Below are 57,671 nucleotides of genomic sequence, written 5' to 3'. Positions count from 1 at the left end.
AACCAACGGATCGACCCGCAAAGGTCTATCTGTTGCTCAACAAACCGGCAGGCGTAGTTTCTACTTGCAGCGATCCCAGGGCCCGATCGAAAGTTCTCGACTTGCTGCCACCCCAACTGCGCTCCGGTCAAGGCATCCACCCCGTAGGACGCTTAGATGCAGATTCCACCGGCGCCCTCTTACTTACCAATGATGGTAAGCTGACATTTTGTTTGACCCATCCGCGTCACTCGATCGCCAAAACTTATCAGGTTTGGGTGAGCGGCGATCCCCCGGAACCCATACTGGAAGCGTGGCGTCAGGGCATCATCTTGTCCGGCAGAAAAACTTTGCCCGCGAAAATTAAAGTTCTAGAACGCGCGCAAGACCAAACTCTGTTAGAAGTCATTCTATCAGAAGGCAGAAACCGACAGATTCGGCGAACAGCCGAGCTCTTGGGATATCCCGTGGTGCGCCTGCACCGCACAGCCATTGGCCCGATTCAATTGCAGCGGCCTGGTTCGCCAATATTGCCACCAGGCTGCTGCCGACCCCTAGAAGATGCGGAAATTATTTATTTATGGAATCTAGTCAACCTAACATCAATAAGCGTGCCAGTAAATTCCCAGGAGCACAGCATATGACAAAGAATTTATTGTTTTTATTCTTCAAAACAACTAAGCAGAAACTGCACTCCCAAGAGCCAGAAACAGCTCAGAAGAAGCTAGCGGAAATTGGAAATCAACTCCGTCAGTACCGCGAACAGCAGTCGATTTGTTTGGACAAAGTAGCCGTGGTAACAATGATTCGGCGGAATCTGCTACAAGCAATCGAGGACGGTCAACTCGACCAACTTCCCGAACCCGTCTACACTCAGGGTTTGATCAAGCGCTACGCTGAAGCCATGGGTTTGGACGGAAATCAGTTTGCCGAATTTTTCCCGATCGAACCGGCGCCCCGATCGAGAACCAAGCTATCTTGGCAAGATGGGCCTCAGTTGCGGCCGATGCACCTCTACCTCTTTTACACATTTCTAATTATCTGTTCGGTCAATGTCTTATCTCAGTTGATGAGCGGTTCTGTTACCGCAAAAAACGGTGCGGGAGCCGAAGAACTAGCGCTTGGGCAGCAAGAACAAGCTCGTTTAGCTGCTGAGGCATCGAGTTCCTCACAAAATCAGAAACCGGATAGTTACGAGGCTGTCGAAGCAGTAAGAACCGGTCAAAATTTAAATAAATCTGGCAATAAACCAGTAATGGTTAGCGTCACTTTTAAAGCCGAATCGTGGATGCAGGTTGAAGTCGATGGTAAAACAGAGTTTGAGGGAACTTTGCCTTCAGGGACTGTTCGCACCTGGGGGGCTCAAAAGCAATTAGTAGTGCTAGCAGGTAACGCCGGCGGGGTAATGGTTGCTGTTAATAACGGACAAGCCGAACAACTAGGAGATCCTGGAGTCGCCAAAGAAGTTGTTTTTAAAGCCAACGAACTCAATCCTTCAGTACCACCCAAGAATGAAGGTTGAGTGTTAATTGGTAATTGTTAATTGGTAATAGGTAATAGGGGGCAGTCCACAGATTTTAATTAGAATGTCCGTCTTGATGCCCTCATTACCAATTACCAATTACCCATTCTATCAAACCCGGTTGCATCGGAATAGTCAAATCCAGTCAACCGTCAACAATTCCCGATGGTGCAACCGGAATTGATCTAATTCATCTGCGTTAATCTGTGTTTATCTGCCTGTATCTGCGGTAAAAAAAAGAGAATGTATTAACCGCAGATGACAATAGGTTGACGCTGATTCACGCAGATATAGAGTAGAGAGATAGGAATGATTCCGATGCTAACAGATTTGATATTACCCCTTAACAATTACCAATTACCCACTACCAACTACCCCTTACCGACGATCAATGTTTATTAGGAGCGCGCCCGGAGATGTAAGTCATAGTTTTGAGCCGATCGCGCACTTCCCAATTCAAAGCTTCGGGTCGATACCGCCATCCCCAATTTCCCTCTGGTTTCCCCGGAAAATTCATCCGCGCGTCAGTACCTAAACCCAACAAATCTTGAAACGGCACAATTGCCATATTAGCAATAGAAATCCAGCCCATGCGGATTAAAGACCAGTGAATTCCTTGGGGATCGATGCAGCCCAAATAACGCAAAACCTCATCTCTTTCGTAGTCTTGCAGTTGATTGAACCAGCCGACAGTCGTGTCGTTGTCATGGGTGCCGGTGTAGACTACCGAGTTGCGATCGTAATTGAAAGGCAAAAAAGGATCGCCAGGGCCCGCGCCAAAAGCAAACTGCAAAATCTTCATTCCTGGAAACTCGTATCGATCGCGCAAAGCTTCCACTTCAGGAGTAATTACCCCTAAATCTTCAGCGATAATCGGCAAGTTGCCAAACTTCTCGTTAATTAGATCCAACAAAGCTGTTCCCGGCGCTTTAATCCACTCTCCCTCGATCGCAGTTTCCTGTCCGCGCTTCACGGCCCAGTAAGCTTCAAATCCTCGAAAGTGATCGATCCGAGTCACGTCTACATAAGAGAAAATCGCTTCAAAACGCTGCACCCACCACTCGAAATTAGTTGCTTGCAACTTCTCCCAATTGTATACCGGGTTGCCCCACAATTGACCTGTATTGCTGAAGTAATCAGGGGGAACTCCCGCCATTAAAGCTGGTTCTCCGCTGGCTTCATCCAAGCAAAATATTTCTGGATGAGACCATACATCGGCGCTGTCGTGAGCTACATAAATCGGAATATCGCCAATAATTTTAATGTCCCGCATATTAGCATAGCGTTTCAACTCCGTCCACTGGCGAAAAAACTCAAACTGGACGTATTTGTAGTAATAAATCTCAGCATTTAGCTGCTGCCGCCACTTCTCTAACGACTGTGGTTCTCGACGGGCAATTTCTGGCTCCCAATTGTTCCAGCTAACACCGCCAAAGTGATCTTTTAGTGCCATAAATAAGGCGTAATCTTCCAGCCAATTCTCTTTGCTTTCGCAAAAACCTGAGAATTCTTTTTGCTGGATCGGGGATGCTTTGGCTTTGAAGTTTTCGCAAGCTTTTTTGAGCAAAGGCACTTTCAGGGCGATCGCTCGATCGAAGTCTACATAATCCAGCGGAAATTCTGGCAAATTAGCGAAGTCTTCATCTGCGAGCAATTGCTGGTCCCGCAGCAGTTCTGGGTTAATTAGCAGCGGATTTCCCGCCATTGCTGAATAGCACGAATAAGGAGAATTGCCGTATCCTGTGGGGCCCAGCGGCAATACCTGCCAGTATTGCTGGTCGCTCTCTACTAAAAAGTCAATAAAACGATATGCTTCTATTCCCATGTCCCCAATGCCAAATCGACTGGGAAAGGATGTGGGGTGGAGTAGCATGCCGCTTGATCGGGGAAAAAGCATAATCTATCTAAAGATATAGGAATTCAACATTGACAATTTGACCTATCTTCCCTACCAGTTAAACTTCGTAGTTTTTATGGCGATTGTTAGGGCAAATACTTTTGTGATTGTCTCATATTTTCTGCGATAACGTGGTTACAAAATATTTTTATAACACTCTACTCATAAATCCTGAGTAGAGTTCAAAACATCAAAATCCGAACTTACACGATCGCCCTGCTTTCACCGCTAGGTTTTTTTACCCAGGCTCGTTTGCTGCAACAAAGTATTTTGCTTGAGCGTACCTGGTTTCTGCTTAACCTTAAAATCTAACTTTTCTTGGGTTTTGACCCCATCTCTCTGCAGTCGTAAATTGCTCACCAAGAATCAGCCATCACTTAAGCAGAGCCAATGCACAAAATAGCCGGCTGTTTTGTATCTCAAAAAACAGCCGGCTGCGAAATTACTGGTGATAATGCTTAGTTCATGCTTGCTTGTTCAACAATTTCTGCACTTGTTTGAGAGCTATAGCACCGACGTTGTAAGCAGCCCAGCCGCCCGCCAACAATACGGGCATCAATACTATTAGTATGCGGAAGTCAAATTCCATGAGTTCTCCTCCTAAAGTTTTTTAACAAATTCTCATAATCTATTTGTATCTCATTTTGTCGCCATTCTCATGACTCTTTAACCAAATATTCGGGATACGCAGGAGGACATCGCTCCGCAAGAATTGAGAGCCAAAGCGAAACTGCTGGGCGGGCGATCGGCATTCGCTGCACCAATTATCCCACAATCTGTTTCGCAATCCCTTCGACCACCTTAGTTAGAGGGTCGTTCGGGAAATGCAGCGCAAACACTCCCTTGCTGGCGAGCAGCATCATCTTGTCGCTGTGGGGCAGTACCCCTGCCACTGGGATGTTGTAGATACTCTCTACTTGCTGCTTCAAATCCTCGAAATCCAGCGATTCTGGGGCTTTGTTAATCGTCATCAAAATCTTGGGAACTTCTAATTTTCGGGCCACATCTACCGTGACAGCCGTTCCCTGAAAATCTTGCTGATCCGGACGCAGAATCAGCAGCAGGATGTCGGAAATGGTGATGCTGAGGAGGGTTTCTTCGTTGAGCCCCGGGTGCGTGTCTATAAATAGGTAGTCTAAGTTCAAAACCTCGATCAGTTCTTGAAAGCCGTCGGTAAGCAGTCCCACATCGTAGCCTTCGCGCAAAACTCGCGCTATCTCCCCTGCTTTAATACTCGAAGGAATCAGGTAGAGGTTGCCGTTACTGGCTAATTTTGGCAGCAGCGAACTCACATTGTAGGCCGTATCTGCGATCGGACACCGGCCCCACAGGTAATCGTTCAGGCAGCGATCCATGTTGCTCTCGCTGAAACCGAACAGCACGTGAATCCCCGGTGATTGAATGTCTGTGTCCACAATGGCGACCCGATTTCCGCCGCGAGCGATAATAGATGCCAGGTTTGCTGTCGTGTTCGATTTGCCAGTTCCGCCCCGGTAAGAGTGGACAGAGATGATTTTGGACATGATCTGCGTATTAGGGTAAGAAACGGCGAGAACCCATTATGATGGAATTCTCGATGATGCAGTGGAGTTGTCTGTCATTCTTCCTTGCCCCCCAAATCCTCCTTATCTGTTAAACTATCAATTTTTTCATCTTTTATCATCTTTTGGGCGCCCCTGCGCTGCCGCATCTGTTTGGCTTTGGTTTGCAAATCGCTGAACTCGTCATCAGGTTTAGTTTCGGCTGAACTAGCACCACAACCAGTACCGTTCGGGACACCCGTTTTAGAGCCGCTTTCCGATTCAGTCACGGCGGGGCGCTGCTTCTGCTGTTTGGCTTTTTCCTGCAACTGAGCTAGGTATTCGTCTGTTTGACTTTCGACCTTGGGAAGCTCTGGGGTACTTGCAATTATTTCTTGGGCTTCGGAAGGTGGTTTGTGAGAGGTTTCTTGTTTGCTAATCCTCAGTTTATCTTTCTTTTGCTGCAATTCTTTAAAGAAATCAGATTCGGTGATTTCTGCGACTTGCTGTTCTTTTTTGGCTTGGTCTATTTCGATTTTGAAGACTTGTTTTACTCGATCGCTAATTGCTTTCCCGTATCCGGCTTTATTAAATCTCTCTGCTGAGACAATGCTACCGCCAGTTAAGATTAATGCTAACGCTGGCGCTGCCACAGGCACCCACCCTCCCAACAGAAAAATCCCAAAGCCGATCGCGCAACACCCGGACAGCATTGCTCCGAATGTCACCGTCAACTTCGCTGGGTGAGCCATCCGCGATGCCAAGGTTCCTCCGACAATTGACCATCCCGAAATCCACAAGATTTCTGCCCATTGCGGCCAAAACCACAACATCGGTCTGTTGTCTAAAACTGCACTCAAAATTTGGCTGACTACTTGTGCGTGTGCCACGATACCAGGCATGAATTGGTTGCTTTGCTGTCGCCCACTGTAAGGAGTATAAAATAAATCTTTAACGGTTTCTGTGGTGTAACCGATGAGAACTATTTTATCTTTAACTAAATTCGGGTCAACTTTCCCTTCTAAAACATCCGTAATTCTGACTTGGTTTGCGACTTGCTGCTTGGAACGATAGTTAATTAATATTTGATATCCCCTGACATCGACATTGCTGTATCCTCCGTCATTGCTTTTTAGTTGTTTTAATTGGGTTTTTCCCAGCCATAAAGATTGATCGGGTGCAAGTTGGGGAGAGATTTTTTCCCCTTGCAGGTAGCGGAGTGCTAGCTGGAGGTTGAAGGAAGCTAAAACTTGAGAATTGTCATTGCAAAGATGTTTTTGGACCGAGGATTTGCCCTCTATTGTCGGTGGTTTCATAAATAGTAAAGCCCTGCGGAGTATGCCACCCGCGTCGATTACGAAATCTGCAAATCCCACCCGGTTTTGTGGCAGCCCCGGCGCAGGCGGAGAACCGGGATTGTCCGGGCTTCCGTCGGTGACTAAACATACCCCGATAATTCGATCGCTTTTTTGTAAAAATTTAGTTAATTCCTCGCGCCCGTCTGCTAAAGGTACGTCTCGCAGTACATCTAAACCGATGACTGCCGGCTGCATTTTGTCTAGTTTTTGTAAGATTTCAGCTATTTTGCGATCGGATATTGGCCACTGATTCAGTTTCTGAATGTCTGCTTCGGTAATCCCCACAACTAGCAAACGCGAGTCTGGCTGTTCCTCGGGACGCCACCTCACCATTTGGTCGTAAGCGCTTAATTCTACTGGTTCGAGTATTCCTAGCTGTCTGGCCCCCATCAATGATAATGTTACTGCTGCGCTGGCAATTAATACAGACTTAGCCAATGCTAGTGATGGTTTATACATTTGACTCAATTGAGCCACTGCCGATCGAATTTTGTTAGATATTTTACTCATTATCCCAGCATAAAAGTTTGACTCGTTTCTGGAACAGCAGTTGTTTCACATTTCCCGCCTGCTGGAGACTTCCTCCATCTTAGAACACTCGGAAACTCCGACCACTTTGTTACAAAAATTTACAGTACGTGGCGACCAACTGTATCCAATGATACTTGCGGTTTAGGAAACCTGATTTTTCCGACAGAGAATCCCCTTGCCGCTCGAATTAATTAATGTTATTGATGATATGTCAAGGTATAAATTGTGTATCTGCGCCCTCGACTAGCAGCTCAAAAATATTTGTCGCCATCAGCGAATGCCTGTGTTTGCAATTATAGTGAAAGGTACAACCAAATGAAACGTTTTCTACATCGGGCTACACTTGCGGTCGCCGTATCTGCGATAGCAGCTACCGTACCCAGTTCACTTGCACCGATGCGCGCACAATCCCAGCCGCTTCTGCTGAGTCAAAATGTTAATTTCAAGCCTCCCGACGTAACAGCCCCGGCCGGCCGACAAGGAGGGACACATCGCGGCAACAAGCTTTGTCCAGCGGGTTTATCTATTACTCCTTTAGTGCCTCCAACTAATATCGGTTTAACCCTAACAGAGTCTCCCACAATTTTTGTCTATGTTCCTCAAACCTCGGCAAAAATAGAGTTTACTGTCCTCAACGAGAAGGAAGAGGAAGTGGTCTACGAAAAAACATTTAAACTAGACAAATCTGGGATTGTTGGAGTTACCATTCCTGCTACCGTGGACAACAACAAATCCCTTGAAGTTGGCAAGCGATACGTGTGGTCATTTTCGCTAGTTTGCGACCCCGAAGACCGAGCTGCGGATTTAGTTGTTAAAGGGTTCGTGCAGCGAATTGAACCGCAGGCAACTCTCAAGAGCGAGTTGGCAAATCCCGACCCGATGACTAGGCTCAATGTTTATGCTCAAAATGGGATTTGGTACGAAACACTTGCTACTTTAGCCCAAATGCGGCGCCAGACACCGGGGGATGTGAAGCTGACAGCCAAGTGGACGCAATTATTGCAGTCCCAAGGACTGGAATCAGTTGCAGCTCAACCACTGGTTGCGGCGCTTTAAATCTCGCTATTTCTGAAAATTTTGTCGGTCGGCCGATGGCGATGTGAAAATTGACCCATTTACTCGATCGCGCCCGGGGCTAAAACTCCGGGTTAACATTTAGAGATGCGCTCTATAAATATTTCTACAAGTTGGTGGAAAAATGAAACGTTTTATACATTTTACTGCACTGGTGATGACTGTATTGGCGATCGCCGTTACTCTCCCCAGTTTGCTGACACCGATGCAGGCTATGCCTGCACCCATTCTGCTGAGTCAGAATGTTAATTTCAAACCTCCCGATGTAACAGCCCCCGACAATCGGCAAGGGGGGACGCATCGAGGCTGTAAGTTACGGGATGGTTTATTCATTACTCCCTTAATACCTGAAAGCAATATTGGCTTAACGCTAACAGAGTCGCCAACATTTTTTGTATATGTTTCTCAACCGGCGGCTCAAGTAGAGTTTATTTTGCTAAACGAAAATGAATCCGAAGTAGTTTACGAAACTACTTTAAAAAATGACAAAGCCGGAATTATTGGAGTTAGCCTTTCTGAGAAAGACCAGACAAAAAATATTGAGGTTGGTAAGCGATATGTGTGGTCGTTTGCACTAGCCTGCGATCCGCTGGAGCGTTCGGGAGATTATATTGTTAAAGGATGGATGCAGCGAATTGAACCCCAGGCAAATCTCAAGAACGATTTGGCAAATCCCGACCCTATGGCTAAGGTGATTGCTTATGCTAAAAATGGGATTTGGTACGAGACTGTTGCTACTCTAGCCGAAATGCGGCGCCTCGCACCCGATGATTCCCGGCTGACGACCGAGTGGACGCAATTGTTGCAGTCCCAAGGACTAGAATCGATTGCCGCTCAACCGCTAGTTCAGTCTTTTGAATAACGACTCTTCACTAATCACTGCTGAGTGTTTGCACAGTCAATTCTTCAATTATTCAATCCAGTGACCGAAAGCAGCCAGGGTACAAGCCCCCCAAATTTAGAGGTGCAGAAATAAAAAACCTAGTATCCGATAACAAGTCCCCGGATTCATCAGGGAGATCGCTTTCTTCACTTCTCCAATTCTTCAATTCTTCAATCCAAAATCTAAAATCTATTGATGGCTAATAACTTTCCGACAATTCTAGCTCTTGATTTTGACGGTGTGATTTGTGACGGACTAATCGAATATTTCCAAACCGCTTGGCGTACCTACTGTCAAATCTGGAAACCAGTCGAAACAGTGCCAGATCCAGATTTAGCTTTGAGTTTTTACCGAGTGCGACCCGCCATCGAAACCGGTTGGGAAATGCCGCTGCTGATCCGCGCACTGCTGACAGGGATTTCCCCAGAGCAAATTTTGCTAGATTGGCCCAATATAGTACCGTATTTGTTGACCGAGAATAATTTAAAAGCGCAGTCTGTCGGTGCTATGTTAGACGGATTGCGCGATAATTGGATTGCTGAGGATTTAGCTGGGTGGCTGTCTTTGCACCGCTTTTATCCAGGGGTAGCCGATCGCCTGCACTCGTTGCAGGATAGTTCGGTGAAAGTGGCGATCGTTACTACAAAGGAAGGCCGTTTTGTGCGGGAACTTTTGCAGCTAGCAGGCGTACAAATGCCGTCAGAGTTAATTTTTGGTAAGGAATACAACAAGCCTAAACACCAAATTTTGCGGGAATTTTTGGCTGCGTCTGGCAAAGACTCGACTATTTGGTTTGTGGAAGATCGGTTAAAAACTTTGCTGTCGGTGAAGCAGCAGCCGGATTTATCTCAGGTGAGGTTATTTTTGGCGGATTGGGGTTACAATACTTTGACAGAACGGGAATCTGTGGCTCAAAATCCACCAGTTCAATTGCTTTCTCTGTCGCAGTTTGCCGGAGATTTTGCCGATTGGCTGCCGCTCGAATGTTGATGTTAGATTTGTTTACACTTGTGATTTTTTTTCGCTTTTCAGAGTCAAAAAAATCACAAAATTTTACATCTTTTTTGTTGACTTTTTCGGCGCAGACATGGTATTTTAATATAATGGAATGGTGGAAAAAATAATATTTTTTCCACCATTCCATTATAAGATAAATATAACAGAAACTACTCAAAAAAGCAAGGCTATCGACAAAAAAAAATGTTTTTTTTCCTAGACTATTGCAGGTAATCTTGACCTCAAAAACCAGGTTATTCTACTATTTATGCGGGCGCGCACGAAGTGTTTTAGTTTATCAAACTGCGTGTATGACAAAAACCAAGCTTCGGAACTAAAAAGATGAAAAGTGTTTTGATAATTTCTCAGCTTGAAAGCTTTCTAATATTGAGACTTAAAACCCATGCTCGATTTAACTAAAGCAGCCAAGGCAATGCAGGGAATGAGCCAACATTTGAATGTAGAAGCTCAGGCCGCTCGCCAGCGTTTGGAAGTGGCTCAGAATTTGCTGGTAAAGGCGGCAGCGGAACAGGAAAAATTGGTGGAATTGCAAGAGAATTGGCGCGATCGCACTTTATTCAATGCTGCCACGCCGATCGAGCCCTTAGACGATCGTACCTACATCACCGCACCCCCCGCCGCCCACACAGTCTTTGCCACAGACGGCTCGCAAATTTCCCCCAACCATCACGAAATAGCCTACTGCTACCTGCTAAACGTTGGCACAGTCATGCTGCACTACGGACAAAGCCGCCACCCAGTTTTAGACAGCGTACCCGAGGTTTTCTACAAACCCGAAGACTTGTACGGTTCGCGACAGTGGGGAATTAGAACCGAAGAATGGATGGGATATCGGCGCGCAGTTTCCGAAGCAATTGCCTTAGCAGAAATGGGTTGCAATTGGGCAAAAGTTAACGACAATAAATTGCCCGCGCCAGCTTTAGCAATGGTAGACGGTTCCATGATTTATTGGTTTTTGGAACAGTTACCCACCGATGCGCGCGATCAAATTTTGCTGCCAATTTTAGAAGCTTGGGACAAGTTGCGTTTAGCAGGAATTCCGCTGTTAGGATACTTAAGCGCTTCTCGCAGCAGCGAAAGCTTATCTTTTTTGCGGTTTGAAGCTTGCACCCACGACGTACCAGACTGCATGACTAATTGTCCGAACGTCGGATTTGCCGCGACAATTTCTTTCGCCGAAAAAGCACCTTGTCAAGAATTTGAACCTTTGCGGGATGCCATATTGTGGGCAACAATCCTGTCCCCAGGACAAAGGAGTCCTTTGTGGAAATCCCAAGCTCGAATTTTAGATTTGTACGGTCTTAATTCCGTCTATTTCTGTTACGTTCACGTCGGCACAGAAATTGCTAGAATAGAAGTGCCGGAATGGGTAGCACAAGATACAGCACAGCTAGATTTAGCATTAGGAATGATGCTGGCTCAAGTACACAAAGGCGGCGGCTATCCGGTGACGCTAGCAGAAGCTCATAATCAAGCGGTAGTCACGGGGGGCGATCGAAGTCGCTTTTTCGCTTTGTTAGAGCAGCAAATGATTAAAGCCGGCTTAAAAAATGTCGGAATTTCTTATAAGGAAACACGGAAGCGTGGCAGTATTGCTTAAAGTAATAAGTAGAGTAGTCTTGGACGCAGAAACCGGGTTTTTACCGAAATACTGCATTTGAACCTTTAACACAGATAAAAACCCCGGTTTCTATGGTATTGATACGTAATTTATGTTGAATTTAAATAGAGTTAAAAATGTTATATGCCAATAGAACTAATTATCTTAATTGCTTCGTTACTTGTATCTTGGCTAGTCTTTAATTGGGCGTTTAAAGTTTTGAAAGCCAGCATCGGGACAGCGATTGGTTTAGCAGCAATTGTGCTGACGATGCAGTTATTGTTTGGCATCGGCCCAAATCAGCTTTTCCAACATATAATTCACTTGCCGGAAACCCTGGGTAAAATGATTTCAGGCAAGTGAATCAATTTAAAATTTGCTATTTTAGATTTGAGATTGGAGGACAAATCTAATTGAATGTATGCTAGGTCTGCTGTGGTGGCACAGAAGGCTGTCGCTCAAATAAGTGTCACTCAAAAAAGCGACTGGTCGATCGCTCAGTCCGATCACCAAAATAGAGCTAACGTATCGACATAAAAGCAAATGAATACAGCTTTATTAATTGCTTGGACGATCGCCGGATGGTGCGGAACCATTCCCATTTCAGTCTTAATTCGGGAGCTCCGGCGGCGGTTTCCTCCTCCCCCTCCTCCTCCCGATCCGTTCCGAGAAATTGCCTTCCGCATCTCTGGGGTAGCGGGTGGCATTGCTGGGGGCTTTCTCTACAGCAGCGCTTTCCCGATGCAATCGCTGGATGCCGTCAATGTAGGGGTTACAGCCTTTGGGGCCTTCTTGAGTGGGATGCTGGCATCTGACATGGCGGGATTGGCGATGAGGCAGGGCGATCCGACTCCTCAGCTTAATGTGAAGTGAATCGCAGATAAAAAGTGCAAACAGAGGTTCAGTAGGAAACTTGACGGGGTTCTTACCCCGTCAAGTCCTGTATCTGGGTATTCCGAGAATTTTCCCTCTTCCCTCTTCGTTCTTCCTTCAGATATTAACTTCCCAGCATTTGCAACTTGTACAAACTGGCATACAACCCTTCTTGCTGCAACAACTCTTCGTGGCTGCCAGACTCTACTAACTGCCCGCGTTTGAGCACTAAAATGCGATCGACATTTCGGATAGTCGAGAGCCTGTGGGCAATAATTATCGCCGTTCTGTCCGCCATCACACGCTCTAGAGCTTCTTGAATTAAAGCTTCCGTCCCCACATCCAAACTAGCAGTTGCCTCGTCTAGAACTAAAATACTGGGATTGCGAATGGCGGCGCGAGCAAACGCTAATAATTGCTTTTGTCCCCCCGAAAGATTGGTTCCCCGTTCCCGCAATTGCGTATCATAACCTTGAGGCAACTGTTCGATTAACCGGGCAACATTTGTCTTTTCTGCTGCTGCTTGAATTTCCTCAATCGAGTAACTTTCTCCCAGGCTGATATTGCTCTTCACATCACCAGCAAATAAAAAGCCATCTTGGATAATTACGCCTATGTGCCTGCGTAACTCTGCTTGAGGCAAATCCCGAATATCGACATGATTAACCAGAATCCGTCCTCGGCTAGGCTCGTAAAGGCGGCACAGGAGACGGATAATCGAACTTTTGCCCGCACCCGTGGGGCCAACTAATGCTACTTTTTCGCCGGATTTGATGGTGAAATTGAGGTTTTGCAGGACATATTCGTCTTCTTTGTAAGCAAACCACACGTTGTCAAATTGGATTTCTCCAGATTCAGAATTCTGCGATTTGGCATTTTCACCCCCCCGAAGCTTGGGGGGGGTGGCGGGGGGTGATTGGGGATTGTTAGCCAATAAACGATATTCTGAACTTGCTGGATTTTGATGATTATCTGCCAATCCTCGATCGAATGGAGACAAGTTGTAAGCCGTTGCCTCTGGATGTCCAGTTATCAACAACGGTGAATAACCTGCCCTTATTCCTTCTTGCGTCTTCCCTCTTCCTTCTTCCTTCTTGCCTCTTCCTTCTTCCTTCTTCCCGCTAGTTGGATCTTTAATTTCGATCGGTTCGTTGAGAATATCGCTAATTCGTTCGACAGCGGTAAATCCTGCTTGAATTGCAGTGAATTTCTCAGCAAATTGCCGCAGCGGATCGAAGAGACGCTGAGCAAATAAAATGAATGCCGAGAGAGTACCGAAGTTGAGATTACCGGCTAAAACCCTTTGACCGCCCATCCACAAAACGGCTGCGATCGCTACTAAAGCAATCCATTCTAATGTCGCAGATACGGCTGAGTCGTAAAAAATAGTTTTGTCAACGGCTTTAATGTAGCGTTTATTGGTGACGCGAAACAATTCTGAGTTGAATCTTTCGCGGCGGAATAGCTGCACTACACCAATACCAGTCAGGTTTTCTTGCAGTTGTGCGTTGAGATCGGAAAGTTCTTCTCGGGTATTGTAATTTGCTATGCGATATTGGTACTGGAAATAAATTATGACTGCCGTAATTGGTATCATCATCAGCACCAACATTAAAGCTAGTTGCCACTGCATGGTAAACATGAAAATGGCAATTACTAAAATTGAAAATAAATCGCTGACAATGCCAATCGCCCCTGAAGAGAAAACCTCTCCTAAAGCTTCCACATCACTGGTGAGGCGAGTCATCAATTTACCAACAGGAGTGCGATCGAAAAATCTCACTGCTAGCGATGTGACGTGGGCGAACAAATCATTTCTAATATCTGTAGTAATTATTTGCCCTACTTTCGTGACTAAATAGCCTTGAACTGATTGCAGTGCTAATCTAAGTGTTATAGTTAGCATCAGCAAAATAGCCAAAATATTCAATGCAGCAGATAAAGACAATCCTCGCAAGAATTCGTAGGTAGGTTCCGAGCGAATTACGGAAATTGCCTGTCCGATGAGAATCGGTTGAATTGCTCCTGAGACTGCTAGCGGTACTAATAGTGCGATCGAAATAATCAGCAAGCGTTTGCTGCGGGTTGCGTAAGATGCCAACCTCATGAATAACCGCCAGTCTGTTTCCTGGCCGGATTTGTTTTTGGTATCTGCTACTGGTGAGGAAATTGTCATTGAGGGCAAAAACTGTACAAAATATCTAGTTAATAATTGTAACAAATAAAATGAATATTTGGCACTACTATCAGTAACAGGCAAGATGCCTGTTTCACAAAGAGTGTTTTCTTGTAACAGGAAGTTGGGTTGAGGAACGAAACCCAACCAAAATGTTTGTAGGCCGACAAAACTGGTATTATAATCTACTGGTAGAAGTTATATTTATCATGCAAGAGATAGAGACAGCCCGATTGTATCTGAGACAATTTACGCCAGACGACTTAGATGAGCTGTACCGCATCTACAGCGAGCGGGAAGTGATGAAGTATCTGAGCGAAGGCGTCAGAAATAGAGAAGAAACAGCAGCAGATTTATTGGGGATAATAGCAGACTGGGAAAAACATGGTTTCGGTTTGTGGGCTGTTGTCAATAAAGAAAATAACCAATTGATCGGGGACGGGGGGCTTCGCTTCTTAGGCAAAACACCTGAAGTAGAAGTCGGTTACGTGTTAGCAAAAGCGTATTGGGGAAAAGGTTTAGCATCGGAAGTTGCAGCGGCCAGCATCAAGTACGGATTTGAAGTATTGAATTTAGAAAAAATTATCGCAGTTGCAGATGCTGAAAACATCGCCTCGCGGCGGGTAATGGAAAAAATGGGGATGAAATACCAGTATAACTTTGACGATCTAGATCGCGATCGAGTATATTATTCGATCGCAAGACTCTCATATTTTACCTGGAAGGAAACCCAACCAAAATGTTTGTAGCAAGACTTATTAAAACTGGTATCATAATCTAGTGGTAAAAATTATATTAATCATGCAAGAGATAGAGACAGCCCGATTGTATCTGAGACAATTTACGCCTGAAGACTTAGATGAGCTGTACCGTATTTACAGTGATGCAGAAGTAATGAAATACTTGAGAGGAGTTAAAACTAGAGAAGAAACACAAATAGCCATTCATACCATGCTCAAATGTTGGGCAGAAAACAACTTCGGAATGTGGGCTGTAGTACATAAAATAGACCGTAAAATGATTGGTCGCTGCGGACTATGTTTTCTGGACAAGACACCGGAAGTTGAGCTAGGCTATACCCTCGACAAAGTTTATTGGAATCAAGGATTGGCGACAGAAGCATCTTTTGCTAGTCTAAATTATGGATTTGAAATATTAAACTTAGACAAAATAGTTGCTATCGCCCGCCCAGAAAATATCGCCTCTCAGCGGGTGATACAGAAAGTTGGCATGAAATATGAAAAAAATGCTCATTATTACGAAACAGATGTATTATATTATTCTATATCGCGAGAAAGTTACCAGTCCAAAGTATCTTCGTAGGGTGTGCATTGCACACCTTACTACTTTTAAATTACTCACATTGCAATTTGTCATTATTGCCTGCTGACAACTACGAAGTCCTTTGCAATTGCTTGTTAACTTTTTGAATTTTCTTAGCAAAATACTCTTGTCTGTGTCCCAATCTTTTAGCCACGTCCAACCCTTTTTGATAGGATTCCAAAGCTTTATCGTAAGCCTTCATCTCTTGATAAACTTGACCTATATTGTCGTAAGTGTTCATCAATCCATAGAAATTGTCAGCCCGCTCTTCTAACAGCAACTGCATTTGATAAATCCGCAAAGTCTGCTCCCACTGCTTTTGTGCTCGGTAAAGCAATGCTAATTTATCCAAAGCTTCGCTAGCTTGGGCATACTGTTGAATGGGAACGGCTAAATTGTATGCTTCCTGATAGTATTGAGCTGCTAAATTGATTTGACCTATGGTTTGATAATCGCTGGCGATCGCAATTTTGATCGGTGGTATAGCACTCGGATTTTGTAAGTTAAGATACACCGATGCTAGTTTTTCCCTGGCTGCTATCGCCTTTAGGGGTTGTTTCGACTGCTGGTAAACGTAGGCCAACTGTCTGAGAGTATCTACCTCTGTGGGAGGAGTTACAGGCTGCGGCGGCGCGCCGTTTCCCGCAACTACAGCAGAACTTGGCACAGCAGAATTAGCAGCAAATAAAGCGCGGTTTTCCTGAATTAAAGTTGCCAATTCCTCATAGACGGGAGCAGCTTTATCGTAACTCAACCAATTGATGTGAATGAGTCCGATCGCCTTCAAAATCTGACCTTGAGCCAATATATCTTCGTTTTGGCGCGCATTTTCGAGAAGTTCTTGGTAAACTTCTACAGTCGGGCCTTTAGCGCGCACCTGCTGAAAAGCTGCAGCGAAGGTGGGGAGCAACTCAGTATTAAGTGGTACTTGGGATTTGACTTCTTTTTGAATTGCTTGCAACCGTTTGGTAATAAGCTGTAGTTCGAGGTTTTTACCGTTACTCCAAGCAACACTTCCCACCCGACTCAAAGCAGCAATTTCCGCCGCAGGCCCGAGATACCTACGCAGCCGCAATTCTCGGAACCAAATTTCAAAAGCACCAGCCCCATCTCCAGCTTCCAGTTTAGCCGCTGCTTCTAAGTTTAACTGCTCCAAAGCCGCTGTCAGTTCGTCCCGCTGAGTGCTGCTCAAAGATTCGTTAGCGGGAGCTAGGGGATCGGGTGTGGTAATTTCTAGAGGATTAGGAGAAAATTGATCGAGGCCTGGTGGATTAGTTTGGGCGCTAGCAATAGAACCAGCACACAGCCACAAGAAAAGCAAGCACCCAATTGGCACAGAACTTCTCATTCTCAAAATTTGGTTGCCGCGATTCGGCATCTCTTCTGGAAACATCAAGTTTTGCATATCTACAAAACGGTATAAATTATGTCACAAAGATGGCACAAAAGCAAACTGTTCAACAAGAGCAACAAAATAAATGTCACCGCACTGAGCAATTATTGGGATTTAAAGACGCTGGGCGATTCTCTTCGAGGGCTTCGCCAACGTATTTTACGCTTATTCAGTCTCGCCCTAATTCTCTTAACTGTTTGCACAGCTTGCGCCCCCCCTCCCGCAGTTGCTAGAGACCGCTCTTTTCCAGAAATGTCCCTAGAATTTTTGGGCGAGTACCAATTGCCAAAAATGAATTTTGAAGGAGCACCAGTCGGCGGTTTGTCAGGAATTACCTACGACCCCAAAGGTATTAGCGCCGTCAATTCCAAAGCTTATCGCTTTTACGCTCTTTCCGACGACCCCAGCGAAAACGGAGAAGCGAGATTTTACAGTCTCAGACTCGACCTCACATCAAGCGATCCAGCAAATATTCGCCTGAAAAAAGTTACCGTTGAAGGCGTTACATCCCTCAAAAAAGCAGAGGGTGAAACCTTCTCTTGGGGTTCCATCAATCCCGAAGGCATCGCCCTTTCTCCCCGCAATTCAGTATTTGTAGCCAGCGAAGGCGTTACTCATGTTGGCATCCCTCCTTTTCTCGGAGAATTCGACATCAAAACAGGGCAAATGCGGGGAAAATTGCCGCTACCAAAGCGCTATATTCCCGATGCCAGCGATGAAAAACAGCAGCAAGGAGTGGTGGACAATTTAGGTTTTGAATCTTTAACCATCGACCCAGAAACCTTTAGTCCGGGCGGTCTAGATCCGTTTCGTTTGTTCGCAGCTACGGAAGCGCCGTTAATGCAAGATTTAGACCCGGAACAGGCAAGCAAACTCCGTCTTTTACATTATGTCATCGTCGATAAAACGCCGCAATTAGTCTCAGAAAATCTTTACACTCTTGACCAAGTTCCCATGACTATTTTGAACGGTTTAACAGAATTAGTAACTGTCGGTGGCGGTCAGATTCTGAGTTTAGAACGTTCTTTTGGGCTGTCGGGATACAGCGCTAGGATTTATCAAGTAGCGGTTGGGGCGGCTACAGATACTTCGAGAATCCAGAGTTTTAAAGGGCGAGTGGCAATGGTCGAACCTGTTAAGAAAAAGTTGCTGCTAGACTTAAGCGAACTCGGAATTCCGCTGTACAATTTAGAGGGAATGACCCTCGGGCCGCAGTTGCCAGATGGTAGCAAAAGTCTAGTTTTGGTCAGTGACGACAATTTTGATGAAGCGCAGAAAACTCAGTTTCTTTTATTTAGCTTGAAGGGCCAAGGTTAGGTCATAAGGGCGGGCGAGAAGCCCACCCCACCCCACAAGATAATTTAGTTTTTGTAGGAAAGGCAAGATGCCTGTTTATGAAAACAGTAGAATAAAATTAACTTTTTGTGGAACAGGCATCTTGCCTTTTTAGAAAAATAGTATAAAAGAGGTCACATCAAATTTATGCAACTATAAAATCTTCTAATTATGCCAACTCGTAACACTTTGCACCTGCCAGAAATCGAGATTTCATACCTAGAATGGAAGCCAGAAACACCGAAAACAAAAGTTCCGCGTTTGCTGCTGTTACACGGTTTAGCAGATAGTGCGTGTGTCTGGAGTAGCTTGGGCAATTATTTCTCCAACCGCTATCATACTGTAGCGCCAGATATGCGCGGTCACGGAGAGAGTAGCAAACCGAAAACAGGCTATACTTTTGAAAGTGCGATCGCAGATTTAGAAGCTTTGATGGCACATCTCAACTGGCCTGATGCCCACATTTTAGGCCATTCTTGGACGGGCAAACTAGCAGCGATTTGGGCGAGGCAAAATCCCGATCGCTTTTGCACTATGATTTTAGTAGACCCCATCTTCATCACCAAAATGCCCGCCGCGATGAAACTCACCCTGCCAATTGTTTACCGAAAATTAGACTGTCTCAAATGTGTGGGCCCGTTTGCGACTTTAGCCCAAGCAGAAGCAGCAGCAAAACAATCGGGAGAATACGCAGATTGGAGTGACGTGCAGCAAATGGTATTCCAACACCAAATCGAACAAAAATCCGACGGAACTTGGGGCAGTAAATTTGCGATTGCAGCCAGAAATCCGATATTTGCAGAAGTGATGAAAGTGGCCGGTTTAACTGAAAATATTGAGATACCGACTTTGTTTGTACAGCCGGAAAAAGGCGTAAATCGCATGGATTGGCAAATGCAGCCATACAAGAGATACTTGAAAAATCTTACCGTTGCAAAAGTACCGGGGAATCACTGGTCTTTTTTAACTCAACCGGAAACTTTTAATCAAACTGTGGCAGATTTTTTAGAGGGCACAAGACAGTGAATTTAGAAATTATCGCACATCGGGGATTTTCGGCGATCGCCCCCGAGAACACTTTAGCAGCTTTTGAACTGGCGATTGCCCGTGGAGCTCATTCGATCGAATTTGACATCCAGTTATCCGCCGACAACGTACCAGTGATTTTTCACGACGCAACATTAGATAGAATCACTGGAGTTTCTGGCAAAGTTAGGGAAACAACCCTGTCTCAATTGAAGACACTTAATGCGGGAAAATGGTGTAGCGATGAATTTTCCCAAGAAAAAATTCCTACTTTAAAAGCCGCATTAACCATACTCAAAAATGTTGACAAATTTCTTTACTTTGATGTCAAACCTCACTGCGAGTGGTCTGACGCAGATGTCGCGGATTTTGTCAATACTTTGAAGGGCGAAGAAATCCAACACAAATGCGTTATTACCTCCTTTAACGCTGGATTTCTGGAACAAGTGCGGCGGCTATCTGGCGATTTGGCGATCGGACACATTGTTGCTAATCTAGAAGCATACAAAACTCAATTAGCTCAAGCTGTGACCTATCAGGATAATTTGATTAGCAGCCAGTATCGCGTGTTGCTGGAAAACCCCGCACTAATTCAAGAAAGCCGGAGTCAAGGAGTTGACATTGTGGCCTGGACGGTGGACGATCGAGCAGATATGCAAAAGTTAATGGATTTGGGTATAACGCGGATAGTCACTAATTGTTTGATATAATTTGTTTAACTTGATATCTTGCACCATTATCAAGAACGGGCAAGATGCCCGTTCCACAAAACTCAATTAATAGATGAATTACTTTCGCAAAAACATCCACGAAATGTCTGGCTATGTGCCGGGGGAACAGCCACCGCTAGGCACAAAAATTATTAAACTAAATTCTAATGAAAATCCCTATCCGCCTTCTCCAAAAGCCTTAAAAGTGCTTCAGGAAATAGACGGAGAAATGCTGCGGCGCTATCCCGATCCAACTGGCAAAAGTTTCCGTATTGCTGCTAGTCAAGTTTTGGGAGTTGCTGATGATTGGATTGTTGTAGGTAACGGCAGCGACGATTTATTAAACTTGATAGTTCGCGCTGTGGGCGAATCTGGGAAACAGATTGTTTGTCCCGCGCCAACCTATGTATTGTACCGCACTTTGGCACAAATTCAAGATGCAGAATTTGTTGAAGTTCCTTATCCCGACGACTACAAGTTACCAGTCGATTTGCTAATAGCAGCCCAGGGTGCAGTGACATTTATAGCTTCGCCCAACAGTCCATCGGGAACAGCCATATCTGTTGCAGATTTAGAGAAATTGGCTAAAGAGTTATCGGGCATTCTTGTCATCGACGAAGCTTATGTAGATTTCGCCGAAGACAATGCTTTGAACTTGACACAAAAGTACAGTAATGTTATAGTTTTGAGGACGCTTTCAAAAGGTTATTCCCTAGCAGGATTGAGGCTGGGTTTTGGCATAGCAAATCCGGCGCTGCTGGCAGAATTAAATAAAATCAAAGACAGCTATAATGTGGATGCTTTAGCCTATGCAGTGGGGGCGGCTGCGATCGCAGATCAAGACCACAAAATAGCCAACGCCGAAAAGATTAAGGCTTCGCGAGCAAAACTAGCCGTTAGCTTCAAGGAATTAGGCTTTGACGTTTGGCCCTCGCAAACCAACTTTTTGTTAGTGCGGCCACCAAACGGCGATGCAGAAAGAATTTATCAAACACTGAAAGTACAGGGAATATTGATTCGATACTTCAATCAGCCGCGGTTAGAAGACAAATTGCGGATTAGTGTAGGTACGGAGGAACAGAATCAAATCTTAGTGAAAACTTTGAAAGAAATCCTCTAGATAACCACCCCAGCAATATAGGTTCGTAGTGAGAACTTCAGTCCGCATCTATCAAAGGACTAAAGCCCTAACTACAAACCATTTGATTACGGATAATTATTAGGATTGTCAATTGCTAATCCGGCAGAATGAGCAATATTCAGCAGTCTGTTGTCCGCCGAAACAAAAATTAGTTGAGTTTCTGGCACTGATGTTAAAACAGATTGAACGTACAAACCCGATGCCAATTGTACAGCATCATAGGCGCGTAATGGGTATTGAATAACCAATTGACCCGCGCTTTCAATCAACGCTGGGTCAACTTCGACTACTCGGTACTGAGTATCAAATTCATTGCGAAACTTTTCCAACAATAAATCGAGTTCACCAGCAGACAGACTTCCCTCGCGCTGACGGCGCGCCAATGCGCTGTGTACCTCCACCCATGTAATCTGACTAATAGCTAAATCGTTATTGGTAGCCACCTCAGTAATTGATTGAATCCAATTACTTCCTATTTCCGGCACATATCGTTTAACCAAAGCGCTGGTATCTAGAAAATAAGCATTTACCACGACCCGCGATCCTCGATAACTATTTCAGAGACAGGTGTTCCAGGTCTTCCCTTCAGTTTTTCAAACAGTTCGCGCCAATTCTTTTCGCGTAGCGCTAATTCGGCTGGATTGATGTGAGTCTGCTTATTTGGCGAACGGATCAATCCGCGTTTATCCATCAACTTAATCGCCAATTCGCGATCGCCCTTGAGTTCTTCCGGCAAAACTTCCGCTACAATTGTGATTTGCACAGTTTCCCCATCATTCAATGACAAAGGACTCAAGGGACGAAAAACCCCGTTTTCGTAGATAGCAGTAATAGTTTCTGGCATAATTACCCTCTTAATTAAATGCTTTGACTTATTGTACTTCTTGTAACTACTTCGTTGCCACCACAGCCAAATTCCAAGCCAAGCGCTTCATCAAAGGCAACTTTTTCAAAAACCCATCCAACCCTTCTAACCGAGAGTATTCCGGTTTCAGTCTGTCTTGTTCAATGATAATCTTTTTCCAATAACGCTCCTCATTCGGATGCACTTTTTCGATCAAATAAAAGCGCAAAAAAATCCAAAGCGATGTCAGCCAAAAGGTATCATAAGCCGTCTCGGAAAACAAAGACTTGACAAAATTCACAATATTAATATCCAAAGGAGTTTCATCCTCTGTCCGCACCTCAGTCGCCATTCTGCGGTAAACATTAATCACCGGATTGTGCTTCATCGGGTCCCAAAAGCAAGCTTTCCCGCCTGGTTTTAGCACCCGGTGCATTTCGCGAATTGCCTTTTCTGGTTCCGGTAAATGGTGCAACAAATTAGAAGCGTAAACAATATCAAAACTGTTGTCCGGGAAATCTAGCGCCATTGCATTCACCGTGCAGCCGTCTATTTTGACGCCGTTTTTCTCAGCCAATTTTAGAGCAACTTCTACCATGCCCTGAGAATAGTCGGCAGCCACACAATCGGCGCCTTTTTTAGCAAAATAAACGCTATTTTCTCCCGCGCCGCAGCCTAAATCTAACAGGCGTTTGCCTGTAATATCGCCCATTTGCTCGACGATAAATCTATTTTCTGGGGCGGTGCAAGCTTCAAAGTAATCATTAACTCGAATGCCGTCAATATCGATCGTAGATGCCCAAGCATCGTGGAATTGCCGCTCTTTTTTTAAAGTTTCGTCTTGCATTTTTCAAGAGTTGGTTATTAGTAAAAAAAAGTAATTTTAAACCGCAGATAAACCCGGAACAACGCCGATAAATTGAGATTTATCTGCTTCGATCTGGGTTCGTCTGCGGTTTGTTTCAAGAAAAATGGCTGACAAGAAATTTATCAGCGCTGTGCTTCTGCAACAACTTCATTTCTGATCTGAGTTGGCTGTTCCGAGGATTTTTCAGCACTATGCTGCAATGCCTGATACAGGCGATTTAAAGCGCTGATGTAAGCTTCTGCAGAGGCTACGATAATGTCGGTATTTGCCGAGTGACCGGAAAATACTTTGCCTTCGTGGCGCAAGCGAATTGTTACTTCGCCGATCGCATCTATTCCCGCTGTCACCGACTGTACAGAAAACTCGATCAACTCGTTGGGTACGTTTACCACCCGGTTAATTGCCCTGTAAATCGCATCCACAGGTCCAGTGCCGATCGCAGCATCGGTCAATTCTTCGCCCGCCGGATTCCGCACTGTGACGGTTGCTGTCGGCCGCGATTTGTCACCGCAAGAAACCTGTACCAATTCTAACCGGAACAGTTCCGGTGCTTGGTGCACTTCGTTATTGGCGATCGCCTCTAAATCCCAATCAGTAATCTCTTTTTTCTTGTCCGCTAAATCTTTGAACTTGACAAAAGCCTTATTTAGCTCATCGTCGGCCATTTGAAAACCCAACTCTTTCAAGCGAGTCTGGAAAGCGTGGCGCCCCGACAATTTACCGAGCACGATTTGATTTTCAGTTAAGCCGATCGACTCAGCGTCCATAATCTCGTATGTCCGCTTATTTTTCAGCACCCCGTCTTGGTGAATTCCCGACTCGTGAGCGAAAGCATTTGCTCCGACAATCGCCTTATTTGGCTGCACCAACATCCCCGTCAAATTGGAAACCAAGCGGGAAGTTTTGTAAATTTGGCGCGAGTCAATATTTGTCAGCGGTTCCTCAGAATCCGCAGCCCTGCCCAAGAACGGATTATAATATTGGCGCCGCACGTAAAGCGCCATTACCAACTCTTCCAGAGCTGCATTTCCCGCCCGTTCGCCAATCCCGTTAATCGTGCATTCTAACTGTCTGGCGCCATTTTTTACGGCTTCCAAAAAGTTAGCAACAGCCAATCCTAAGTCATTGTGACCGTGCACCGAAATAATTGCGCGATCGATATTCGGCACATTTTCCTTAATTCCCCGAATCAAAGCCCCAAATTCGCTCGGAGTCGTGTAGCCGACTGTATCGGGAATATTAACCGTAGTCGCACCCGCTGCGATCGCGCGTTCTAGAACCTGATACAAAAACTCCGGTTCCGATCGACAAGCATCTTCCGGCGAAAACTCCACATCATCCACAAAAGACTTAGCGTAAGCCACCATTTCCGGCACAATTTCCAGAACCTCAGCCCGCGTCTTTTTCAGCTTATACTCCAAGTGAATATCAGACGTAGCCAGAAACGTATGAATTCGCGCATTGGCTGCTGGTTTCAGAGCCTCTGCTGCTGTTTTAATATCCTGCTTTCTCGCCCGTGCTAAACCGCAAATTGTCGGACCATCTTCCGTGCCAACCGATCGGGCTATTTTTTGGACTGCCTCGAAATCTCCCGTGCTGGTGAAAGGGAAACCCGCTTCAATCACATCCACGCCCAATCTCGCTAACTGGCGAGCGATCGTCAGCTTTTCATCCACATTCAGAGATGCACCCGGAGATTGTTCTCCGTCGCGCAAAGTCGTATCGAAAATAATAATCCGGTCTTGACTTGGTTGAGTTTTCATAGCTCTAAAAAGTGTTTTCCTGATTTTTACTTGTCCGTTTTTCTGGATTTTAGCCTCCAGTCACCAGTCCCCTGTCTCGCGCCAATAACGAATAATTAATAACCCCTAACCCATAACTACTGACTAATGACTGCTGACTAATGACTAATGACTAATAACTAATGACTAATGACTAATAACTACTGACTAATAATCCATCTTCTCGATATGTTCCCTAATTTCATTTAGGTCTATATACCTATCTGTAGCATTTCGTAACTCTCTAGCAATCATTCCTTCGGTTGATACCACAGTAATATGAGTATTTTTCGAGCGGAGCAGTTCGATCGCCCGCTCAAAATCCCCATCCCCGCTAAACAGCACAACTTGGTCGTATTGATCCACGGTATTAAACATATCAACCACAATTTCTATGTCTAAATTAGCCTTTTGAGAATATCTGCCCGAAGCATCGTCGTAATATTCCTTAAGAATTTTAGTGCGAACCGTGTAACCTAGACTGATCAAAGCATCTCGAAATCCCCTTTGATCTTGGGGGTCTTTTAGGCCCGTATACCAGAAAGCATTGATCAAGATGACATTCGGCTGCGAAGTTTTGAAATATTCGAGCACCCTGCGAGGATCAAAAAACCAGCCGTTCTTTTGTTGAGCGTAGAACATATTGTTCCCGTCCACAAAAATAGAAAGGCGGTTCATTAAGTTTGTCATAGAAACTTAGACCTAATAATTGTAGAAAGAAGTTAATCTAAATATCACATTTTAGCAACATGGAGCTAACTGAGGCAATAGATTAAACTTCAGAAAACTCCATCTCCCCAGTATTTCATATTTTCGGCTCTACCGCCAGAGGGTTCTTTTAAGCCTGCTTGCATTTGAGCGAGGTGCCCTCAAAAACTATACGCCTAGTAACTCAATACCGGCTGCCGTGTCAAGGTTAATGGCGCCTTCAAACTACCGCCGTACCGCCCTACCGCCAAGCAGGCATACCGAAGCGCATAGCAGTAGATTTTGCTCCCCTGATTTCATAGCGCAGAGTACGTCCGCTCAAGCCTTTTTACTTTCAAGAGCCCAGCGAGCTAACTCTGTCCGGTTGTGCAGACCTGTTTTGCCCAGCATATTGCTGACGTGGCTTTCGATAGTCCGCTGGCTGACATTCATCACGTCTGCGATCTGGCGGTTTGCCATACCCTGCGCTAGCAACTGGACGACCTTTAACTCAGTGGGAGTCAATTCGACATTGCGGCGCGCCTTAATTTTTGGGCCACTCTCCATACCGGGATTTGAGTGGCGAATCAAGCGCGATGCTGCTTTCAGAGAAGATTCTACTTGGGCTACCAGTTCTTCTGGTTCAAAAGGCTTGACTATATAAACGTCAGCCCCAGTGCTCAACCCTTTTACTCGGTCTGAACTTTGACCTTTTGCGGACAAGAAAAGAACCGGAATCCAGCTAGTGCGAGGGTCTTCTCTGATGTGTTTGACTAAAGTGTAGCCGTCCATTTCCGGCATCATCACATCGCAGATAATCAAGTCGGGAACTTCTTGTTCTAGTTTTTCCAGAGCGTCTCTGCCGTTTTCTGCTGTAATGACGTTGTAACCCCGAAACTCCAAGTAGTCCTTGACCAGCAAGATCAAGTTGGGGTCGTCGTCAACCAGCATCAGCCGTTTTTGCTCTCCTGAATTATTGTCCTTTGTCATGTTTATTCCCGCTAAAGTATCCCGCACACTTCCTTGTTTTCACTTCTGTTTTTTCCGTCAGTCCCCCGCCACCAGGCTGGGAGTGGAGGACGACGGTCGGCTGAAGGGATGGCGGTGAGGGAAAGCGGGGCGGGTATTACCGCTTTCCAACCTATAATTGACGGCTGTTTTTCAGTGTCTTACGACCTGGAATGCAGCCCAAACCTGTAATGCACGATCGCCCTACCAAGATCAGCCTTGATTGATTGGAGACTCCCTAACAGAGCCCAAGTTAAATAGTTAATCTCGATCGGTTCAATTTCAGGTTAATGCCCCGGTTTTAAATGATACTTCTGATATAGAGAAATTTAAGCAGACTCCCTACTTACGTATTTAACTGCTTCTAGTGTAGTTTGGCAACCTGCTTAGTGTCTGCCACTGAGAAATTTTTGCACAAAATTTCACAGTTCCTCCGATCGATTTTTTTTACTGTACCTTTTGAGAAATACCAGGAACACGGGAAGCCGCACAAGTAAGACAAGAACCTAACTACAGTTTTATTGAACTGTAGCAGGTGCGATCGCCCGGACGCCAAACTGTCTCAAATTCTCACCCTTAACCTTAAATTTAACACTTTACCTATAACCCTGTACTTTAAACAGCGCTATACTTAAATGTTTGGCTGGGCCTCAGAAGGCACAGGCAAAGGATGAGTTAAGAAAGCGTATTCTTGAACGACCTTTGAGTTTAGGAGATGTTCCTGAATAATTCTCTCAATGACGGGGGGAGTAACGTCGCGATACCACACTCCGTCTGGATAGACTACCATAATCGGGCCAGACGCGCATACTCGCAGGCAATTGGCTTTCGTGCGAAAGACGCAGGTTGGTCGAGTGGCACTTGGCTTGTCCAACCCCAATTCTTGCAAGCGTTTTTTTAAGTAATTCCACGCCTCCAGACTCGTTTGCCGATCGCAGCACTTGGGCACGGTTTGGTCGGCACAGATAAAAATATGCCGCTCGATTCGATCGATGCCAAGGCTTTGGACGCAAGCACTCAAGCCTTGGCTGCAAGATTCCTCGTTATTTTCTGTCATTGTCTTCATCAATCAAAAGTAATTGGTTAGCGGTCGAAAGTCTTAACCACAGCCCCCACTCCCCCCTGTCCTTGCCTCCAACTCATGCTCGGTTCGGGAACCCGTACTGACAACTAAGTTGCGATCGACCCTGACTAAAGCTAAATTAGCACTCAGGAGTCGAGAGTGCTAATATGTCAGTTGTAAGTAGTCCGCTGTTGCTTTCATCGTGACCCCTGACGACTGACTCACGACAATCTGTAATCTGGAGATTTATTTATGGCAGCAGTATCACTGAGTGTTTCTACCGTTAAACCGTTAGGCGAGCGCGTGTTCGTAAAAGTAAGCGCTAGCGAAGAAAAAACCGCCGGCGGCATCCTTCTGCCCGACACAGCGAAAGAAAAGCCCCAAGTAGGCGAAGTCGCGGCCGTGGGCCCCGGCAAGCGCAATGACGACGGCAGCCGCACTGAAATGGAAGTCAAAGTCGGCGACAAAGTTCTCTACTCGAAGTACGCCGGCACCGACATCAAACTCGGCACTGACGAATACGTCTTGCTTGCAGAAAAAGACATTCTGGCGATCGTTAACTAATTAATCATTAGTCATCAGTCCTTAGTCATCAGTCATTAGTTTAAAGCGAACGCCGCCAAACAACTAATGACACGGGACAAATGACTAAAATCCATAATCCCCAATCCAAAATCTCAAACCCTCAAATCCCCAAAAACTATGGCTAAGCGTATCATCTACAACGAAAATGCACGTCGCGCCCTCGAACGCGGTATGGACATTCTGGCCGAAGCAGTGGCCGTAACCCTCGGCCCCAAAGGCCGTAACGTGGTTCTAGAAAAGAAATTCGGAGCTCCTCAGATCGTCAATGACGGTGTTACCATCGCCAAAGAAATCGAACTAGAAGACCACGTAGAAAATACAGGCGTTGCCCTGATCCGTCAAGCAGCTTCCAAAACCAACGACGCAGCAGGCGACGGTACCACAACTGCTACCGTTTTGGCTCACGCCATGGTCAAAGAAGGTCTGCGTAACGTAGCAGCCGGCGCAAATGCGATCGCCCTCAAGCGCGGTGTTGACAAAGCAACGACGTTTTTGGTAGAAAAAATTGCCGAACACGCCAAACAAGTAGAAGATTCCAAAGCCATCGCTCAAGTCGGCTCCATCTCTGCTGGTAACGACGATGAAGTCGGTCAAATGATTGCCAACGCAATGGACAAGGTGGGCAAGGAAGGCGTGATTTCCCTGGAAGAAGGGAAGTCTATGACCACCGAATTGGAAATCACCGAAGGGATGCGCTTCGACAAAGGCTACATTTCTCCCTACTTCGTCACCGACACCGAACGGATGGAAGCGATTCTGGAAGAACCGTTCATCTTGCTGACAGACAAGAAAATTGCTCTGGTACAAGATTTAGTACCCGTGCTCGAACAAGTAGCTCGTTCCGGCCGCCCGCTGTTGATCATTGCAGAAGACATTGAGAAAGAAGCTTTAGCTACCCTCGTTGTCAACAAACTGCGCGGTGTGTTGAACGTGACTGCTGTTAAAGCACCCGGTTTTGGCGATCGACGCAAAGCCATGTTAGAAGATATCGCCGTATTGACCGGCGGTCAACTAATCACCGAAGACGCCGGTTTGAAACTGGAAAACACCAAGCTCGACATGATCGGCAAAGCTCGCCGCATCACCATCACCAAAGACAGCACCACAATTGTTGCCGAAGGTAACGAAGCCGCCGTCAAGTCCCGCTGCGAACAAATTCGCCGTCAAATGGACGAAACCGAATCTTCCTACGACAAAGAAAAGCTGCAAGAACGTTTGGCCAAATTGGCTGGCGGCGTCGCAGTGATCAAAGTCGGCGCGGCTACCGAAACAGAAATGAAGGATCGCAAACTGCGTTTGGAAGATGCGATCAACGCAACCAAAGCTGCTGTCGAAGAAGGAATTGTTCCTGGTGGCGGTACAACTTTGGCTCACCTGACTCCTCAATTGGAAGAGTGGGCTAACAGCAGCCTGAAGGGCGAAGAATTGACCGGTGCTTTGATTGTGGCACGGGCTCTGGCTGCTCCTCTGAAGCGGATTGCTGAAAATGCTGGTTTGAATGGCGCTGTGATTGCTGAGCGCGTCAAAGAAAAGCCGTTTAACGTTGGTTTCAACGCAGCGACAAATGAGTTTGTCGATATGTTTGAAGCTGGAATCGTTGACCCTGCGAAGGTGACTCGTTCTGCTCTGCAAAATGCCGCATCTATTGCTGGTATGGTGCTGACAACCGAGTGCATCGTCGTTGACAAGCCTGAACCCAAGGATGGCGCTGCTGCTGCTGGCGCTGGCGGCGGCATGGGCGGCGGTGACTTCGATTACTAAGTCGATCGTTTGATTACTAATCGCTAGTTTAATGGGGCGGGCTTTAGGGCCCGCCCTGTTTGTTATATTTGGGAAGTGCTTTGGCGTTGCACAATTATAGTAGGATTAAAAAATTGAGCTAGTTAGCAAGTAGCAGGTAGATGAATACTCTATTTTTAGATTTGGAGTTTGGGCCAATTTATGGTTCTTGTAGAGGAAACTATTTTCCTACAGAAATTGGTGCCGTGATATATGATGTAGAGCGCCATCAGCTTTTATTTGAAAGTAAAAAATTATCCTATGATGTATTCCTTGTTATCAGGAAAAATATTATCAATGACATTGGTAAAACTGTTGGATTTTCGGAAAGAGTGGCAAACCTTAAAAGAGGAGAGTATCAGAAAGTATTCGATCCGAGCTATCGGTTAGAAAAGTCTGATAAAGTTATAGCAAGAAAGCTACGCTCCCAATGCCTAGATGAATTACGCGAATACATTCACAACCTGTTTAAGATACATCAAGTTGACCAGATTGTATTTTTTGGTGGGAGGGAGGATATCAAGATTTTGAAAATGGCAAAAGTCAATATATCGAATATTCAAGTTATTGACATACAACTTGTTATTGAAAAGGAGATAGGCTATCTCTTCTCTCTTGACAAAATATCGTTGATTATCGGATTTTATGCTAAAAATAAATGCTTTGGATCAAAGAATTTTAACTATAAATTGCCATTAAAGTATAAAAATGAGATTAAACCTCATTCAGCATTTGGAGATGCTTGCAGAATTTTCATAGTGTGCAAGGAGTTTTGCGCTGTTAAATCAGAGTTGGTGCAGCAATGTAATATGTACTGCGAAATTAATAAAATCCCTAAAGCGAATGTCAATAGGTTAACAAGCTTAAATGTATTGCAATCCCAACCATCTAGCCAATTGAAAGTAACACTCCTGTTAGAAACCCTCTCTTCAGGAAAGGTTTCTGCTTCTATTTTTGAGTTTCCGCAATGTCGAGTTGAAGCAGCAAGTCGAGAAGAAGCAATTACCAAAATTCAAACCACATTTTTAGAAAGACTTAAGCATATTGAAACTCTTTCCTGGGAAGTCCCGATTCAAGTTTCAGAACCCGCCGGGATGCAATAATTTGCGGGTGTGTTTAAAGAGGAGCCAGATTTTCAGGAAATTATGGACGAGATTCGTGCCGAACGTACCTCTGACGATGACTCTGAAATCGATCCCTCATACTACCTGTAGAGGTGATTTATAGGATAGTAAGCTAACATGAATCTATCATTTAAAGATTTAAGGTTTATTATAGAAGCCATTGAACATCAAATTAATGCCTATCAAGAACGTTTGCAGGTAATTGAAGATGTAGATGAGGATGAGGCTGCCGATATAGGGAATGATATTAAATTTTTAGAGCTTCTCCTTGCAGACATGACGACAAGTTTAGGTCAGAATACTGGACGGGAAAAGATCGCGCTTATGAAGAAGCGCTATGTGAAGCCCTAGAAGTGACTTTTGCAGAGTGGGAAACTAGCGAGGCGATGACGGCGGAGGAAGCCTGTAAACGGATCAGAGTAATTTCAGGTCAAGCTCTCGAATAACTTTGAGAGAAGCCAGCAAAAACTGATCCGCCTAAGTGCATAATCAAAATGTGGCTTTTATTACCTATCAATAACCAGGCACACCATTTATGAAACTTTACCACGCTCCCATTTCCCCCAACTCCCGCCGCGTCTGGACCGCCCTCTTAGAAAAAAAACTCGACTTTGAATTAGTAGAAATCCACTTGGACGGCGATCACTTGCAGCCTGAGTTTGTCGCAATCAATCCTTTTCGCCGCATCCCTGTTTTGGTCGATGATGACTTCACTGTCGTCGAGTCTCTCGCAATTCTTGACTATCTAGAAACGAAGTATCCCGAACCGGCAATGCTGCCAAAAGAACCGAAAGATTTGGCAGTTGTGAGGATGGTAGAATTTGTCACGGTTAACGAACTTATACCGCAACTTTACCCCCTAAGCAGTGAAAAAATGGGGCGGGGAACTCCCCCAGCGCAGGAAATCGAAAAGGCTAAGGAAAAAGTCGATACTGTGCTGAAATTCTTTGAAGGCTTGCTGGACGATCGCCCTTTTTTCGCTAGCAACACTGTTACCTTTGCCGAGTGCGTTGCCGGCACCGTCGTGCCCTTGCTATCTTGGGTTGGTGTGTCCCTAGACAGCTATCCTAAAATTCAAGCTTGGTGCGATCGACTAATGTCGCGTCCCTCATGGCAGCAAACTCAATTCACCGAGGCAGATATGGCGGCTTACGCATCTCGAAGACAAAAATTTCTGGCACAATCTCAAGCCTAATGAACCAATCAATTGTCAAGCGATCGCTCTTTTTCCTAGCTGTTTTCGCCTGCATCCAAATTCCCATCGCAGCAAAGGGGCAGCCCGCCGCCCGATCGAACTACCAAGCAATTAACCCTAAACAGTTCCTTGCCGATCGCAAAATTACCGTCTCCAACCCCAAAGATATCGCAGCAAAACTTTTTAGCAGCGACCGAGAATCTGAAGGCAGAAAAAGCGACCAAATTTCAGTTGAATATCCCACGCGAGAAACAGCCGTAATTCTCCAAACCGTCGTCGGTTTAGCTGACGATTCTGTTGCTGGAATGCGGCACCGCATCGAACTCAGACTCAGGCAAAATAAGTGGGAAATTGTCTGGATTGGCCGACAATCCAAGTGTCAACCAAATCGCGGACACCAAGATTGGGCAAGCGGCCGCTGTCAGTAGAAAGGTTGATCGGCTTTTTGCTTAAATTCATTCATCCCGCGTGCGTTGCGAGGAACCAAGCTAGGACTTGACGCTACTCACGAAAAACACAGGCACAGAAAGATTCGCTACCGCTGCTTCCCGATAGAAATAAGTTATTCATTCGTAAGCCACAGAAGCAGTCTGGGCTCGGCGTTGTTCCCTGCCTGCGCGACAATCTTAAAACTATTTTTGGTGTCGATCGCTCTTTTAGTCAAAAAGAGCGATCGAACTCACAAGTTTACTTGCACATGATCAAATTTCCAGCCGAGATGAATCCGGCCACAGGGGCTGAAATCTCAACCCAATTGCGGTCTTCTCCATTCTTATCTCTCACTAACTGGAAATTCGGCACAAGCGTTACTTGACCGTTAGCCGCTACACCGCCTTTAACCACAGAAGTCTTGGAAGGCTCGGTGCGGATAGCTAGACCCCTCGGGGCTACGCGAGGTTCTACTTGCCGGCACAGACTTACGGGGCCCGTTGCTGGTGCTGGTGCTGGTGCCGGTGCTGGTGCTGGTGCTGGTGCTGGTGCCGGTGCTGGTGCCGGTGCTGGTGCTGGTGCCGGTGCTGGTGCCGGTGCTGGTGCTGGTGCTGGTGCTGGTGCCGGTGCTGGTGCTGGTGCTGGTGCTGGTGCTGGTGCTGGTGCTGGTGCTGGTGCTGGACTTGGACTTGGTGTCGGTGCCGGTGCTGGCGTCGCTGCAGGTGCCGGTGCAGGTGCCGGTGCAGGTGTCGCTGCCGGCCTTGGGGAAGGAGTTTGACTAATTGTGGTGCTGGCTGTCGTGCACGAACCTAAATTAGCCTCGTTGTTGGGATATCCGCTAGCCACATACCCTGTGACGGGAGCGGTAATTTGAATCCAGAGGCGACCGTCGGAGGCTTTAACAGAAGTAGCGCCTTGGGACAGCATTACCTGAGTATTAAGTGGTACCCCGCCAACTCTAGGGGATTTGGGGTCTGGGTTCTGGCGAACGGTCAAACCTTGTTTGGGAGTGACTTGGCGACAAAGGTTGCCAGCCTGGGCTATTTGAAAGGTCGCGCTATCTTCAAAGGAAATATTTTCAACATCTTGACTGACAGTGGATGTTGATGGGGCGGCAACACCGATGGCATTCGCCTGCAAACTTCCGGCTACGATCGCGATCGCGCCCAGCAATGCAGCGGGTTTATTCCAGCAATTCAAGTTTTTCATCCGTTCAAATCCTCACTTAACCACAATCATTATCTTAATTGCAGGTCAATATAGCAAAAAAATCCATTTATCTTCCACAAAAAATCTTTATATAACTTTTTTATGACCGCAAGTCAAGTTTTATTTATATTATTTAATGTTTGGTGAGTTGAGCGAAGACAAATAAAGCTGCTACGCCGATAAATGACTCATTATGGCAGAGCGGGGGAGGGAGAAGGCGAGAGTGTCCGAGTCGGGGAATGGAAGAGCAGCAAAGTCAACAGTCAACAGTTAACAGTTTAAATGCGGGACAGTTTGCTAGGAATCCAAGTCATGTGTTATCCGCCAATATCTTGTCAGGTGTTCGTTAAACCATTTAGCTGTCAGTTGTTGCAGTTGAGTAATATGGGGCTACATTTCAGGTGAATTCTTGGCAGATTCGAGAGCGAGATTGTGCTGTAGATCCTCCCAGATTCTCACTGACAGGCGATTGGCGCGATCGACCCCATCGTCCTAGTGGGCTGGCACAAGTCGCATACAGTTCTTCGATCGCGCTCACATAACTCAACTGTCGATCGTACCTTACTTAAACAGGGCTTAGGCACTCAAGGGCGTTAAATCAAGGGTTTGAGATTGCTTCACTACTTTATCTTCGGACAGAAAATCGTAGTACGTGCGTCCAGGACTATTAAAATTGTGGCAAACAGCGCAAATCGCTAGCATTGACCCGATGGCGGGCGTCAATTTGATAAAATCTTCCAAAACGGAAACTTATCGGCTTGGGGCACAGTTGTGTTTTTGTGGCTAAAGCCGCCCCGCCCTCAGCGACAGTTGCTGTAGCTGAGGGCAAACGGTTTTGTTCCTGTGGAAACAACCAGCACAAAACCTCTGAACAAAAGCAGCCCGCTCAAATCAGAAACCAAATATTTGCGTCCATTCTGATTTAATTATATTGCTATAGCAACCGCACTCGATGTTTATGAAGTTTTCACTTGCTAAAACTAATGCGGTAGATTCCTTCGGAATGGGATCATATTAATGATAGGAAAAATCTTTTTCTCGCATGGCGATGGCGATTAGCGCACGCACAATGAGAGTAAAAGCCCAACTAATCTCCTCCCTTCTTCTTTCTTGCCCAAATAACTAAAGCGTTCTCTCTTCGAGAGTTAAAGCTTTCTTCCTTCTGCTATATAATGACCAAAGCGTTAAATATTTTTGCAGTGACAATAACTACTAACAAAAAAGACGGCAAATCCTCTAACTATCCCTTTGACGGTCTATCTTTAGACGATCGCAATCCCGAATTCATTGAGCTCTGGTTGCCAGTTTGGGAATGGCTGTACCGCTACTATTTTCGCGTACAAAGCGACGGCTGGCACCACGTACCGGCCAGCGGAAAAATGCTCGTGGTTGGTTCTCACAACGGGGGACTCGCCGCTCCAGATATGTTTATGTTCCTATACGAATGGTTCCGCAGGTACGGCACGGAACGCTTGGCATACGGATTGATGCACCCCACGGTATGGAAGGTTTCCCCAGAGATTGCTAGCATGGGGGTTGAGTGTGGTGCCCTCAAGGCACATCCAAAAATGGCGATCGCAGCTTTACGCAAAAATGCTGCAGTTCTCGTCTATCCGGGCGGCGCCCAAGATGTTTTTCGCCCCCACCATTTGCGCGATCGAATCTACTTTGCGGGACGCAAGGGATTTATCAAATTAGCATTGCGAGAAGAAGTGCCAATTTTACCAATTATATCGCACGGTGCCCACGATACTTTGATAGTTTTGGCAGATTTGTACGAACAAGTTAAGCAATTGCATGAATGGGGGATGCCGTGGTTGTTGGGCATCGATCCGGTGGTATTTCCGGTGTATTTGGGATTGCCTTGGGGATTGAGTATTGGGCCTTTGCCAAACCTGCCTTTACCCGTGCAAATTCGGACTCGCGTCTGCGAACCGATTGTATTTGAGAGGTATGGTTCGGAGGCGGCGCGCGATCGCGATTATGTTGATGCTTGTTTCGATCGAGTTACCACCCAAATGCAAGAACAATTAGATTGTTTGGCTGGCAAGTGACAATTGCACAAGTCTACATTATTCTATCCTGCATAAACCGATTTTTTTTACGAGAATATAGCGTGAAGCGCGAGGGCTATGGGTAAAAAAACTGGTTTCTTGAGTCCTGTGGGTAAGTCGTGAGTACAAACATTTTTTGAAATAAATCTAATGATTTATTTCAAAAACCGACAATTGGGGTACTAAATCGGATTTTACCCATCTTAATTACGTGAAATATCCGAAAACGGCAGTCGCAAAAGTCATCCGTTTTATCATCCAGGTTCAAGCGGACATAATATCAGCTTAAATAAATGCAGATGAATAGGACTTCATCTGCGTTTATCTTCCTTCCTCGGGGGGGTAAAAATATAATTTGCCAAAATAACCTGATTCTGTAAGCTAATCCGCATTTAAATTGCATAGTAAAATATTTTTTTTGTTGTGGATAGTAGGGGTTGGGCAGGAAAGCCCGCCCTCAACATACAAATTAAATCCACAACAGCTTATAAACTCTTTATATTAATTTTGCTTCTGCCTTCCAGTGACTAATTGCCCGATCGCCTTAAGCGCAATACTGGGAGAAAAAAGTACAGCCGGCGACTCAATCATGTGTAGAACTTCCAAAAATGCTTGACAAACTTTAGCATCTCCGGTCAGCACTTTTAACACCAGATCCATGTAATCAATTGTCAGCCGCGTAGCGAGGTTTAGTTTTGCACCTTCACTTCCCGGATAGCGAGAATCCTGACTGATGGCAAATATCCACGGAATAGTGTGCAATTTTGCTAGTTTTTGTTGAAATTTTCGGGCAAAGCCTGTTAAATTCCCTTCTGGATACCGCTTTCTTTGCTTTTGCAAACATTCATCTAGCATCTGAGCATCTAGTGCAGCAACCGTCATTCCCTGGCCATAAACTGGGTTGAAAGCGCAAACGGCATGACCGATAATTATTAAGTTTTCAAGATAGCGGGGGAGGCTTTCGTAGTGGTGCCAACGGTTTTCTGTACCTCGATAGCTATAAACTGGAGTGATGGCTTCTGCATCTTTAATCGCATCATAAATTGTCGGGGTTGGCAGACTGCGGGCAAATTCTAGAAAACCTGCTTCGTCGACCGGGGGATAATCGCGATCTGCCCCGGCAAGAATCACCAGCCAGCGATTGCCTTCGATCGGGAAAATTCCACCGCCACGGGTGCGAAATGGCGGTGCGGTTGACACAAATACTGGCGCAGTGTCTGACAATTTACCGCTGCATTTATAGATGCGGCTGGCATAGCCGACAAAAGCATTGATAGCGGTTTCTTGCGGAGGTTCATAGCCCAAACTTTTCAACCATTGAGGTGTTTTGGAAACTTTGCCACTAGCATCGACTACTAAATCTGCATACAAATTCTCTGCATGGATGTTACCAGGGTTGTGGCGATCGCGAAAACGCACCGACACGCCAGCAACTTCCGTGCGCGAGGCATTCGCCAGCAACCCCGTTACGGTGCCTCCTTCGAGGAAATGCACGTTCGTATTTTCAGCCAATCGGCGGCGAATTTGCCAATCCAGTAAATCCCGACTGAACATAATTAAATCATTTAGATCCGGGCTAAATAGCGGGGCCCAACCCGCCGGACTAAACCACCCGATCGACTTCGGATTTAACCTAGGAGCACCAGCAGCTACCAGTTCGCTTTCCAAGCCGGGAAACAACTCTTCTAGGATGATTTTCCCCCGATTTAAAAGGATGTGAAGGTGACGGGATTGAGGAATCCCGGGGCGAGGTGCGGGTTTTTCTGGAAAAAAATCTCGTTCAATAATACTTACTCGGTCGAAGTGTTTTGCTAATACTCTAGATGCCAACAGTCCTGCTAAACTGCCGCCAATAATAATTGCATGACTTTCTCGCTGCACTATCGAATCCCTTCAAAGCTAATTTGCTATGGCATTGGTTGATGAATTGTGAACAATTTGTCTGGGCTTCTGTACCCACTCTTAATATCGATCGACCAAAGATTTTCCTCTGCCATTATTTTAATCCGACTTACCATTACTACCATCTATCTCGGATGCGCCGCAGCGCACCTTACTCATACCTGAGAACTAACAACTTCACAATTGCCAATTTACATAGCACAAATATTCCTAAAGTGACAGCCGGCCACAGACATATTTCTACACTTCCAACTGTAGGGGGATGCTTTAGCTCGTCAATAAGGCGATGCTTGCCATTGGGGGCATGAGTCTAAAACTATACATTAGTTAACTTGCGCCAATGAGCGCGCGCACCCACTCCTTAACGAGGAATATACTATGTATCAAAATTTGCCAATAAATCCACAACTGTATAACATCGGGTTCTGGCTGGCCCAAGTGCCAGTAGAGCAGACTACTACAAACACAGCAGAAGACGCAGCACTCCTCTATTCCGGGCCGCAATTTTTTATCGCCTTGATAGCTGGAGTGGTGCTCGCCTGCGCTTTCCAACTATTGCTAACAAATTTATCAGTAGCAGCCGGCCTTTCGTACATGGGACAATCCCACGACGACGGCCACCACTCGGATAGCGGCAGCTCCCCAGTCCGCCACATCGGCAGAAAAGTAGGCACTTGGACGCTGATTACCGTCACCGTCGCTTTATTCTTTGCTTGCTTGCTAGCAGTTAAGCTCAGCTTGATTAGCAGTCCCGGTTTAGGTGCGATCGTCGGTTTAGTCGTGTGGGCAACCTATTTCTCAATGCTTGTTTGGGTGAGTTCCACCACCGTCGGTTCTTTGATCGGTTCCGTCGTCAACACCGCCACATCAGGCTTTCAAGCCATTGTCGGCACCGCAGCCTCGGCTATCGGCGCCAAAGCAGCCAGCAACCAAGTAGTCGCCACCGCGAAAGCAGCAGCAGCAGCAGTGGGCCATGAACTGGGTAGCGCGATCGACCCCACAAGCTTGCGCGAAAACGTCGAAGACTACATCCAAAGCCTCAAACCGCCAGAATTAGACATCAAAGGGATGCGTAGCGAGTTTGAAAAATTGCTTAACGATCCGCAACTAAAAACCATTGCAGCCGAAAATTTGCCGAATCTCGATCGCCAAACTCTCGTAGATTTAGTAAGTTCGCGATCGGACTTATCAAAACGCGACGTAAACCGGATTGTAGACCAACTTCAAGATGCTTGGAAACAAGTAGGAAAACAAGGGCAGCAATCAGACGGCATCGCCCAATTAGTAGACTATCTCAAATCTGCCAAATCAGGCGATTTGGTCTCAGATAAATTGGCAAGTAGGGTAGAAAAAGCTCTCAGCAATCTGAGCGGTCAAAACTCTGGACAAAGCCCGACCATGATGTCCCAAGCAACGACAATGGCAGTCAATGCTTTAATGGGAATAGTCTTGGGTCGCACGGATATTTCTGACTTGGATCTTGAAAAAGTAGTCGGTCAGCTCAAAGAAGCTAAAGACAAAGTTACCCAGCAAACTGATAAAATTACCGCTCAAGTCAAAGGCGAACCCGTAACTTACAGCCCAATTCGTGCCGACGTAGAAAACTACCTACTCAACACTTATTCGTGGCAGATGAACCCCCAAGCCATCGAGCGCGAATTTCGGGACGTTCTCTACGATCCTACAGCCGATCCGGGAACTGTGCGCCGCGAATTAGAAAAACTAAAACAGTCTAATTTTGCCGAAATCCTGGCGAGTAGAGGTGTTTTTACCCAAGACAAAATTAAAGAAATTTCCCAGGAATTAGAAGCAATTAGACAGCGCGTTTTACAAACCGTGATCTTTGCCGAGGAACAAGAAAAATCTCGCGATTTGCAGTGGCGGGTAGAAACTTATTTGAAGCTGACGCCGAAAGAAGAACTGACAGCAGCAGGTATCGGGAGCGATTTCAAAAAAATATTAGAGGATTCCGATGCTAGTTACGAACAGTTGCGCGCTCGGCTTTCTCCTTACACCCGCGACAGTTTTGTGCAAATTCTCCGAGGTCGCGAAAACTTCGGATTCCAGGAAGTAGAACAGATTGTTCAAGAGTTGGAAAGGACGCGAGATGTAGTTTTAGCAGATGCTAAAGGTCTGCAAGAAGCAGCGCAAGTCCGACTAGACAACCAGTGGCAAAGAGTACAAGAATACTTGAAGTCTACGGGCAAAGAAGAACTCAATCCCGAAGGCATCAAGCGCGATTTGAAAACGCTGCTTGATAACCCAGAAGCGGGAATGTGGGCCCTGAGAGCTAGAGCTTCTAGGTTCGATCGCCAAACGTTGGTAAAATTGCTATCTCAGCGGAAAGACCTCAGCGAAGACCAGGTAAATCAGCTTCTCGACAGCACCGAAGAAACTTGGCACGGCGTGCTGCATGCGCCGCAAAAGTTGGCCGAAAAAGCTAAGGATCAGTACGACCAAACCACCACCGCCCTTGCAGATTACCTCCGCAATACTGGCAAATCAGAACTCAATCCTGAAGGGATTAAGCGGGATTTGACAAAACTGCTGGAAAATCCCAAAGAAGGAGCTTTAGCACTGCGTGGCCGCCTGTCTCAAGTCGATCGCGATACTTTGGTAAAACTGCTTTCTCAGAGACAAGATTTGAGCGAGGAACAAGTCAATCAAATTATCGACCAAGTGCAGGAAACTCTTGGATCGATTGTGAAAGCGCCGCGCCGTTTGGCAAAACGGGTGCAAAGCCAAGTGCACGATTTTCAGAGTGTTTTAGAAGATTATTTGCGTAATACTGGCAAGGATGAATTAAATCCAGAAGCCATCAAGCGCGACTTGCAACTGCTGCTGCATGACCCGAAAGTCGGCGCTTACAGTTTGGGCGAGCGCTTGTCGCACATCGATCGAGCTACAGTTGTTTCTCTGCTGTCTCAGCGACCGGATATTTCTGAAGCAGAAGCCAATCGCATTGTCGATGGAATTTTGTCGGTGCGCGATGAGTTCGCAATGCAAATTCAGAAAATACAGGAGGGTATTCAGTCGGTAATTGACGGGATTCTCGGAAAAATTCGGGATTACCTCAATTCGCTCGATCGCCCTGAACTCAACTATGAAGGAATTACGCGGGACGTGCGGAAGTTATTTGACGATCCGCAAGCCGGATTTGACGCTTTGCGCGATCGGCTTGGTCATTTCAACCGCGATACTTTAGTAGCATTAATGAGTTCTCGCGAGGACATTTCCGAAGCAGATGCCAACCGCTTGATCGACCAAATTGAAAGAAGCCGCAACACAGTATTGCAAAGAGCAGAACGCTTGCAGCAAGAGGCGCAGCTTCGCCTCGAAAGCATCAAACTGCAAGCCGAAAAACAAGCCGAAGAAACCCGCAAAGCAGCAGAAGTTGCCTCTTGGTGGCTGTTTTTCACGGCTCTTTCCTCGGCCGCTGCTGCGGCAGGCGCCGGTGCTTTAGCCGTCATCCGATAAAAAAGACTTTAGTTGCGATCGGATTGCCGATAGTGCCTGATATGAGTTTCTACTGATATCAGGCACTAATGTTAGTAAAGGATTTGAGCGGGGAGTGGGGATGGGTTTTTATTAATTTGTTGGTACTGTTGAATAATGTTAGTGGTAAACCCGTTCCTACCAGTTTGTTGAGGATTGTGGAAACTGTGAATTTATAAATCTTAATTAGCAGTTTTGATTAATTCAAAATAGAAAAGTAAAAAACTGATTTTTTTGATTGTTGTATATTTTATTTTCGGATGTAAATGAAAAGTCGCCGGATATTCCTTGCCTCTGCTATCACAATTGTTGAACGCCGTTCAAGCTTCTAGGCTGGATAGGCTTTTAAGCTTATTGCACTACTCCTGCAAGGATTGCTATAAAACGACAAAAATCAAAACAGCTATTGAAATGAGATCCTTTTGGCAGGGAAAACTCGACCTACCAGTCCGCTGTCGGCTCAATATTTTTTAGGTACAATAATAGTTAGGGTTCTCAACCCAGCACGCCTGTTATACCAACCCCCCGCCGCCCTGGCTGCGTCAGTATCAAACGCGAACTGTTGTGAGTTCGATCGGCGGTTTATTTTGAAGAGGCCGATCGTCAGGTTATAACTTGTAGGTAATAGGTTGTGCATAATAGGGAACTAAAGCTGTGAAAATACTACACTGACTGTGGGGGGCAACATACCGGATACCTTGGAAATACCAAGGGCTTTACCAAGTCACCCGAGAACAGTCCAAACACGCAGGCCCTGCGATCGCCAATGCTAAACAACCTACGTCTCAAACCTCTCCTGGCTAGTTGCCTAGTAGCACCGTGAGGAGGGCGACGCCATGCAACTCCGAAAAAAAACACTATTAATCATCGGTGCAGCGCTGATCAGCCTGATTGTGGTTCTCTATGCCACTGCATCAACTATTTTGCTGCATGATTTTCACAACCTGGAGGCACAGTACGTCCGCCAGGATGTCGCACGGGCTTTGGACGCATTAGATGATGACTTGTCGAATTTAGACACCAGCGCCCAAGATTACGCCGAGTGGGACGATACTTACTCTTTCGTCGAAACACGGAACGAAAATTTTGTCAAGTCAAATTTCGTCGATTCGACATTTATTTACTTGAGACTAAACTTCTTGGTACTGCTGGACTCTAACGGTAAGACGATCTTCAGCAAAGGTTTCGACCTTAAATCCCAAACCGAAATCCCGATTCCCGAAAGCTTAAAACAGCACTTGACCGAGGCGCTACTAGACTCATCGACAGTCGATGGCGATCGTCCCGCCGCCAAAACAGGCGTTCTCACCCTGCCAGAAGCCAGGCTGCTGATTGCCGCCAAGCCCATCTTCAACAGCAACGCCCAAGGCCCGTCGCGGGGGACGCTGATCTTGGGACGCTACCTCGACAGCAGCGAAATAGGTTTGCTTTCAGAACTGACTCACCTGTCAGTGGATTTTAGATTGCCCAGCTTAGATTTTAAAGTGGGAGCCGCGAACTACTTCGGGCACAGCGCCAAGGCGATGGCTCGATCGAGGCAGGAGTTGGAAAATGTCAAACTCAAAATTTCCAACCTCAAATCTGTAGAAATTTTAGTCGAGCCACTCAGCGACACCTTAGTCGCAGGATACGCCCTGATTCGCGACATCCACGGCAACCTAGCGCTGCTGCTGCGAGTAGAGACAGATCGCATCATTTACGGCCAAGGTCAGGCCACCTTGGAGCTGTTTACCTTATCAATACTGGCAGTAGGTTTAATATTTAGCGCCATCACCCTGCTGTTGCTAGAAAAATTAGTCTTGGCGAGATTGGCTTCCTTGAGCACCAGCGTCAGCAACATCGCAGCCAACGGCGATCCAAGCTTGAGAGTTCCTATGGCCGGAGAAGATGAACTCGCAAGCTTGGCCGACGCCATCAACCGAATGCTAGAAGCATTGGGCAATTCTCAAGTCGAACGTAATGAAAGCGAAGACCGCTATCGGTTGATGGCCGAAAACTCAACCGACATGATCACCAGACACGACCCCACAGGCGTGTTTGTTTACGTCTCGCCCGCCAGCAGGGCTTTGCTGGGATACGAACCTTCGGAACTCATCGGCCGCGTCCCCAAGGATTATTTTCACCCCGACGATTTAGAAACCATTGCCAAAGCTCACTGGAAAGTCCTGGCGCTCCCAGTTACTTACACCGTCAGCTACCGCATCCGCCGCAAAGACGGCAAATACATTTGGTTTGAAACCACCGGCCGCACGATCAGTGATCCCCAAACCGGCGAAGTCCAAGAAATTATCGGCATTTCCCGCGACATCAGCGTGCGGAAGCAAACAGAACAAGAACTGCGAGAAAGCGAAGCTGCAATCAAAGCTTTGTACCAAGTGACTTCGGCTCCCCGTACAGACCCGCTCAACCACCTCTCTACCTTTGATTTGCGCCTCCAAGAACTGCTGGGAATGGGATGTCGGCATTTAGGCCTGTCGGTGGGAATTTTGTCCTGCATTCAAGGCGACAACTATCAAATAATGGCTGTTGAGTGTCCCGACGGGTCGATCGTCAAAGACCAAATCTATGATCTGGAAAAAACTTTCTGCGTCGCTACGGCAATGGCAAAAGAACCGATTTACTTTGAGTCGGTGCGATTTTCGGGTTTTTCCTTCAACACGCACGATCGAGCCTTCCCAATCGAAGCTTACATGGGCATTCCCGTCACTGTAGCAGGTGAAGTTTACGGCACTCTGTGCTTCTTTTCTCCGACTCCTGTGACAGAACCGTTCCGAGCTGTAGACAGAGAGTTGATGAAACTGATGGCTCAGTGGGTGGGAAGCGAACTCGAACGCCAGCAAACCGACGTAGATTTGGCAAAAGCTCGCGATCAAGCACTGGCGGCTACTAGAGCCAAAAGCGAATTTTTAGCCACCATGAGCCACGAAATTCGCACTCCGATGAATGGAGTCATCGGCATGACCGGTTTGCTGCTGGATACCCCCTTAACTCGCGAACAGCGCGATTTTGTAGAAACTATTCGTAGCAGCGGCGATGCCTTGCTGACGCTGATCAACGATATTCTAGATTTCTCGAAAATTGAGTCGGGAAAATTGGACTTGGAGGAACATCCGTTTGACATCCGCACTTGCATTGAGGAATCTCTAGACTTGGTAGCTGCCAAGGCGGCAGAAAAAAAACTGGAAGTGGGTTACTTGATCGATCGTACAGTACCGGCAACGGCGATCGGCGATAGCACCCGCTTGAGGCAAATTTTAATCAACTTGCTCAGTAATGCGGTTAAATTTACCGACGCTGGAGAAGTCGTGGTTTCGGTGACTGCCAAAAAGATTTCAGTGCCGGCGGCTAAGGCTAAAGAACCGCCATTAATTGCTGGCGAACCCGTAGCAATTAACCCAGCATACGAAATACATTTTGCGGTCAAAGATACCGGTATTGGCATTCCGAGCGATCGCATGGATCGGCTATTTAAATCTTTCAGCCAGGTTGATTCTTCAACGAGCCGGCAGTACGGCGGTACCGGATTGGGTTTGGCAATTAGCAAGCGTTTGGCCGAAATGATGGGCGGCCGGATGTGGGTGGAAAGTATGGGTAGTGTGGCGGGCAATCCTCCGGCCCATTTTAGATCATCGGCAGTTTTTGATTTGGGATGGGCAGAATCTTGCGAAATTGCCGAAAAATATGGCTATGGCAAATCTGTACTCAGCAACAAGCCGATCGGCCAAAATACGAAATCCGTTGGCTCTACTTTTTATTTTAGTACGATCGTTTCTGGCTGCAAGAATTCCTTACCACTTAACTTGAGCAATTCTCAACCTGAATTAGCTGGGAAGCGAGTCTTAATTGTCGATGACAATGCTACCAACCGCAGAATTTTGACTCTCCAAGCTCAGTCTTGGGGAATGGTGGCTAGGGCTTCAGCTTCGGCTAGTTTGGCTTTAGATTGGCTGGCTGCTAAAGAGGTGTTTGACTTGGCAGTTTTGGATATGCAAATGCCGGAAATGGACGGGTTAGCTTTAGCGACGCAAATTCGCCGGTATCCTGATTGCGAAAAGTTGCCGTTAGTGATGCTAACTTCGATCGGCAGGCAAGAAATTCACCCCCCTGCTATGGAGATGGATTTTGCTGCTTTTTTGAATAAACCCATCAAACAATCTCAGCTTTACAATGTTTTAATCAATATTTTTGGAGAACAGACAACGGAATTTAAAGGGCAGCGCACTAGCGGGGCTTTCTTGCAAAGCATACCCGTGCTGGCAGAGAACTTACCCCTGCGGATTCTGTTGGCTGACGATCATTTGGTGAATCAGAAGGTGGCTTTGCAAATTTTGCAGCGGATGGGGTATCGCGCGGATGTGGCGGGAAACGGTATCGAAGTGCTCGAAGCTTTGCGCCGCCAGCCTTATGATGTGGTGCTGATGGATGTGCAAATGCCGGAAATGGACGGACTGGAAACTACCCGCCACATCCGCGAGCAATTTTCAGCAGATTTAACTTTAGAAAATCCCACGGGAGAATCAGAAGTTTCCGTAACAAATGAGCAATCTCATAATCGAGACGCGACCAAAAATCCCACGGGAGGATCAGAAGTTTCCGCAACAGATGAGCAATCTCATAATGGAAAATCCAGAATCCAAAATCCAAAATTGACTGGCGATGAATCTAACAATCGAAAATCGAAAATCCAAAATCTAAAACCACCTAGGCCTTGGATTGTGGCGATGACGGCAAATGCGATGCAGGGCGATCGCGAAGAGTGTATGGCTGCGGGGATGGACGACTATTTGAGCAAGCCGATCGCCATTGACCAGTTGGTGCGAGCTTTGACCGGGTGTAAATCTCGATCGAACTCCGCATTCGATCGTCTGCAGCCGATTGTTTGTTTGGATGCCCAGGCGGAACAGATCGAAGGAACGAGTGAATTACAAGTGCGATCGAATGTGGCTGTTGCGGGAAATCCACAACTGACAATTACCAATTCGCCGGCAGTCGTCGATTGGGGTGCATCAAATCTCGATCGGGTTTTGTCACAGAGTCACGATTCCCTGAGTGCCAAGATTATAGAGGGACTGCGAGAAGTGGAAGCTTTGGACGAGGCGATCGAGATTTACCTCGAAACAGCTCCCGAACTGCTGCGAGGCATCTCTATGGCTCTGTCCAACGCCGATCCGCTGGCTTTGCGGCGATCGGCTCACTCTTTAAAGTCGATTAGCGGTACTCTCGGTGCTTTTCGCTTGTTTGAGCTGTGCGAGGAACTCGAAATCATGGGCCGCATCGGAACAAATGCTAACCAGCCTTTACCTGATCCGGCCTGCGCGCTTTTAGAAGAGGTTGAGGCGGAGTATCAAAGAGTGGAAACGGCGTTAAAAATAGAGCAGTCTGTGGATTGTTAGCGGTTAGATCCAGTCTGATTGATTTCTCATAAATTCAAGTCCGCTTCGGGTAAGGCTGTCCATCTGAAACAACACTAGACAATCGAAAGTTATCTCACCCACCCCAAGGAGGGGACTGTTAACTATTAACTTACTTTTTAGTTACCAAAACCCAATCGTCGGCTGTTTTGACAACCTCAGCATTCTGCAAACCTAAATGTTTTAAAACTGGTTTTTCTAACAGAAAATAAGGTTGAGGGAGAGTTTGCCATTTCTGTTTGAGCGTCGGCGCGTCGGCGACAATAACTTGGCGTTGACTATAAAAATTCAGCGATGGACGGCCCAAGCGGTGAGAAGTAAACACTGGTTGACCCGCCGGAGTTCCTGTGCGGACAATTTCGGCGATCGGCTTAACAGGATAATCCTCCGCCAGTTCCCAAACCCAGTTATCTGAAGCCACCAATACCAATAGCGTCAGGTAAGTTCCCCAAATTAAAACTAATATAAACTGCCGGTCTTTGCGGTGCAGCAACACGGCCGCCATTGTCATTGTCAAAGCTACAAACATCAGCATTAACTGCAAATCTCGCTCTGGAGGCGCAATTTGTCCCCCGATCCGTACCCAGCCACTGAAGTACACGCAACCGACGACAGCAACTACACCCAGCATTGCCAAAATCGCGGGATGAGGCAACAAACAAATAGCATCAAAACGTTCTTCTGCTTCCTCTTTGACCGGCTCTGGCGGCAGCCACAGTTGCTCCCAAACTTCAGCAAGATAACTGCCAACGGCAAGAGCAAAAGCTGGATAAATTGGCAAAACATACCACGGCAATTTAGTAGTCATCACAGAAATAGCCAGCAGATATACTCCAGTCCAAACCAATACTAATTTTGGCCCGGCAAAACTGCGATTTTCCCAACTCAGACGCAGCCCTTGTAGCCAAAATAACTGCCACGGCAAAGCTAATTTGAAAATTTCTAAAAGATAATACCAAGGCGGGCCTCTGTGACTGCTCACAGGTTCCGAAATGCGCCGAAAAGATTCGTTAACTAAATTAGTGTTGATGAAATATTGGCCGTAGTGCAGCCATTGGGCAAAATACCAAGCAGCTACTGGCAAAGTTCCGATCGCCAATCCGCCCCAAAGATACCCAGAAGTGAGGAGTCGCGGGGTATCCCAAACCAAAAAAATACAGCCCATCCCAGCCAGCAGCAGCCCCAACATCACGCCCTTAGTCAGGCAAATGAGTCCGAACCCAATCCCCGCGCCCAAAGCGTAGCGCAAATCCCGGCGCGATCGTAGCAAACACCACATCGCCCCCAGCAAAAAACACAAAACTGCTCCATCCAACATCGCCAAACGTCCATGCCGCAGCACCGGTAACAGCGTCAGATAAACGAGGGCAGAAAAAATGGATATCGAACGCGGAGGAAACAACTCCCTGCCAATGGCGTAAAGCAAGGGCACTGAAGTGGCTGTCAGCATCGCCGGTACCAACCTTGCCGTCAATTCGCTGACACCGCCGACGGCAAAACACAGCCCGATTAGCCAGTGTACCAGCGGCGGTTTGTTCAAATAAGGCATAGAGTCGATCGTCGGATACAGCCAATTTAAGTTGCCCCGCCAAATTTCGCGACTTACCTGCGCTGCAATGCCTTCATCCCAATCCCGCAAAGCCACGCCGCCCAGATTCAGCCCGAAAATCAGCACTGCAGCCAACAGAAAAGCCAGCATCCACACTTTGTCTGTAAAGCTGTCATTCCAGCGATTTTTCGGTTTGCGGCCCAGGAATGGAAAGATTTCTGACATAAGTTAAGAGAGTTTTGAGCGTCCCAAACTGAGGGTAAACTTAGACAGCAGTTATTTGCGACTAGGAAAATACCATGAACTTGCCTGTAATTATAGATATTATCATTGGCTTAGTATTTATCTACCTCACTTTAAGCTTGCTAGCTTCGGAAATTCAGGAACTGATTGCTACTGTTTGGCAGTGGCGGGCGGAACATTTAAAGAAGTCGATAGAAGTGCTGATTTCTGGAGGCAGCGAAGGGGCGAAAGATCCCCTGCAATTTAAGAGAGTCGGACAGTTAGCCCATTCGATTTACGCCAATCCGATTATCAAGGATTTGAATCAGGGAGCGAAAGGGCTTTTATCAGAGGGATTCCGCTCTGTTACGCACCGCATGGGGGATTTTTACCACGGAGTTACGGGTACTAAAAATGTTTTCGGCAATAAATCCAGTGGGCCTTCTTATATTCCAGCCGAGTGTTTTTCGGCTAGCCTTTTGGATACTTTAAAGGTTTCTAGTTTGCTCAGCTCTATCTCTAAAACCCGATTGGAAAGATTTAAAGATTTACAATTAGCACAAATTCAACAGATTGGAGAAAATCTGAGTTTGCCTGCTGCTACTAAACCAATTATTGAGCAAGAATTTAGGTGGCTGACTGCGGAGTTCAATCGAGTAGTTGAAGATTATCAAAACAATTTAGCAAGTTTGAGCAACAGCTTAGATCGAATGTCGGAAAAGCTAGGATTTTATATTAAGGATTCTCAGGTTTATCTACCAGAAACCGAGCTGGCAGGGAGAGAATTTCAGAGGCAGATGGCATTTGTCAAGGCTCGTTTTGACAGCAAAATTGAGCGGGTGGCGCTGCTAGGGCAACTGCAACCGAGTTTCAGCAATCTGTTAAATACTGTTAAAAAAAGTCAAGATTCGGTAGCAGAAATTATGGAACTCAAAGAGGAGAGTCCAATTTATCAACAAATTCAAGAAACCTTGGACAGTATGCCAGAATCTTTGAAACGCAGCCTTTATATTTTAGCGCAGCGCGCTGAAAAAGGCGGCGGAGATACTCAAGAGCAGTTGCAGCGGTTTCAGAAAGAAATTGAAATTTGGTTTGACCAATCGATGGAGCGTGCTTCTGGTGTTTACAAGCGGAATGCTAGAGGGGTGGCGATTTTGCTCGGAACTGCGATCGCTGTCGCGGCTAATGCTGATAGCATTCATATTATTAATCGATTGTCGAAGGATTCGATGTTGCGATCGACTGTTAATTTGTACGCTGAGCAGTTGGTGGCAAACAATGCTAAGACTAAATCAAATAATTTAACCAGTCTGACAAAAGTTCAACAGGATGTCGATCGAGCTTTGGATCAGGTAGCTCTGCCTTTTGGATGGAGCGAACAGAACAGCTTAGAACGAGATAAGCAGGGGAATTTATTGTGGCCGGCTTTGATGACAAAATTGTTTGGTTGGATATTGAGCGGCGTAGCTATTTCTATGGGGGCTGCTTTTTGGTTTGAGGCGCTCAATAAGATTATTAATATTCGCAATGCAGGGAAAAAACCGCCATCTTCCACAGAATCTTGAGGGGTGCAGTTGCGAGGCCAATTTACTAAGTGTCATACCCTTTTAGATTTTAGATTTTAGATGGGGGAATGACTGAAGACTATCGAGGTTTGAAGCACGGGCTTACAGTTGGATTCTTTTTTGAAAGTGGTATCACGGATAGGATATCGGATTTATCGGTAATTGCGCGTTTGGCGGAAGTAAGGGAAAACACGCAGAATATAAATTCCGTGCGATCGCGGATGGCAGTGCTGCGGAAATAGGGCAAACTGATAGATAGGTGAAATAAGAATGAGCGAAATAAACAAGGTCGCTGGCCGTTTCAGAAGCTCTGAATCCAAGGCTGTATCTACCACTAAACGGCCTTTTAGAGGACAGAATATGTTCACTTCTTTAAGGGAAACGACTCCCCCCTTGGAATACGCAAATCCCCTATCCCAAAGCTTTGTAGTCAAGGACTCCAGCATCAATGAAGGTGGATATTTTGTTTCCAGAATTTTGGCGGGGGAATCTGACTGCATCGAGAAAATTACCTCGGCACTTCAAAAATATGCCTCTATCCTTAGAGAGATTGACAAAACTAGCACAACTTCTGAGGGCAGCTCGAACCAACTGCAATTAGGCTTTGTTATCCTCAGTTCAGATTACCTCGAACCCTACAAAAGTCAATTGCCAAAATCCCATAGTTCCCTGAGTAAAAACAGCGGACTTGGTTCGTGTTATGCCGGTCAATATAGTGATACACTCAGCAACGGCGGTGGGCGCGATCGACTGTTTGCTAATTAAGGAGTGATTTAATGGAGGGTGTGGAACGTACCGAGGGCGACTGGACTCGAATACAATTGTAATTAGGGAGGCAGGCGCGATCGAAATCAACGATTTAATCTGACTCAATTTGCAATCATATCAATTCGCGCTGAATAATTTGAATCATGTTTGTAGTGAGGTGGGCAGTCCTCACAGTGTCGGTAGCATCCCATAAACCAATTAATTTCCCGCGATGGGTTCCACTTAATATTAGACCGTTTTGACTGTTAGTAAATGCGACCAAACGTCCTGGTAATCAGTATTTGGGTGTACCGCCAACCTAGCAGCTTCAAAGCATATAGAATTTTTTAAAATCTACATAATTCAGTTTTCCCTTGGATGAAATACAGCTAGGGAAACTCTAGTGCCTTGTGCCTATAGATAAATTCTCACACTCCAATAAGAACTACTAAATATAAGAGGAGTTATTCGGAGGTGAATTACCTCCCCTATTTCCGCATCCCTCAATGCAGGCTACTATTAGCAAAATAAGGTCAAAAAAAATTGGATAATAGAACCTAGATTTCTTTCAATATTCCCGATTAATATTGCGATCTATTCCCATAGATAGAGGCTCCGATTTACATTTTAGTCAAAAGGCAAAAGGCAAATGCCGAGCAAAATAAATCAATAAAAATTTTTTTAAAATGACACCATTTCCAAATTGGGTGTTAAGATATAATCAATTAAGCCTGATGAGATAACTCCGGGGTGTATCTACTAATAATGCCCTTAATGGAGTATCCAATATGAGTTCTACATTCGCTCAAGTTAACTCAAAATCTGCTTGGGAAAAAATGCCACCGCGCTGCTTAGTCTTCATTGACTCAGGCGTAAAAGATTACGAGTCAATAACAGCGGGAGTGCTGCCGGGACAGCAGGTAGTAATACTCGATAGCACCAAAAACGGCATCGAACAAATCACCTCTGAAATTGAAAAATATGCCTCGACTAACGGGGCGATAGACTCGGTTCACATTATTTCTCACGGCAGTTCAGGCAGCCTACAACTAGGCAAGACCGCTCTGGGTTCAGATAACATAGAGCAATACAAAAGCCAGTTGGAAAAATGGCAAACTTCACTAGCCCCAGAAGCAGATATCATGCTGTACGGCTGCGATGTAGCAGGCGGTACAGGTGCTAATTTCGTCGCTCGATTCAGTCAAATAACCGGGGCTGACGTTGCGGCATCCACCAACACAACTGGCCGTAGCGGCGACTGGAATTTAGAATTTGCTAGGGGCGAAATTGAATCTCCCTTAGCCTTGGAGCCGGATGCGATGGCAAGTTACCAAGGCGATTTAGCTACGATCGTAGTAGCCAATAATAGCGATAGCGGACCCGGTTCATTAAGGGCTGCGATTGCCACCGCTGTTGCCGGCGATATCATTACCTTCGCTCCAGGTTTAGCCAGCCAAACCATTACCCTCACCAGCGGTCAACTCGATATTCCCGTTGGCAAAAACATCACCATTGACGGCGCCGCCGCACCAGGTTTAACCATCAGTGGCAACAACGCATCCCGCGCCTTTTTTGTCAACGCCAACGTTGCAACTGCTACCAATTTTGTTGTCAAAAATCTGATTATTACTAACGGCAAAACAACCGATCGAGGTGGCGCGATCGGCACAACCGACGAAGTAAACCTCACAGTAGACAATGTTCAGTTCAACAACAACGTCGCCGATAAAGGCGGTGGCGCAATTTTTGGTAATTTCAACAATACCCTGACTGTTACCAACAGCAAATTCAACGGCAACGTCGCCACCGCCGCTAACGATGAACGTGGTGCAGGTGCGATCGGCTTTTTGAGTTTCAAAACTATTACAGTCACCAACAGCGACTTCACCAACAACAAAGGAATTAACGGCGGGGCGATTAACAGCCTTCAAGGTAAGCTGACAATTGACAACTCCCGATTCATCGGCAACGACACCACAGCAGCCACTTTCGCCACAGGGAAGTCCAATGATTTCTTAAGAGGTTTCGGCGGCGCACTATATACCGATCGAGCCAGCAATCCCAGCGAAGCTTCCGGCACAATTAAGATCACCAAAAGTGTATTTCAAGACAACAAAGGGCGAGGCGAAGGCGGAGCAGCTTATCTGTTTACCGGCACCCAAGACAGCGTAAGTATTGCAGACAGCACCTTCCAAAACAACGAAATTCTGTCGCTTCCCGGTGGCAACGACGGAGTTGGAGGCGGGTTGGTAAACTTGAGCAACGGCCTCAACAAAGGACTTACGGTCTCCAACACCACCTTTGCTGGTAACAAAGCCCCCGGTCAAGGTGGCGCAATGTGGATCATGGATGCGCCTACCACGATTACCAACAGCACCTTTTCTGGCAACCAAGTTAGTGGGACTACCGATTTTTACGGCAATGTCGGTGGTGCAATGGCTCTTTATGCCCCCACAACGATCGTCAACACCACCATTGCCGATAATTCCGCCCGTTGGGTGGGCGGAGGCATCTCGGCGGCGTCGGGAAAGCCTGTCAGTGTCAAGAACACGATTTTTTCTAACAACACGGCGGGGAATGAGTTTGGCATTCAGCAGCACACCAGCAGCGAACTAACTGACCAAGGTGGCAATTTTCAGTGGCCTGTCAAAAAAACTACTAACTTCAACGATTACAATGCGACGGCAAGTATTACGCTCGCAGACCCCTTACTTGGCCCTTTGCAAAACCTCAACGGTGCTTTAGTCAGGCCGCTGCTGACAGGAAGTCCGGCCATTGATCAAGGGATTGCTACGGGCGCACCCACCAAGGATCAGCGCGGCGTGACTCGCCCTCAAGATGGCGACAGCATTCCAGGTGCCATCGTCGACAGCGGCTCTTTTGAATTGGGAGGTAGTGTCGTCCCGGTGCCTACTCCGACTCCGGCGCCAACTCTTACTGGTTCTTTGGGTCAAACTAATAATTACAGCAGCATCACTGACCTGATCGCACAATGGCCGAATGCCGCCCAGAATCAAGGCATCAAACTGTCTGGGATAGCTTTTGATGGCTTTGAAACCGACTACCTTAACCCTAGTGTCATCAGCAACCTCACCTTAGCAAGCAACGAAAACCCTAAAAGCTGGTTGAGCTACGGCAGTACCGGCGGTATTGGTGTCCCATCCTCTTATGATGGTTGGTTCACCGACGCCAAGAAAATTCGGGCGGAAATCAACCATAACCCCAACACCAATCAATCTCAGGCGCTGAAGGTGAAATGGGCAGATCACCAAGACATCACTAGCACAACGATCGACCTCAGTGGAGTGAGTCCCAAAACAAGTCCTGGTTTGGGCGATCAAGGCAATGAAGTTGCTTTCCTGCAAATCTTTAATAATGGGGTTCTGGTACCAGCCACCAATTTTACGATCGCTCGCCTCAACGCTCCGAGCGCTTCAAAACCGATTACTGTGTCTTCAGATGGAGTGACTGTAATTGGCGATCGCACCGATGGCAGTTTCAAATTCCAGATAGTAGGAGACTCTCTCGGCGGCGCTATTTTTGACGAACTGCGGTTCTCCACCAAAGCCTACGATAGCCCCACCGCTGCCTACGCGGCCACCTCCTTCAAAAACGATGGTTCCGACTACCTAGTGCGGAAAATTGAATATCAAGGGATTTCTAATGTGGTGAGTGCAGCGAGCATTGTCGGTGATTCAATTACTGACTTTCGTTCAGCTAGTGCGATCGACAACAACAAAATTAGCAATGTCAGGCAAGAGGGGATACGCTTGCAAGGTGGCCATACCGATATTGAGAACAACGATATCACCAACGCTAATATTGGTGGTGGTCTCAACAGAGGTGGTATCCCGTTACAGGATTCAAGCTTGCTTGGTGGTTCAGGGCCGACAACAGTGGATATAAGCAATTTCATCACCAACTCTTTCAATGGGGTGGCGATCGCTAATCCTAGTGTGACAGTCAAGGCCGCGCAGAACTGGTTACCTTCACCTACAGGACTGATGGGGGGTGGCACTGACCCGAATCTTATTGCTGGGGTAGGTGCTAGTTTCGTCGCCTTCAACCCATTTGCTACTTCGGTCTGATAGGACCATTTCAAGGTCGTACTCTTAGGCGCTACGCCAGTTATTCGAGTACGACCTTGAACCCTTGTAGATTGAAGGAAGTAGACTGCAATTGGCTATTAAGTGGGGGTTTTTGAGATTGTCGGTTTGTGGTAATTATTGTTGGTAAAACCCGACCCTAAAATTATTGATTGGATATTATTGTTTTTTTGCGTTTACCTACTTAATCCTTAATTTGTTGATAAGCTTTCTGACACTGTTCAAAGGTTGAGGCGCCAGCTTCCCTATTCTCAAAATATAGTTGCTGGTATATTGCGCTCACAGTTTAGTAAGGCAGAGCCTGGGGTAATTGCTGGATTAATTGCAAATATTCGGTTTCAGTGCGGCTTGGTTGATAAACCATGGTTTTCGCATCATTTAACCGCTGCAAAACCGCCATGTAAAGACAGCGACAAGCTTTGCGGTATTTCCATTTTTACGGCAACTTTTTCGATAGCAATAACCACGCTGCTACCGACAAATTTTTAATTATTTTTTCGCACTTCCACCAGTTGTTTAATTCCTCTGTTTCAAATTATGAATATAAAAACGTAACCATTGCCAAATCTGCCAACTCGCCCACACTGCGAGCAATGCTAAGATTAACCAAAAGGTGGCTTTAGCGATCGACTGTTAATTTGTACGCTCAGCAGTTGGTTGCAAACTATGCTAAGACTAAATCAAATAATTTAACCAGTCTGACAAAAGTTCAACAGGATGTCGATGGAGCTTTGGATCAGGTAGCTCTGCCTTTTGGATCAATAATGTTCAGATAAGAATAATCGGATTTCCTTTCACAAGTCTGGAAGTCTCATAAATGCGAGAAATGAAATTCGTCTTAAAGCGCTAACTGAACCGTATTGCCTTTTGGATGGAGCGAACAGAACAGCTTAGAACGTGATAGGCAGGGGAATTTATTGTGATCGGCTTTGATTGCAAAATTGTTTGGTTGGATATTGAGCGACGTAGCTATTTCTATGGGGGCTGCTTTTTGGGTTGAGGCGCTCAACAATATTATTAATATTCGCAATACAGGAAAAAAACCGCCATCTTCCACAGAATCTTGAGCGGTGCAGTTGGGAGGCAAATAAACTAACTGTCATACCCTTTTAGATTTTAAATTTTAGATTTTAGAATTACGAATGACTAATGGCTATTGAGGTTTGAAGCACCGGCCTAGATTTGGATTCTTTTTTAAAAGTGGTATCACCAGTAGGATATCGGAGCTATCGGTAATTGCGCGTTTGCCAAAAGTAAGGGAAAACACGCATATAATAAATTCCGTGCGATTGCGGATGACAGTGCTGCAGAAATAGGGGAAACTGATAGATAGGTTAAATAAGAATGAGCGAAATAAACACGATCGCTAACAATTTAAGAAGCTCTGAATCCAAGGCTGTATCTACCACTAAGCTCACTTTTGGAGGACGCAATAGGTTGACTTCTTTAAGGGAAACGACTCGCGCCTCGGAATACGCAAATTCCCTATACAAAAGCTTTGTCTTCAAAGACTCTGCATCAAGGAATGTGAATATTTTGTTTCCATAATTTTGGCGGGGAATCTGACTGTATCGAGAAAATTACCTCGGCACTTCAAAAATATGCCTCTATTCTTACAACACTCCGGACAGTTTTTGGAACGAGACTACAAGCTTACGCGGCGCAAGGATCATAAATAAAGTCGAATTAAATGCAACGAGCGGGGTGGAGCTGACATTGATTTAATGATCCACAGTGGCTGCGAAGTCCTACAGAATAAGCCATTGGGTCATATAAAAACTGTCCGGACTATTGTTCTTAGAGAGATTGATAAAGTTCGCCTAACTTCTGACGGTCGCTCGAACCAACTGCAATTAGGCTCTGTTATCCTCCGTTCAGATTAGCTCGATCCATACAAAAGTCAATTGCCAAAATTGCAGATTTATCACATACGCTTGATAAGATAACTCCGGGGTGTATCTACTAATAATGCCCTTAATGGAGTCTTCAATATGAGTTCTACATTCGCTCAAGTTAACTCACAATCTGCTTTTGAAAAAATGCCACCGCGCTGCTTAGTCTTCATTGACTCAGGCGTAAAAGATTACGAGTCAATAACAGCGGGAGTGCTGCCGGGACAGCAGGTAGTAATACTCGATAGCACCAAAAACGGCATCGAACAAATCACCTCCGAGATGGAAAAATACGCCTCTACTAACGGGGCGATAGACTCGGTTCACATTATTTCTCACGGCAATTCTGGCAGCTTGCAGCTAGGTTCTGCAACGCTGAATTCGGATAATTTGCCGCAATATGAAAGCCAGTTGCAAGGGTGGCGAAATGCGCTAAGCGACAAAGCAGATATTGTGCTTTATGGTTGCGATGTTGCGGCGGGTTCGGGAAGCGATTTTGTCGATCGCCTAGGCGAGTTAACCGGGGCTGATATTGCGGCATCTAGCGATCGCACTGGCCGCGGTGGTAACTGGAATTTGGAGTTTGCCAAAGGGGATATTGAAGCACCGCTAGCCTTGACTCCAGAAGCAATGGCTGATTATCAAGGGAGTTTAAAGACTATTACCGTTACCAACAATAATGATAGCGGACCCGGTTCATTGAGAGATGCGATCGCCTCCGCAGCAGCCGGCGATACCATTGAATTTGCCTCCACTCTTGCCAGCCAAACAATTACTCTCACGAACGGTCAACTTGTC

Annotated in this window: 46 protein-coding genes (1 of these 46 running past the window's edge); 29 read left to right on the top strand and 17 right to left on the bottom strand. The window is 46.1% G+C overall.

Annotated features, from left to right (window positions below):
* On the top strand, positions 1-623 hold the 3' portion of the coding sequence (locus QUB25_RS11445; protein WP_333038391.1) for a pseudouridine synthase. The gene continues 172 nt to the left of window position 1, outside the view; only the last 623 of its 795 coding nucleotides appear in the window; the start codon falls outside the window, past its left edge; the stop codon is at positions 621-623.
* A complete protein-coding gene (locus QUB25_RS11440; protein ID WP_333183410.1) occupies positions 620-1,501 on the top strand; it encodes a RodZ domain-containing protein in 882 nt (293 codons plus the stop codon). The genes QUB25_RS11445 and QUB25_RS11440 overlap by 4 nt, the downstream gene beginning before the upstream one ends.
* Before the next feature lie 388 nt (positions 1,502-1,889).
* Here the strand turns inward: QUB25_RS11440 and malQ are convergent, their stop codons facing one another.
* The 4 genes from malQ to QUB25_RS11420 form a co-directional block, all read right to left on the bottom strand.
* Positions 1,890-3,398, bottom strand: a complete 1,509-nt coding sequence (gene malQ, locus QUB25_RS11435) for a 4-alpha-glucanotransferase (protein WP_333061693.1) — start codon at positions 3,396-3,398, stop codon at positions 1,890-1,892.
* A 463-nt stretch (positions 3,399-3,861) separates the two neighbouring features.
* Positions 3,862-3,987 carry a photosystem II protein Y gene (locus tag QUB25_RS11430; protein WP_333038396.1) on the bottom strand — a complete coding sequence of 42 codons (126 nt, stop codon included), beginning with the start codon at positions 3,985-3,987 and terminating at the stop codon, positions 3,862-3,864.
* Positions 3,988-4,162: 175 nt separating this feature from the next.
* On the bottom strand, positions 4,163-4,921 hold the full coding sequence (locus QUB25_RS11425; RefSeq protein ID WP_333038399.1) for a MinD/ParA family protein: 759 nt from the start codon (positions 4,919-4,921) through the stop codon (positions 4,163-4,165).
* A 74-nt stretch (positions 4,922-4,995) separates the two neighbouring features.
* On the bottom strand, positions 4,996-6,786 hold the full coding sequence (locus QUB25_RS11420) for a CHASE2 domain-containing protein (protein WP_333061692.1): 1,791 nt from the start codon (positions 6,784-6,786) through the stop codon (positions 4,996-4,998).
* A 336-nt stretch (positions 6,787-7,122) separates the two neighbouring features.
* Between QUB25_RS11420 and QUB25_RS11415 the strand changes: the two genes are divergently transcribed.
* The 6 genes from QUB25_RS11415 (at position 7,123) to QUB25_RS11390 (ending at position 12,254) form a co-directional block, all read left to right on the top strand.
* Complete coding sequence (locus tag QUB25_RS11415; RefSeq protein WP_333183409.1) at positions 7,123-7,863, top strand: DUF928 domain-containing protein; 741 nt, start codon at positions 7,123-7,125, stop codon at positions 7,861-7,863.
* A 142-nt stretch (positions 7,864-8,005) separates the two neighbouring features.
* The gene (locus tag QUB25_RS11410; protein ID WP_333183408.1) at positions 8,006-8,743 is read left to right on the top strand and encodes a DUF928 domain-containing protein; all 738 of its coding nucleotides are present in this window, start codon (positions 8,006-8,008) and stop codon (positions 8,741-8,743) included.
* A gap of 216 nt (positions 8,744-8,959) precedes the next feature.
* Positions 8,960-9,754: an HAD family hydrolase gene (locus QUB25_RS11405; RefSeq protein WP_333183407.1), complete on the top strand. Its 795-nt coding sequence runs from the start codon at positions 8,960-8,962 to the stop codon at positions 9,752-9,754.
* A 409-nt stretch (positions 9,755-10,163) separates the two neighbouring features.
* Positions 10,164-11,381, top strand: a complete 1,218-nt coding sequence (locus QUB25_RS11400; protein WP_333183406.1) for a DNA double-strand break repair nuclease NurA — start codon at positions 10,164-10,166, stop codon at positions 11,379-11,381.
* A 144-nt stretch (positions 11,382-11,525) separates the two neighbouring features.
* A complete protein-coding gene (locus tag QUB25_RS11395; protein WP_006633087.1) occupies positions 11,526-11,744 on the top strand; it encodes a hypothetical protein in 219 nt (72 codons plus the stop codon).
* 180 nt (positions 11,745-11,924) lie between these two features.
* Positions 11,925-12,254: a hypothetical protein gene (locus QUB25_RS11390; RefSeq protein WP_333061681.1), complete on the top strand. Its 330-nt coding sequence runs from the start codon at positions 11,925-11,927 to the stop codon at positions 12,252-12,254.
* A gap of 124 nt (positions 12,255-12,378) precedes the next feature.
* Here the strand turns inward: QUB25_RS11390 and QUB25_RS11385 are convergent, their stop codons facing one another.
* On the bottom strand, positions 12,379-14,430 hold the full coding sequence (locus tag QUB25_RS11385) for an ABC transporter ATP-binding protein (protein WP_333183405.1): 2,052 nt from the start codon (positions 14,428-14,430) through the stop codon (positions 12,379-12,381).
* A gap of 152 nt (positions 14,431-14,582) precedes the next feature.
* Between QUB25_RS11385 and QUB25_RS11380 the strand changes: the two genes are divergently transcribed.
* Together QUB25_RS11380 and QUB25_RS11375 are read left to right on the top strand one after the other, a co-directional pair.
* The gene (locus tag QUB25_RS11380) at positions 14,583-15,179 is read left to right on the top strand and encodes a GNAT family N-acetyltransferase (RefSeq protein WP_333183404.1); all 597 of its coding nucleotides are present in this window, start codon (positions 14,583-14,585) and stop codon (positions 15,177-15,179) included.
* Between the two features lie 52 nt (positions 15,180-15,231).
* On the top strand, positions 15,232-15,753 hold the full coding sequence (locus QUB25_RS11375) for a GNAT family N-acetyltransferase (RefSeq protein WP_333183403.1): 522 nt from the start codon (positions 15,232-15,234) through the stop codon (positions 15,751-15,753).
* A gap of 70 nt (positions 15,754-15,823) precedes the next feature.
* Here the strand turns inward: QUB25_RS11375 and QUB25_RS11370 are convergent, their stop codons facing one another.
* A complete protein-coding gene (locus QUB25_RS11370) occupies positions 15,824-17,158 on the bottom strand; it encodes a tetratricopeptide repeat protein (protein WP_333183402.1) in 1,335 nt (444 codons plus the stop codon).
* Positions 17,159-17,179: 21 nt separating this feature from the next.
* Here QUB25_RS11370 and QUB25_RS11365 point away from each other — a divergent pair, with 21 nt between their 5' ends.
* The 4 genes from QUB25_RS11365 to hisC all read left to right on the top strand — a co-directional run bounded on the left by QUB25_RS11365 (position 17,180) and on the right by hisC (position 21,337).
* Positions 17,180-18,463: an esterase-like activity of phytase family protein gene (locus QUB25_RS11365; protein WP_333183401.1), complete on the top strand. Its 1,284-nt coding sequence runs from the start codon at positions 17,180-17,182 to the stop codon at positions 18,461-18,463.
* Between the two features lie 189 nt (positions 18,464-18,652).
* A complete protein-coding gene (locus QUB25_RS11360) occupies positions 18,653-19,507 on the top strand; it encodes an alpha/beta hydrolase (protein ID WP_333183400.1) in 855 nt (284 codons plus the stop codon).
* Entirely contained in the window at positions 19,504-20,217 is a 714-nt protein-coding gene (locus QUB25_RS11355) for a glycerophosphodiester phosphodiesterase family protein (RefSeq protein ID WP_333183399.1), read from the top strand. Before QUB25_RS11360 ends, QUB25_RS11355 begins: the two co-directional genes overlap by 4 nt.
* A 73-nt stretch (positions 20,218-20,290) precedes the next feature.
* Positions 20,291-21,337 carry a histidinol-phosphate transaminase gene (hisC, locus tag QUB25_RS11350; protein WP_333183398.1) on the top strand — a complete coding sequence of 349 codons (1,047 nt, stop codon included), beginning with the start codon at positions 20,291-20,293 and terminating at the stop codon, positions 21,335-21,337.
* Positions 21,338-21,423: 86 nt separating this feature from the next.
* Here the strand turns inward: hisC and QUB25_RS11345 are convergent, their stop codons facing one another.
* The 7 genes from QUB25_RS11345 to QUB25_RS11315 all read right to left on the bottom strand — a co-directional run bounded on the left by QUB25_RS11345 (position 21,424) and on the right by QUB25_RS11315 (position 27,603).
* Positions 21,424-21,891 (bottom strand): type II toxin-antitoxin system VapC family toxin, encoded by a 468-nt coding sequence (locus QUB25_RS11345; protein WP_333061668.1) that lies wholly within the window; start codon positions 21,889-21,891, stop codon positions 21,424-21,426.
* A complete protein-coding gene (locus QUB25_RS11340) occupies positions 21,885-22,202 on the bottom strand; it encodes an antitoxin family protein (RefSeq protein WP_333061667.1) in 318 nt (105 codons plus the stop codon). Before QUB25_RS11340 ends, QUB25_RS11345 begins: the two co-directional genes overlap by 7 nt.
* 46 nt (positions 22,203-22,248) lie before the next feature.
* Positions 22,249-23,049 carry a class I SAM-dependent methyltransferase gene (locus tag QUB25_RS11335; protein WP_333183397.1) on the bottom strand — a complete coding sequence of 267 codons (801 nt, stop codon included), beginning with the start codon at positions 23,047-23,049 and terminating at the stop codon, positions 22,249-22,251.
* A gap of 143 nt (positions 23,050-23,192) precedes the next feature.
* Complete coding sequence (locus QUB25_RS11330; RefSeq protein ID WP_333183396.1) at positions 23,193-24,833, bottom strand: 2-isopropylmalate synthase; 1,641 nt, start codon at positions 24,831-24,833, stop codon at positions 23,193-23,195.
* A 186-nt stretch (positions 24,834-25,019) separates the two neighbouring features.
* Positions 25,020-25,541: a LabA-like NYN domain-containing protein gene (locus QUB25_RS11325; RefSeq protein WP_006633075.1), complete on the bottom strand. Its 522-nt coding sequence runs from the start codon at positions 25,539-25,541 to the stop codon at positions 25,020-25,022.
* 336 nt (positions 25,542-25,877) lie between these two features.
* The gene (locus tag QUB25_RS11320) at positions 25,878-26,528 is read right to left on the bottom strand and encodes a response regulator transcription factor (RefSeq protein WP_333038438.1); all 651 of its coding nucleotides are present in this window, start codon (positions 26,526-26,528) and stop codon (positions 25,878-25,880) included.
* A gap of 649 nt (positions 26,529-27,177) precedes the next feature.
* A complete protein-coding gene (locus QUB25_RS11315; protein WP_333076708.1) occupies positions 27,178-27,603 on the bottom strand; it encodes a ferredoxin in 426 nt (141 codons plus the stop codon).
* A gap of 258 nt (positions 27,604-27,861) precedes the next feature.
* Between QUB25_RS11315 and groES the strand changes: the two genes are divergently transcribed.
* The 6 genes from groES (at position 27,862) to QUB25_RS11285 (ending at position 32,720) form a co-directional block, all read left to right on the top strand.
* Positions 27,862-28,173, top strand: coding sequence for a co-chaperone GroES (gene groES / locus QUB25_RS11310; protein WP_006633072.1), 312 nt, complete (start codon positions 27,862-27,864; stop codon positions 28,171-28,173).
* 138 nt (positions 28,174-28,311) lie between these two features.
* Positions 28,312-29,955 carry a chaperonin GroEL gene (gene groL, locus QUB25_RS11305; RefSeq protein ID WP_015174510.1) on the top strand — a complete coding sequence of 548 codons (1,644 nt, stop codon included), beginning with the start codon at positions 28,312-28,314 and terminating at the stop codon, positions 29,953-29,955.
* A 140-nt stretch (positions 29,956-30,095) separates the two neighbouring features.
* A complete protein-coding gene (locus QUB25_RS11300; protein WP_333183395.1) occupies positions 30,096-31,076 on the top strand; it encodes a hypothetical protein in 981 nt (326 codons plus the stop codon).
* 138 nt (positions 31,077-31,214) lie between these two features.
* Positions 31,215-31,448 (top strand): hypothetical protein, encoded by a 234-nt coding sequence (locus tag QUB25_RS11295; RefSeq protein WP_333183394.1) that lies wholly within the window; start codon positions 31,215-31,217, stop codon positions 31,446-31,448.
* A gap of 184 nt (positions 31,449-31,632) precedes the next feature.
* Positions 31,633-32,292 carry a glutathione S-transferase family protein gene (locus tag QUB25_RS11290; protein ID WP_333183393.1) on the top strand — a complete coding sequence of 220 codons (660 nt, stop codon included), beginning with the start codon at positions 31,633-31,635 and terminating at the stop codon, positions 32,290-32,292.
* Positions 32,292-32,720, top strand: coding sequence for a hypothetical protein (locus QUB25_RS11285; RefSeq protein ID WP_333183392.1), 429 nt, complete (start codon positions 32,292-32,294; stop codon positions 32,718-32,720). Before QUB25_RS11290 ends, QUB25_RS11285 begins: the two co-directional genes overlap by 1 nt.
* Before the next feature lie 259 nt (positions 32,721-32,979).
* Here QUB25_RS11285 and QUB25_RS11280 read toward each other — a convergent pair whose 3' ends face one another.
* A complete protein-coding gene (locus QUB25_RS11280) occupies positions 32,980-33,930 on the bottom strand; it encodes an SH3 domain-containing protein (protein ID WP_333183391.1) in 951 nt (316 codons plus the stop codon).
* Positions 33,931-35,102: 1,172 nt separating this feature from the next.
* On the opposite strand from QUB25_RS11280, the gene QUB25_RS11275 reads away from it, so the two are divergent.
* Positions 35,103-35,984 (top strand): glycerol acyltransferase, encoded by an 882-nt coding sequence (locus tag QUB25_RS11275; protein WP_333064397.1) that lies wholly within the window; start codon positions 35,103-35,105, stop codon positions 35,982-35,984.
* Positions 35,985-36,485: 501 nt separating this feature from the next.
* Here the strand turns inward: QUB25_RS11275 and QUB25_RS11270 are convergent.
* A complete protein-coding gene (locus tag QUB25_RS11270) occupies positions 36,486-37,865 on the bottom strand; it encodes a 2-polyprenyl-6-methoxyphenol hydroxylase-like oxidoreductase (protein WP_333183390.1) in 1,380 nt (459 codons plus the stop codon).
* 399 nt (positions 37,866-38,264) lie between these two features.
* Between QUB25_RS11270 and QUB25_RS11265 the strand changes: the two genes are divergently transcribed.
* Both QUB25_RS11265 and QUB25_RS11260 read left to right on the top strand, forming a co-directional pair.
* Positions 38,265-41,363 (top strand): MFS transporter, encoded by a 3,099-nt coding sequence (locus tag QUB25_RS11265; protein WP_333183389.1) that lies wholly within the window; start codon positions 38,265-38,267, stop codon positions 41,361-41,363.
* An 854-nt stretch (positions 41,364-42,217) separates the two neighbouring features.
* Positions 42,218-46,774, top strand: a complete 4,557-nt coding sequence (locus QUB25_RS11260) for a response regulator (RefSeq protein ID WP_333183388.1) — start codon at positions 42,218-42,220, stop codon at positions 46,772-46,774.
* Between the two features lie 130 nt (positions 46,775-46,904).
* Here QUB25_RS11260 and QUB25_RS11255 read toward each other — a convergent pair whose 3' ends face one another.
* Positions 46,905-48,566 (bottom strand): glycosyltransferase family 39 protein, encoded by a 1,662-nt coding sequence (locus QUB25_RS11255; RefSeq protein WP_333183387.1) that lies wholly within the window; start codon positions 48,564-48,566, stop codon positions 46,905-46,907.
* 74 nt (positions 48,567-48,640) lie between these two features.
* On the opposite strand from QUB25_RS11255, the gene QUB25_RS11250 reads away from it, so the two are divergent.
* The 4 genes from QUB25_RS11250 (at position 48,641) to QUB25_RS11235 (ending at position 54,963) form a co-directional block, all read left to right on the top strand.
* Complete coding sequence (locus QUB25_RS11250; RefSeq protein WP_333183386.1) at positions 48,641-50,128, top strand: hypothetical protein; 1,488 nt, start codon at positions 48,641-48,643, stop codon at positions 50,126-50,128.
* Positions 50,129-50,196: 68 nt separating this feature from the next.
* Complete coding sequence (locus QUB25_RS11245; protein ID WP_333183385.1) at positions 50,197-50,370, top strand: hypothetical protein; 174 nt, start codon at positions 50,197-50,199, stop codon at positions 50,368-50,370.
* Between the two features lie 118 nt (positions 50,371-50,488).
* Positions 50,489-50,893 (top strand): DUF4347 domain-containing protein, encoded by a 405-nt coding sequence (locus QUB25_RS11240; RefSeq protein ID WP_333183384.1) that lies wholly within the window; start codon positions 50,489-50,491, stop codon positions 50,891-50,893.
* Positions 50,894-51,663: 770 nt separating this feature from the next.
* On the top strand, positions 51,664-54,963 hold the full coding sequence (locus QUB25_RS11235; RefSeq protein WP_333183383.1) for a DUF4347 domain-containing protein: 3,300 nt from the start codon (positions 51,664-51,666) through the stop codon (positions 54,961-54,963).
* A 304-nt stretch (positions 54,964-55,267) separates the two neighbouring features.
* On the opposite strand, the gene QUB25_RS29800 is transcribed toward QUB25_RS11235, so the two are convergent.
* Positions 55,268-55,381 (bottom strand): hypothetical protein, encoded by a 114-nt coding sequence (locus QUB25_RS29800; RefSeq protein ID WP_445251945.1) that lies wholly within the window; start codon positions 55,379-55,381, stop codon positions 55,268-55,270.
* Between the two features lie 529 nt (positions 55,382-55,910).
* Between QUB25_RS29800 and QUB25_RS11230 the strand changes: the two genes are divergently transcribed.
* Positions 55,911-56,048 carry a hypothetical protein gene (locus QUB25_RS11230; RefSeq protein ID WP_333065104.1) on the top strand — a complete coding sequence of 46 codons (138 nt, stop codon included), beginning with the start codon at positions 55,911-55,913 and terminating at the stop codon, positions 56,046-56,048.
* Between the two features lie 924 nt (positions 56,049-56,972).
* The coding region (locus QUB25_RS11225) for a DUF4347 domain-containing protein (protein WP_333183382.1) at positions 56,973-57,671 on the top strand (699 nt) is incomplete at its 3' end.

It is taken from the genome of Microcoleus sp. B3-D7 (assembly GCF_036705305.1).
Taxonomy (GTDB): domain Bacteria; phylum Cyanobacteriota; class Cyanobacteriia; order Cyanobacteriales; family Microcoleaceae; genus Microcoleus.
This window is presented reverse-complemented; position numbering and strand designations above follow the sequence as displayed.

Bases quoted from the DNA above. Each gene is read 5' to 3' on its own strand.
- QUB25_RS11360 (WP_333183400.1), top strand. From the start codon at position 18,653: ATGCCAACTCGTAACACTTTGCACCTGCCAGAAATCGAGATTTCATAC.
- QUB25_RS11440 (WP_333183410.1), top strand. From the start codon at position 620: ATGACAAAGAATTTATTGTTTTTATTCTTCAAAACAACTAAGCAGAAA.
- QUB25_RS11295 (WP_333183394.1), top strand. From the start codon at position 31,215: ATGAATCTATCATTTAAAGATTTAAGGTTTATTATAGAAGCCATTGAA.
- QUB25_RS11365 (WP_333183401.1), top strand. From the start codon at position 17,180: ATGTCACAAAGATGGCACAAAAGCAAACTGTTCAACAAGAGCAACAAA.
- QUB25_RS11280 (WP_333183391.1), bottom strand. From the start codon at position 33,930: ATGAAAAACTTGAATTGCTGGAATAAACCCGCTGCATTGCTGGGCGCG.
- QUB25_RS11405 (WP_333183407.1), top strand. From the start codon at position 8,960: ATGGCTAATAACTTTCCGACAATTCTAGCTCTTGATTTTGACGGTGTG.
- QUB25_RS11250 (WP_333183386.1), top strand. From the start codon at position 48,641: ATGAACTTGCCTGTAATTATAGATATTATCATTGGCTTAGTATTTATC.
- QUB25_RS11425 (WP_333038399.1), bottom strand. From the start codon at position 4,921: ATGTCCAAAATCATCTCTGTCCACTCTTACCGGGGCGGAACTGGCAAA.
- QUB25_RS11430 (WP_333038396.1), bottom strand. From the start codon at position 3,987: ATGGAATTTGACTTCCGCATACTAATAGTATTGATGCCCGTATTGTTG.
- QUB25_RS11410 (WP_333183408.1), top strand. From the start codon at position 8,006: ATGAAACGTTTTATACATTTTACTGCACTGGTGATGACTGTATTGGCG.
- QUB25_RS11275 (WP_333064397.1), top strand. From the start codon at position 35,103: ATGACCAAAGCGTTAAATATTTTTGCAGTGACAATAACTACTAACAAA.
- QUB25_RS11240 (WP_333183384.1), top strand. From the start codon at position 50,489: ATGTTCACTTCTTTAAGGGAAACGACTCCCCCCTTGGAATACGCAAAT.
- QUB25_RS11265 (WP_333183389.1), top strand. From the start codon at position 38,265: ATGTATCAAAATTTGCCAATAAATCCACAACTGTATAACATCGGGTTC.
- malQ (WP_333061693.1), bottom strand. From the start codon at position 3,398: ATGCTTTTTCCCCGATCAAGCGGCATGCTACTCCACCCCACATCCTTT.
- QUB25_RS11370 (WP_333183402.1), bottom strand. From the start codon at position 17,158: ATGCAAAACTTGATGTTTCCAGAAGAGATGCCGAATCGCGGCAACCAA.
- QUB25_RS11340 (WP_333061667.1), bottom strand. From the start codon at position 22,202: ATGCCAGAAACTATTACTGCTATCTACGAAAACGGGGTTTTTCGTCCC.
- QUB25_RS11320 (WP_333038438.1), bottom strand. From the start codon at position 26,528: ATGACAAAGGACAATAATTCAGGAGAGCAAAAACGGCTGATGCTGGTT.
- QUB25_RS11325 (WP_006633075.1), bottom strand. From the start codon at position 25,541: ATGACAAACTTAATGAACCGCCTTTCTATTTTTGTGGACGGGAACAAT.
- QUB25_RS11245 (WP_333183385.1), top strand. From the start codon at position 50,197: ATGACTGAAGACTATCGAGGTTTGAAGCACGGGCTTACAGTTGGATTC.
- QUB25_RS11415 (WP_333183409.1), top strand. From the start codon at position 7,123: ATGAAACGTTTTCTACATCGGGCTACACTTGCGGTCGCCGTATCTGCG.
- QUB25_RS11420 (WP_333061692.1), bottom strand. From the start codon at position 6,786: ATGAGTAAAATATCTAACAAAATTCGATCGGCAGTGGCTCAATTGAGT.
- QUB25_RS11285 (WP_333183392.1), top strand. From the start codon at position 32,292: ATGAACCAATCAATTGTCAAGCGATCGCTCTTTTTCCTAGCTGTTTTC.
- QUB25_RS11315 (WP_333076708.1), bottom strand. From the start codon at position 27,603: ATGACAGAAAATAACGAGGAATCTTGCAGCCAAGGCTTGAGTGCTTGC.
- QUB25_RS11290 (WP_333183393.1), top strand. From the start codon at position 31,633: ATGAAACTTTACCACGCTCCCATTTCCCCCAACTCCCGCCGCGTCTGG.
- QUB25_RS11335 (WP_333183397.1), bottom strand. From the start codon at position 23,049: ATGCAAGACGAAACTTTAAAAAAAGAGCGGCAATTCCACGATGCTTGG.
- QUB25_RS11390 (WP_333061681.1), top strand. From the start codon at position 11,925: ATGAATACAGCTTTATTAATTGCTTGGACGATCGCCGGATGGTGCGGA.
- QUB25_RS11330 (WP_333183396.1), bottom strand. From the start codon at position 24,833: ATGAAAACTCAACCAAGTCAAGACCGGATTATTATTTTCGATACGACT.
- QUB25_RS11235 (WP_333183383.1), top strand. From the start codon at position 51,664: ATGAGTTCTACATTCGCTCAAGTTAACTCAAAATCTGCTTGGGAAAAA.
- QUB25_RS11400 (WP_333183406.1), top strand. From the start codon at position 10,164: ATGCTCGATTTAACTAAAGCAGCCAAGGCAATGCAGGGAATGAGCCAA.
- groL (WP_015174510.1), top strand. From the start codon at position 28,312: ATGGCTAAGCGTATCATCTACAACGAAAATGCACGTCGCGCCCTCGAA.
- QUB25_RS11300 (WP_333183395.1), top strand. From the start codon at position 30,096: ATGAATACTCTATTTTTAGATTTGGAGTTTGGGCCAATTTATGGTTCT.
- hisC (WP_333183398.1), top strand. From the start codon at position 20,291: ATGAATTACTTTCGCAAAAACATCCACGAAATGTCTGGCTATGTGCCG.
- QUB25_RS11255 (WP_333183387.1), bottom strand. From the start codon at position 48,566: ATGTCAGAAATCTTTCCATTCCTGGGCCGCAAACCGAAAAATCGCTGG.
- QUB25_RS11375 (WP_333183403.1), top strand. From the start codon at position 15,232: ATGCAAGAGATAGAGACAGCCCGATTGTATCTGAGACAATTTACGCCT.
- QUB25_RS11260 (WP_333183388.1), top strand. From the start codon at position 42,218: ATGCAACTCCGAAAAAAAACACTATTAATCATCGGTGCAGCGCTGATC.
- QUB25_RS11380 (WP_333183404.1), top strand. From the start codon at position 14,583: ATGTTTGTAGGCCGACAAAACTGGTATTATAATCTACTGGTAGAAGTT.
- QUB25_RS29800 (WP_445251945.1), bottom strand. From the start codon at position 55,381: ATGGCGGTTTTGCAGCGGTTAAATGATGCGAAAACCATGGTTTATCAA.
- groES (WP_006633072.1), top strand. From the start codon at position 27,862: ATGGCAGCAGTATCACTGAGTGTTTCTACCGTTAAACCGTTAGGCGAG.
- QUB25_RS11395 (WP_006633087.1), top strand. From the start codon at position 11,526: ATGCCAATAGAACTAATTATCTTAATTGCTTCGTTACTTGTATCTTGG.
- QUB25_RS11385 (WP_333183405.1), bottom strand. From the start codon at position 14,430: ATGACAATTTCCTCACCAGTAGCAGATACCAAAAACAAATCCGGCCAG.